The organism is Bradyrhizobium sp. AUGA SZCCT0105, assembly GCF_018129565.1.
GTDB lineage: Bacteria > Pseudomonadota > Alphaproteobacteria > Rhizobiales > Xanthobacteraceae > Bradyrhizobium.
Genome location: NZ_JAFCMK010000002.1, coordinates 1,062,900 through 1,118,897, shown reverse-complemented (window position 1 = coordinate 1,118,897; position 55,998 = coordinate 1,062,900). Strand labels below are relative to the sequence as shown.

The window sequence follows — 55,998 nt, the reverse complement described above, 5'->3', positions numbered from 1 at the left end:
GGGCTACAAGGAGCAGGCGGTCGCCGAGGCCAAGGGCCAGAGCGCACGCTTCCTGAAAGTCTATGATGAATACAAGAAGGCACCCGAAGTGACGCGCGAGCGCATCTATCTCGAGACCATGGAACGCGTGCTCGGTAGCTCCGAGAAGCTGGTCTATGACGGCGGCCAGGGCCAGAACATCGTGCCCTATCTTCCGCTCGGCGAACTGACGCCGCGGCGTCCGGCAGCAGCGCCGGCCACGACCGGCCAGCAGCAGGGAGCCACCCGATGAGGTCCCCTGTCACCGGCATTGTGTCCCTGATCGTCCTCTTCATCGTGCTCGCCGTCGGCTACAGCTCGATGTTCACCGTGCAGCAGACCGAGCAGACCATCGTCCTGCGGTTCGGCGAGCCGGTTGAGGTCGTCACCGATCCCGGCCTGCACTTCAAGGCGCCGTGGAATTCGGTGATCAACGTCGACAAGCGCATCCTCGATCTCGAAAACCCGTCGCAGGAGGTGATCGCCTCCGACCAGAAGCGGCTGGTGGTCGACGCCTTCGCGCGCTATCGCATCAAGAATGCGCTGCGCTACTACACCAGCGTCGGCTCTATCCAGGCCGCCAACCTGCAGCTGACGACGCTGCTCAACGCGGCGCTGCGCCGCGTGCTCGGCGAGGTCACCTTCATCACGGTGGTGCGTGACGAGCGCGAGAAGCTGATGGCACGGATTCGCGAGCAGCTCGACAAGGAGGCCGACGGCTACGGCATCGAGGTCGTCGACGTCCGGATCCGCCGCGCCGACCTGCCGGAGCAGAACAGCCAGGCGGTGTACGACCGGATGAAGTCCGAGCGTCAGCGCGAAGCGGCCGAGTTCCGTGCCCAGGGCGACCAGAAGGCGCAGGAGATCCGCTCCAAGGCCGACCGCGAAGCAACGGTGATCGTCGCCGAGGCGAACTCGACCGCGGAGCAAACCCGCGGTGCGGGCGATGCCGAGCGCAACCGCCTGTTCGCCGAGGCCTATGGCAAGGACAAGGACTTCTTCGCGTTCTATCGCTCGATGACGGCCTATGAGAACAGTCTGCGCTCCGGCGACACGCGTTTCCTGTTGCGGCCGGACTCGGAATTCTTCAGATACTTCGGCAATGCGAACGGCAAGGCGCCTGAGGCGGCCGCCGCGCCGAAACAGTAACGTCACGACGAACACCACGACTTAAGTATCAAGACTTGGCGGCGATGCGGACACCGCGTCGCCGCCACTCAACAACAATAAGCATCGAGCGGGAGGCTGCCATCCGATGAAGTCCATAGCGTTCGGCGACTTCCTCATCGGGTTGGGAATCCTGTTCGTGCTCGAAGGTATCCTGTTTGCGGCAAGCCCCGCCTGGATGCGCCGGGCGATGAAGAGCGCGCTGGCCACGCCCGATAACATCCTGCGCATCGTCGGCATCGGTTCGGCGGTTGCGGGACTGATCCTGATCTGGCTGGTGCGGCGCTGATCATTGCCTGTTCCAGTGCGCAGATCGCGCCAGAATGAACATAATCGTGAGCCTCTCGCAGCCGGTTTTTCGCCGAAATGCCCGGGTGAGATGCTTGCGCCATATGCCCGTTCGGGCGCACTCTGTGATCACGGGCGCATACTGCGACCAGCTAATTTGAACCCGTTTGCCTGGAGAAACTCCGACATGATCGCTGCCAGACCAGCCCTGACCCGTCGCCTCCGCATGATGGGAGCTGCGATCTCGATCGGTGCTGCGAGCATGCTGAGCTCCGTGCCGGCGTTCGCACGCGGCCCCGAGGGTATCGCCGACATCGCCGAGAAGGTGATCGACGCCGTCGTCAACATCTCGACGTCGCAGACGATCGAGGCCAAGGACCGGACGATGCCGCAATTGCCGCCCGGCTCGCCGTTCGAGGAGTTCTTCGACGATTTCTTCAAGAACCGCCGCGGCCCGCCCGGCAAGGGCGGCGACAAGAGCGGCGAGTTCCAGCCGCGCAAGACCAACTCGCTCGGCTCCGGCTTCATCGTCGACACCGCGGGGATCGTCGTCACCAACAACCACGTCATCGCGGACGCCGACGAGATCAACGTCATCCTCAACGACGGCACCAAGATCAAGGCCGAGCTGGTCGGCGTCGACAAGAAGACCGACCTCGCGGTCCTCAAGTTCAAGCCGCCGAAGCCGCTCACCGCGGTCAAGTTCGGCGACAGCGACAAGATCCGCCTCGGCGACTGGGTGGTCGCGATCGGCAACCCGTTCAGCCTCGGCGGCACGGTGACCGCAGGCATCGTTTCGGCCAAGAACCGCGACATCAGCCAGGGCCCGTATGACAGCTACATCCAGACCGACGCTGCCATCAACCGCGGCAATTCCGGCGGTCCGCTGTTCAACCTCGAAGGCGAGGTGATCGGCGTCAACACGCTGATCATCTCGCCGACCGGCGGCTCGATCGGTCTCGGTTTCGCCGTGCCGTCGAAGACGGTGGCCGGCGTTGTCGACCAGCTGCAGAAGTTCGGCGAGTTGCGCCGCGGCTGGCTCGGCGTTCGCATCCAGCAGGTCACCGACGAGATCGCCGACAGCCTCAACATCAAACCGGCGCGCGGCGCGCTGGTTGCCGGCGTCGACGACAAGGGGCCGGCCAAGCCGGCCGGCATCGAGCCGGGCGACGTCGTCGTCAAGTTCGACGGCAAGGACGTCAAGGATCCGAAGGATCTGTCGCGCATCGTCGCCGATACCGCGGTCGGCAAGGAAGTCGACGTCGTCGTCATCCGCAAGGGCAATGAAGAGACCCGCAAGGTCACGCTCGGCCGGCTCGAGGACAACGACAAGGTTCAGCAGGCCAACGCCAAGCCCAAGGACGACACCGCCGAGAAACCGGTGACCCAGAAGGCGCTCGGTCTCGACCTGGCCGCGCTGAGCAAGGATCTGCGCACCAAGTACAAGATCAAGGACAGCGTGAAGGGCGTTATCGTCACCGGCGTCGACAGCAACTCCGATGCTGCCGAGAAGCGTCTGTCGGCCGGCGACGTCATCGTCGAGGTGGCGCAGGAGGCGGTGTCCAGCGCCGCCGACATCAAGAAGCGTCTCGATCAGCTGAAGAAGGACGGCAAGAAGTCCGTGCTGCTGCTGGTCTCGAACGGCGACGGCGAACTGCGCTTCGTCGCGCTCGGGGTGCAGTAGGGGCGCGCTGACGCCTCACCCTCACTGTCATCCCCCGCGAAGGCGGGGGATCCAGTACGCCGCGGCCGTTCTTGTTGAGGAAGTGGGCAACTGCTTTTCCAGGTAACTTGCGTCGGTGGTTATGGGTCCCGGCCTGCGCCGGGACGACACCGTAGACTACCCCTCGACGAATTCATCCCGCCGATAGCCCTGCGCATACAACAGCGCGGTGAGGTCGCCGTGATCGATCCGCGCCGCCGCGGCGGCTGCGACCGCGGGCTTGGCGTGATAGGCGACGCCGAGACCCGCGGCCTGGATCATGCCGAGATCGTTGGCGCCGTCGCCCGTGACCAGCGTGTCGATGTCGTCGAGGTCGAAGGATTCGGTCAGCTCGACCAGGGTGGCAAGCTTGGTGGCGCGGCCGAGGATCGGCTCGACCACTTCGCCGGTCAGCTTGCCGTCCGCGACCTGCAACTGGTTGGCGCGGTTCTCCTGGAAGCCGATCTTCTCCGCGACCACCGTGGTGAACAGGGTGAAGCCGCCGGAGATCAGGCAGGTATGGGCGCCGTGCGCGCGCATCGTCATGACCAGCGCGCGGCCGCCCGGCGTCGGCGTGATGCGCTTCTCCAGCACCTCGTCGACGACGCCGACCGGCAGGCCCTTGAGCAGCGCCACCCGCTCGCGCAGCGCCGACTCGAACTCGATCTCGCCGCGCATCGCGCGCTCGGTGATGGCGGCGACATGGGCTTTCAGCCCGGCGAAATCGGCGAGCTCGTCGATGCATTCCTGGCCGATCATGGTCGAATCCATGTCGGCCAGAAAAAGCTTCTTGCGCCGGCCGAGCCGAGGCTGCACGACAATGTCGATCGGCAGGTCGCCGCGGGCCTGGCGCAGCCGCTCCTCGATGGCCTTGATCTCGTCTCTGCTGGCGTCCTGACGCTCGAACGGAATGTCGACGGCGACTTCGTTGAACAGCCACTGCGCCGGGCCCGGTGAGGGCAGCACGGCCCGCGCACCGTCGACGATGGTGGAGTCGAGCGCGGGGCTTGCAGGATTGCAGATCAGCGTGGCAACGAGGGACATGCAGGCGCATTCAGGATTGTTGGACAAGGTAGTGCTTATCGCAGGGCCGACCGCCAGCGGCAAGTCGGCGCTGGCGCTCGAGCTTGCGCAGCGGACCGGCGGGGTCGTGATCAACACCGACTCCATGCAGGTCTATCGCGACCTCCGGATCATCACCGCGCGGCCGACCACTGCCGAGGAGGCACAGGTTCCGCACAGGCTCTATGGCCATGTCGACGCCGGCGTGAATTTCTCCGCCGGTGCCTGGGTGACTGACGCGGCCAGGATGCTCGGCGAGGCCCGGGCGGACAAACGCCTGCCGATCTTCATCGGCGGCTCGGGCCTGTATTTCAAGGCACTGACGCGCGGTCTGTCGGCGGTGCCGCAGATCCCCGCCGATGTGCGCGACAGCGTACGCGCAAGGCTGGAGCAGCACGGCGTCGAGGCGCTGCATGCCGAGCTTGCGGCACGCGATCCGGTGTCCGGCGAACGGCTGAAGCCGCGCGACCGCACCCGTATCGCGCGGGCGCTCGAGGTCGTCGAGGCCACTGGCCGCCCGCTGCCGGACTGGCACCGCGATGGCCTGCCGCCGCTGCTGCCGCCGGGCCAATTCCACGCGCTGTTTCTGGCGCCGGAGCGCGAGCGGCTCTATGCGCGGATCGATGCGCGGTTCGGCGCGATGCTCGGTGAGGGTGCGCTCGACGAGGTTGCGGCGCTGGCGGTGCGCGAGCTCGATCCGCTGCTGCCGGCCATGAAGGCCCATGGCGTCCCGGCGCTGATCCGGCACCTCAAGGGGGAGATCAGCCGGGAGGAGGCGGCCGAGATCGGCCGGGCCGACACCCGCCACTACGCCAAACGCCAGTTCACCTGGTTTCGCCACCAACTCCCGGAATTCGAGTGGGTGGTGCCTGAGGCGGCGAGGGAGTGGCTGAAGGCGCAAATCCCGTAGCCCCGTTGGGCCCCATCCGGGCTACGGCCTCTCGGACTGCGGCGCCGCCGCGCGCCCGTCTGCCATGCGCGTTGCGCCGCGCAAAAACACTCGCCGAACGGCTGGAACCCCGTTACACTTCAAAAATCGCGAAACTGCTTGCCTTGCCTTGACATTCGGGCTTTGGCCGCTATGTTCGCGCAACCTTTGGGAAGACTGGGTCACCTCGTGCGCAACATTATTACCAAACTGCTTATCGCCGTCGTACCCAGGCACACCGCCGGGGATGGCTAGCGGCCATCCAAATTCGGGCGGTGTGCATGGGGCCTCTGGGGCCCCTTTTTATTGCCCGAAACAGAACTGACGAGAACTGACAAAAGCCGCGCAAAAACAAGCGCATCCGGAGCGAACCATGACCGACAAGAGCCACGATCCCAATCAGATGACCGGCGCCGCGATGATCGTGCGCGCGCTCATCGATCACGGCGTGCAGCATGTCTTCGGCTATCCCGGCGGCGCGGTGCTTCCGATCTACGATGAGATTTTCCAGCAAAGCGAAGTAGAGCACATCCTGGTCCGCCACGAGCAGGGCGCTGGCCATGCCGCCGAAGGCTATGCCCGCTCGACCGGCAAGCCCGGCGTGGTGCTGGTGACGTCGGGGCCCGGCGCCACCAACATGGTGACGCCGCTGACCGACGCGCTGATGGACTCGATCCCGCTGGTCTGCATCACCGGCCAGGTGCCGACCCATCTGATCGGCAATGACGCCTTCCAGGAATGCGACACGGTCGGCATCACGCGGCCCGCCACCAAGCACAACTGGCTGGTGCGCGACGTCAACGACCTCGCCAGGGTGCTGCACGAAGCCTTCTATGTCGCGACCACCGGCCGCCCCGGTCCGGTGCTGGTCGACGTGCCGAAGGACGTGCAGTTCGCCACCGGCACCTATCATCCGCCGCGCAAGTCGGACGTTCACATCTCCTACACGCCGCGCGTGAAGGGCGATGCGACCCAGATCCGCAAGGCGGTGGCGCTGCTCGCCAATGCCAAACGTCCGGTGATCTATTCCGGCGGCGGCGTGATCAATTCCGGTCCCGAGGCCTCGCAACTGCTGCGTCAGCTGGTGGAGGCGACCGGCTTCCCGATCACTTCGACCCTGATGGGACTGGGCGCCTATCCGGCGTCGGGGCCGAACTGGCTCGGCATGCTCGGCATGCACGGCACCTACGAAGCCAACATGACCATGCATGATTGCGACGTCATGCTGTGCGTCGGTGCGCGCTTCGACGACCGCATCACCGGCCGCGTCGATGCTTTCTCGCCGGGCTCGAAGAAGATCCACATCGATATCGACCCGTCCTCGATCAACAAGAACATCCGCGTCGACGTGCCGATCATCGGCGACGCCGGCAATGTGCTCGGCGACCTGCTGCAGGTGTTCAAGGCGGAGGCCAAGAAGCCCGACATCAAGGCGTGGTGGCAGCAGATCGCGCAATGGCGCGCGCGCAACTCGCTGTCTTACCGCAAGAACAACGATATCATCCTGCCGCAATACGCGATCCAGCGGCTGTTCGAGCTGACCCGCGGCAAGGACACCTACATCACGACCGAAGTCGGTCAGCACCAGATGTGGGCCGCGCAGTTCTTCGGCTTCGAGGAGCCGCACCGCTGGATGACCTCGGGCGGTCTCGGCACCATGGGCTACGGCCTGCCGGCCGCGGTCGGCGTGCAGGTGGCGCATCCGGACAGCCTGGTGATCGACATCGCCGGCGACGCCTCGGTGCAGATGACGATCCAGGAGATGTCGACCGCGGTTCAGTTCGAGCTGCCGATCAAGATCTTCATCCTGAACAACCAGTACATGGGCATGGTGCGGCAGTGGCAGCAGCTGCTGCACGGCAACCGCCTGTCGCATTCGTACTCCGAAGCGCTGCCGGACTTCGTCAAGCTCGCCGAAGCCTATGGCTGCGTCGGCCTGCAGGCGACCAAGCCGTCCGATCTCGACGGCGCGATCAAGGAGATGATCTCGATCAAACGCCCGGTGCTGTTCGACTGCCGCGTCGCCGCGCTGGAGAACTGCTTCCCGATGATCCCGTCGGGCAAGGCGCACAACGAGATGCTGCTGCCGGAAGAAGCAACCGATGAGGCCACCGCGAAGGCCTTCGCCGGCGGCAAGGCGCTGGTGTGAGGTGAGGGTGGATCATGTTTGATCTCAGCGAGCTCGAGCGGGCGCACAGGATCGTCGGCACCGCGGTGCCGGCGACGCCGGCGTATGCCTGGCGGTTGCTGGCCGAGCGGCTTGGCACCGAGGTCGTGGTCAAGCATGAGAACCACACACCGATCGGCGCCTTCAAGGTGCGCGGCGGCCTGGTCTATCTCGAGCGGCTGAAGCGCGAGCGGCCCGATGTACCCGGCATCATCTCGGCGACGCGCGGCAATCACGGCCAGAGTCTGGCGTTTGCCGCGAGCCGCCACGGCGTGCCCGCGGTGATCTACGTGCCGCGCGGCAACTCGGTCGAGAAGAACCGTGCCATGCATGCGTTCGGCGCCGAGCTCGTCGAGCACGGCGAGGACTTCCAGGCCGCGCGGGAAGAGGCCGAGCGCCGTGCCCAGTTCGCCGGCCTGCACATGGTGCCGTCGTTCCACCCGGACCTGGTGCTGGGCGTTGCGACCTATGCGCTGGAACTGTTTCGATCGGCGCCCGACCTCGACATTCTCTATGTGCCGATCGGGCAGGGCTCCGGCATCTCCGGCTGCATCATGGCGCGCGACCTGCTCGGCCTGAAGACCGAGATCGTCGGCGTGCAGTCGACCGAGGCGCCGTCCTATGCGCTGTCGTTTGCTGCCGGCAAGATCGTGAACACCGAGACCAGCAACACCCTTGCCGACGGCATGGCGACGCGGATTCCGGACGCGGATGCATTCGCCCTGATCCGCAAGGGCGCCGCGCGCATCGTGCAGGTCACCGACGACGAGGTCGGGCAGGCGATCCGTGCCTACTGGACCGACACCCACAATCTCGCCGAGGGCGCAGGCGCCGCGGCGCTCGCGGCCGCGCTGCAGGAAAAGAGCAAGCTCGCCGGCAAGCGGGTCGGCCTGATCCTGAGCGGCGGCAATATCGATTTCGATCTGTTCCGGACCTGGATCGGGACGGATGCTGCGCCGGCCGCCCAGCGGGCGGTGGCGTGAAAAGAATGTAAGGGGACGACCATGAACCAGCCCGCATCCGCCTACTTCCTCGAGGAACGTCACGACCCGAACGAGACGCACACGCTGTCCGTCCTCGTGCAGAACGAGCCCGGCGTGCTCGCGCGCGTGATCGGGCTGTTCTCCGGCCGCGGCTACAACATCGAGAGTCTCACGGTTTCGGAAACCGAGAGCCAGAAGCATCTTTCGCGGATCACCATCGTCACCACGGGCACGCCGATGGTGATCCAGCAGATCAAGCATCAGCTCGACCGCATGATCCCGGTGTACCGCGTCGTCGACATGACGCTGACCGGCAGCTCGATCGAGCGCGAGCTTGCGATGGTCAAGGTGAGGGGCGGTGGCGATCACCGCGTCGAGGCGCTGCGGCTGGCGGATGCGTTTCGCGCCCGGGTGATCGATGCCACGACCGAGAGCTTCGTGTTCGAGATCACGGGCAACTCGTCCAAGATCAGTCAGTTCATCGACCTGATGCGCCCGCTGGGCCTGGTCGAGGTGTCACGAACCGGGGTGGCCGCGATCACGCGTGGGCCGGAAGGGATGTGAATCATGTTGGCGCGCGACTGGTACTACACGCAACGGCGGCAGGTCGGTCTCGATACCGCGGTTGCCTCGATCTACGACGTCAGCGAGGACAGCGATGTCCGTGCCCGCCAGGCGCTGACCATGCTCGGCGTCAAGCCGGGCTGGCGGATCGCCGATATCGGTTGCGGTAACGGCGTGCTGGCGACCGAGGCGGCGCTGATGGGCGCCGAGGTCGACGCCATCGACATCTCGCCGGCGATGATCGGGCTTGCCGAGATTTATGCGCGCGACCGCAAGGCGAAGATCCGGACCCAGCCGGCCGGGCTGTTGTCCTTCGCCTATCAGCCGAACTCCTACGACGTCATCGTCAGCGAGTTCACGCTGCATCATTTGCCCGACTTCTGGAAGGCGGTGGCGCTGTCGCGGATCTTCAACGCGCTGAAGCCCGGCGCGAACTTCTACCTGCGCGACATGGTGTTCGTCAGCATGCCCGACGGGGTCGATCGCGATGTCGAGGGCTGGGCCGATTTCTCGATCAAGAATCACGATTTCGAGCGCGAAAGCGTGATGACCCATATGCGCGACGAATATTCGACCTTCGGCTGGGTGATGGAGCGCATGCTAACCGAGACCGGGTTCACCCTGGTCGCTGCCGACTACCACGCGCCGCTGCACGGCACCTATCTGCTGCGCAAGCCGAAGCCGGACGAACAGATCTAGATCCTCGCATCGACAGAGCCAAACCGAACCAAAGAAGAAGAACAATGAAGCCGGCCGATGTTGGCATCGCCGTCATGGTCGCGGTGATCTGGGGACTTGCGTTCGTCGCCAGCCGGATCGCGCTCGATGAGCTGCCGCCCGAATTGATGACGGCGCTGCGCTTCGGCATCGCGGCGGTGCCGTGCCTGTTCCTGCCCAGGCCGCCGCAGGTGTCGTGGCCGCTTCTGGTCGGAATCAGCCTCACCTTGTTCCTCGGTCAGTTCCTTGCGCAATCCATCGCCATCGCCCACGGCATGCCGGTCGGGCTCACCAGCGTGATCGTGCAGAGCCAGGCGCTGTTCACCATCGGCTTTGCCGCGGTGTTGTTCGGCGAATTGCCGTCGCGCTTGCAGACCGTCGGCATCGCCATCGCCGCGATCGGCCTGCTGATGATCTGCGGCACCGTCGGATACGATTTCAGCGTCGCCGCCTTTGCCATTCTGATGATCTCGCCGATCTCGTTCGCAATTGGAAACCTGCTGCTGCGGCCGGCGCAGGGCGCGCGCATGTTCGACCTGTTCGCATGGCTGTGCCTGTGTGCCGCGATCCCGTTGTTCGGCCTGTCGCTGCTGACGCTGGGCGGGAAGCCGATGTGGCAGGCGCTGTTGCATCTGTCGCCGGCCGGCATTGTCTCGATGCTGTTTGTCGGCACCGTTTCCACCAGCATCGCCTATTGGCTGTGGGGCCGGCTGCTCCGGGATTATCCGGCGGCGCAGGTGGTGCCGTTCGCGCTGCTGGTGCCGTTCGTCGGCTCCGCCGCCTCCAGCATCGTGTTCGGCGAGAGGTTCGGGCCGCTGCGGCTCGCCGGCATGCTCACGGTCATCGCCGGCATCGCCGTGATGCTGCTGTCGAAGCGGCCAAAAGCTCTGCCGAAAGTCGCGTGAGGGCACCATGTCGAATTCGCTGCTGTTTGCCTTTGTCGTGTTTGCCGTCGTGATGTTCTTCACGCCGGGCCCCAACAACATCATGCTGCTGTCCTCGGGGCTGACCTACGGCTTCCGCCGCACGGTGCCCCACATCGCCGGCATCACGGTCGGCTTCGCCTTCATGGTCGGCGCGGTCGGCGTCGGGCTCGGGGCGGTCTTCATCGCCTATCCGGTGCTGCAGACGATCCTCAAATATGGCGGCGTCGCCTATCTGGTCTATCTCGCTGCGGTCATCGCCATGGCCGAGCCGCCCTCGGCGGACAAGGACGACGGGCCCGGCCGCGGCCCGATGACCTTCTGGGGTGCGGCCATGTTCCAGTGGATCAATGCCAAGGGCTGGGTGATGGTGATCGGCACCATCACGGCCTACGCGGCGATCGCCGCCTTCCCCTGGAACATCGCGATCCAGGTCGGCCTGAGCCTGGCCCTGGGGACGGTGTCCTGCATCGTCTGGGCGCTGTTCGGCACCGCCCTGCGGCCGGTCCTGACCTCGCCTCGGGCGATCCGCGTCTTCAATGTGGTGATGGCCGTCCTGCTGCTGGCCTCGCTCTACCCGGTCTTCATGGACGCATGATGCCGCACCGCGCCATGCGAGATGGGGGTTTCCCCTGAGGGGAAAAATGCTCTAGACAACGCCGGAAATTCGCGGGCGCCCGGCGGTTCTGACCTTCCGAAAGCCTGACTCATCGGCCGATTTTGGCCCCCTTCAAACGAGGAAAACACGATGCGAGTTTACTACGATCGCGACGCCGACCTGAACCTGATCAAGGGCAAGAAGGTCGCCATCGTCGGCTACGGCAGCCAGGGCCACGCCCACGCGCTGAACCTGAAGGATTCCGGCGTCAAGGAAGTGGCGATTGCGCTGCGCAAGGGTTCGGCCTCGGCCAAGAAGGCCGAGAACGCCGGCTTCAAGGTGATGGAAGTCGCCGAAGCCGCCAAGTGGGCCGACCTCGTCATGATGCTGACCCCGGACGAACTGCAGGGCGACATCTATCGCGAGCACCTGCACGACAACATGAAGAAGGGCGCGGCGCTCGTGTTCGCCCACGGCCTCAACGTGCACTTCAACCTGCTCGATCCGCGCGCCGACCTCGACGTGCTGATGATCGCGCCGAAGGGCCCCGGCCATACCGTGCGTTCGGAATATCAGCGCGGCGGCGGCGTGCCCTGCCTGATCGCGATCGCCAAGGATTCGTCGGGCAACGCCCATGACCTCGGCCTCAGCTACGCCTCGGCGATCGGCGGCGGCCGCGCCGGCATCATCGAGACCACCTTCAAGGAAGAGTGCGAGACCGACCTGTTCGGCGAGCAGGTGGTGCTCTGCGGCGGCCTGGTCGAGCTGATCAAGGGCGGTTACGAGACGCTGGTCGAGGCCGGCTACGCGCCCGAGATGGCCTATTTCGAGTGCCTGCACGAAGTGAAGCTGATCGTCGACCTGATCTATGAAGGCGGCATCGCCAACATGAACTACTCGATCTCCAACACCGCCGAATACGGCGAGTACGTCACCGGTCCGCGCATCGTCACCGCCGAGACCAAGGCGGAGATGAAGCGCGTGCTCGCCGACATCCAGGGCGGCAAGTTCGCCCGCGACTGGATGCTGGAGAACAAGGTCAACCAGACCTCGTTCAAGGCGACCCGTGCCAAGCTCGCCCAGCATCCGATCGAGGAAGTCGGCGCCAAGCTGCGCGACATGATGCCCTGGATCAAGAAGGGCGCGCTGGTCGACAAGAGCAAGAACTAAGCTCGGGCGTGTAGGGTGGGTTAGCCGAAGGCGTAACCCACCAATTCGTTCCGCGGAGACGCGGTGGGTTACGCTTCGCTAACCCACCCTACGCATCGAATCAAAAAAGGGTGGGCGCGTTGCCCACCCTTTTTCTTTGTCACGAAGACGTCGCCGGGCTAACCGGCCGCCATCGGCTGCTTCTCGATCCTGTTGTGCAGCTGCCAGAACCGCACGGTGCGCTGTGCGGTTTCCAGCGACAGCCGCCGGTAATCGCGGTGCGCGACCTCGAGCGTCGCATGATCGAGCGGATGCGGCAGCGGCCGCTTGCGCAGGATGGTTTCGACCGTCGGCCAGTTGAGCCGCGCCGAGCGGCACGGGATCAGGAGCAGGTCGGAGCGCAACCCGAGCATCAGGCGCTCGATCATCGCGATCGGCATGTCGTTGAGCACGGCGAGCGCGACCGTGACCTCGTCGAACTTGCCGTCCTCGGCGAATTTGTAGACCGCCGCGTCATCGAGCTCGTTCAGCTGCTTCATCAGCTTGACCAGCTCTTCGGCGATGCCGTAGTTGCGGCGGGGAGCCGCGGCCTCTTCCTGCGCGATGTCGTTCAGCACCTGGCTGATCTCCTCGCGGGCCCTGGGCGATGCGATCGCGAGCAGGCGGGCGCGCACCGTATCCTTGGCGCGCTGCAGCAGGTCGCGCAGCAGCTTGGCCGGAATATCGATGCGCAGCCCGAGGATCTCGACCAGCTCGTCGTCGCCCTCGGCGCGGGCAACGATCGAGGAATAGCCGTTGTCGGAGAACTGCGCGCCGGCGTTCTTGGCAAGCCGCCGGATCACATTGTCCTCGCCGCGGTCGATGATCACGTCGGTGACGGAAGCCGGCAGGTTCTCCCGCGCCGAGATTGCGAACAGATGGTCCTGGCCCTTGCTGGCGGCGATCTCGCGCAGTGCGTCGTTTGAAAGGCGGCTGGAGTGGGTCAGCACGTCGCCGGCGACGCTGATGTCGTCGTCCCAGGCGAGGTGCTGAATCACCTCAAACGGCGCGTAGTCGAGCGGCGCGAGCCGCTTGCTGAGCTCGGCCCGCGCACGCGTCTCGACACGCGCGACGAGCAGGCAGAGCACGTCGTCGAACACCTTGACCTGTTCATCGTTGAGGCGATCGCCGTCGTTCAGGAACAGATCGGTGACCTGCCGCAGCGTCTGCACGCGCTTGGCGGACGTCCCGTCCCGGACCGCATCCTCGAGTTCGGCAATAATCGATTGTGACGCCTGTTGCGCCATCGATGGGCGACCTTGTTTTTGTTGAATGACACCTGTCCGTGCACCATGCAGGGCGTCGTCTTACACCTGCGTTAAGGAGGAACCCGGTGCAAATACGGGTGGATCGCATCCTTAACGGGCCGCGACCGGACAGGACTCAATTGGTGCTTTCGCGACAATGGCAGTGCGTCTTAAGGGATTATTTAGGACGATGCGCGCCGTGTGACGGCGAAGATGTCGATCGAAGCGGCGCGCCCGCGCAACTGCGTCGAGCCGAGCGGCTCGATGAAAAAATCCAGGTCCGAGGGCAGCAGGCGAAGCAGCTCGCCCGAGATCAGCAGCGGCCGGCCGGCCTCCTTGCAATGCGCCTGCAGCCGCGCCGTGACGTTCACGGTATCGCCGAAATAGGCGATCTGCCGCCGCGAGTCGCCGCATTCACCGATGACGACCGGGCCGGCATGCATCCCGGCGCGGAACGCCGGCACCACGCCGAACTCCTTGCGATAGTGGTCGGCCCGCTTGGCGAGGCGGTCCTCGATCGCGAACACGCAGTCGAGGTAGCGCCGCGACGGCTGGCCCGTGCCGGCCGGCCAGGTCACGATGACCTCGTCGCCGACATAGGCATGAACCTCGCCGCCATGCGCCACGATCGGCTCATCGATGTCGAAGAAGAAGCGCGTCAAGAGCTCCTGCACACGCAGCTCGCCCATCGCCTCCGCCAGCGACGTCGAGCCGACCAGGTCGAGGAACAGCAGCACGCGCTCCTCGCGCACCGGCTGGCGGTAGCGTCCGAGCACGATGCTGAGCAGCGTATGCCCACCGATCATCCGGACCAGTTCGTAGATCGTCGTGATCGGGATCGAGAGCAGCAGGCCGACCCCGATGATCTTGAAGAAGGTCTCGCGAATCCACTTCGCCTCGAGCCCGTGCCCGTACAGCAGGATCTCGAGCACAATCGCAGCGACCGCAACGATAACGGCGAGGATCACGGAGCGGGCGATCAGCTCGACGATGAGCGGCCGCCGCCGCAGCCAGCCGCCACGCGCGGCCAGATAGAGATGCGTGGCCCAGACGATCAGGGTGATGACGGCGCCTTCGAGCGCGCTGCGCGTATAGTTCGCAACGGAGGCTTCGTCGGATTGGTCGAAGGCATAGCGAAACAGCCCGCCGACGAGCAGGCCGAGCACGGCCAAAACGATTGCAGGCGTCACCGTCCGCCGCATGAATCCTCCATGCACATGAAATATCCTGCACGGATCGGGAAGGCCAGCCGCGGGCGATTGATATGAACGGGACGTGCTACGGCGGCACTAACGTATGGCTCTACGGCATCCATCGGAAAGGGAAGGCGGCATGAAATCGGCTCTCACGACAGGCCCGTGCAGGCTCGGGCGCCTGGTTGCGGCCGTTTTCATCATCGCCACCTCGTCGGCATGGGCCGGCGATCAGGGCGATCCCGAGCCGTCCTGCGACGGCAATACCTACCAGATGGTCGAGTGCCTCAAGGCCAAGACCGCGCAATGGGACAAACGGATGAACGTCGCCTATCAGCAGGCGCTGAAGGATGCCGTTGGCGACAAGCAGCGCGAACAGCTGCGCACCGCGCAACGGTTGTGGATCCAGTACCGTGACGCGAATTGCCTGTATTACGACCTCGGCGAGGGCACCATCGCCCGCCTCGATGCCGGCGAATGCATGCGCAGCATGACCGAAATCCGTGCCAAGGAACTGGAGAATCTCGGCCATCAGTGAGCCATCTTCCGGTGCCAGGACTTGGTCATGACTGACGGAAAGAGCCAGAACGAACTGACCCAGCTTGCCGAGGAGGCGCTGCGCGCCCAGCCCGGCTGCGAGACCGCCCGCGTGCCGGCGGTCGCTGCGCTGCCCGATGGGCAGGTCGGGCGCAACTGGGAGATTCCGAACGTCGTGCTCGGCGACAGCCTGATCAGCGATGTCGATCGCGCGGTGCTGTCGGTGCATCGCCGGCTCGGCCGCCAGTTTCACCTGGTGTGAGGTGGCCGGATTTCAGCCCGCCTGTGCCTGACGCGGCACGGGCCGCGCGGCCATGCTGATCATCCTGAGCGCGAACACCGCGGCGAGCGGCACCAGGAACAGCGCGTAGAGCGGCATCTCGGGAATCCGCTTGCCGAACGAGACCGTGAACTGCAGCAGCAGATAGTAGCCGCCGATCAGATGCAGCCTGCGCCAGGCGTGCGGGCCCAGCAGCGCAGCCGTGCGATCGAACGAGGTCGCGGTCAGCGCGATGATGACGAGATAGCCGATACCGCCGAAGATGTAGGAGACGACAGAGGTCGCGGCGGCGAAGCCGGCCGGATCGAGCATTGCGAACGCTGATATCGCGACCGCGTGGATGGTGTGCGAGGCGGTGAAGGTGACGCCGAGATAGCGGCGGTTGCGGCGCTGCCAGTGCGTCCAGGCATTCGGCCGGAGCCGCGCCAGCGCCGCCGCGGAGAAGGCGAGGCAGAAGAACAGCAGCGAGGTCCGCGCCGTGAAGCGGATCACCATCCGCATGCCCTCGACTTCGAACTGCCGCATTGCGGCGATCCAGATCGAAAGCCCGATCAGGGTCAGTGTGAGCAGGCCGAACAGCCGCCAGCCCTCGAACCAGTTCCGACGCGTCGCCATATCCTGCCTCCCATCGTTGATGTAATCGCCAGTTACATTTCGCGATGGAGTGCGGTCAATCCGTGTAATCACCGCTTACATTCACAAGCGGGTGATGCTAGAGAGGCGCCATGCGCCGCCCCGCTAAAAAACCGCCGATCGGACGCCGGCCCGCCAAGCCGCGTCCGGCCGTCGCGACGCGGGCGCCGGCGGCCAAGCCGTATCACCACGGCGACCTCCGCCGGGTCCTGATCGATGCCGCCATGCAGCTGGTCGGCGAGGGCGGGCCGGAGGCGGTCAGCGTCCGCGAGGCCGCCCGCCGTGCCGGGGTTTCGCCGGGCGCGCCGTTCCGGCATTTCCCGAGCCGGGACGCTCTGATGAGTGCGGTGGCCGAGGAGGCGCAGCGCCGCTTCCGCGCCGAGATCGAGACGGCGCTGGCCGATGCGCCGTCAGGCGATCCGCTCGGCCGCTTCCGCTGCCTCGGGATCGCCTATCTGCGCTGGGCGATGAAGAACCCGACCCATTTCGAGATCATCTCCAGCCGCCGCTTCTTCGACCACGACCGCTCGGCCGGCGTTTCCGGCGACAATGCGGAGTTGATCGGCCTGACCGAGCGCACGCTGGCGGAGGCCTTTTCAGCCGGTCAGCTCGAGGCGCGCGACCTGAAGCAGGTCCAGATCGCCGGCCGCGCGCTGGTCTATGGTTTTGCGCGGATGCATATCGACGGCCATTTGCCGCGCTGGGGCGTCGCCGAAGCCGAGATTGAGCAGATGGCCGCTGACATCGTCGACCTCTTCATCGCCGGCCTCGCGAGGCCTGCTGCGAAGGTCTGAGGTGCGCCGCGCCGGCCGGGCGTGCTCAGGGCGGGCAAATTCATTGCGCGTTCATGACGATTCAATTACGTTTTTATGACACGGCGCAGACTCCGGCTGTGCGGTGTGCCTCCTGGCCTTTGCCAGTCAAGGCGGTGGCATTGCGCCGGGTTGTATTGCGTCCCGCCCATGGCGCCCGCGCCTCAGCAAAACTCGTCCGTTTCCGCGCTGGCCGGCGGTCTCGCCGCGATCGGCATCTGGCGGTTGTTGGCGGTCGCCGCCCCCCATCTCGGCGCGCTGATCCTGATGCTGCGGACCGAGACCGATTTCGGTTCGCGGCTCTGCTTCCTGCTCAGCTGGGGAATCCTCAACTTCCTGTTCGTCGCGCTGCTGCGCCGGCCGGCGCTGTCGGGCGCGCTGTCGCTGACGCTGGTCGTGGTGCTGGTGCTGCTGTCGCGGTTCAAGCACGACGTGGTGCAAATGACCGCGAACTTCGTCGACCTGATGGTGATCGATCGCGACACCGCGGCGTTTCTGCTCACGATCTTTCCGAACCTGCGCTGGTCGATCATCGGCGCCGGCCTAGTCACGCTGCCGCTGATGTACGCGCTGTGGTGGCTCGATCCGTTCCGCATCCGCCGCCTGCCGGCCGCGGCGGCCTGCCTTGCCTGCACCGCGGCGCTCTCGGGCTATGCCTTCGCCTGGCCGGATGAAGCCTGGCGCGGCTATTACGACGACGGTTATCTGTCGAAATTCGCGCGCTCCGGCGTGACCGCGGTGTCAGACTTCGTCGCCTATGGCTTCATGGAGTCGGACCCGAGCGCGAGCGACCAGCTCAAGATGCCGCTGGTCGACGCCTGCCACCCCGCCGGGCGGCGGCCGAACATCATCATGATCCATGATGAATCGAGCTTCGACATCCGCGCCGCGTCCGGCGTCAAGGTTCCGCCGGGCTATGGCAGCCAGTTCAAATCCTACGACGGTGTCGAACGCAAATTCCTCGCCGAGAGCAATGGTGGGCCGAGCTGGTTCACCGAGTACAACGTGCTGGCGGGATTGTCCTCGCGCTCGTTCGGCCGGTTCGCCTATTTCGTCACCCGCATCGCATCGGGCCGCGTCGAGCGCGGCCTGCCGCTGGCGCTGCGCCGCTGCGGCTACGACACGCTGTCGCTCTATCCGGCGTTCGGTGCCTTCATGAGCGCGCGCAGCTTCCAGACCACGACCGGTATCCAGCAATTCTACGACGCGCATGATTTGCATGCGAAGGACGTCGAGCCCGACAGCTTCTTCTACGACAAGGCGCTGAAGCTGATGGCCGAGCAGAAGACGCTCAGCACGCCGCTGTTCACCTTCGTCTATCTCGCCGCCAATCATTTCCCGTGGGAGACGAAATTCCGCCCCGAGCTGCTGCCGGCATGGAAGCGGCCCGGCAACACGCCGTCGGTCGACGAATATCTGCGCCGGCAGGCGATGAGCGCCAACGACTATGCCGGCTTCGTCGCGGCGCTGAAGAAGAAGTTTCCGGCGCAGCCGTTCCTGATCGTGCGCTACGGCGATCATCAGCCGGAGTTCTCGCCGCAGCTGCTCGATCCCGGGCTCGACGAGGCCGGCATCGGCAAGAAGCTGATGGACTACGATCCGCGCTACTACGCGACATATTACGCAATCGACGCCATCAACTTCGAACCGGTGAAGAGTCCGACGGTGATGGATACGATCGACGCCGCCTATCTGCCGCTGGTGATCCAGGAAGCCGCGGGCATTCCGCTCGATCCGTCGTTCGAGGAGCAGAAAGCGATCATGCTTCGCTGCAACGGCGCGTTCTACGTCTGCAAGGATGGCGCGGAAGCGCGCCGCTTCAACCGACTGCTGATCGACGCGGGGATCATCAAGGGACTTTAGCGGCGATCATCCTACGATTTTCCGCCAATCTTCTCCCACAGCCAGCGCGCCACGGCGTCGGGCGATGATGATGCGTCGTTGCCCGACGCGCGCAGGTTGGCCTCGCGCATCTCGGCGATGCCGATCTTGCCGAGCAACGGGCGCAACGCGGCCTTCAGCGTCTCGTCATCACGCCGCTTTGGCGACAGCAGCACGATCGCGTCATAGGGCGGGATCGCGTGCCTGTCGTCCGCGAGCGCAACCAGGTCGTATTTCGCGATCAGCCCGTCGCTGGTGTAACCCGCGATGACATCGACCTCGCCGGAGGCGACCGCGGCATACATGAAATCCGGCTGCATCTGGCGCTGGGCGCGGAACGTCAGCCCATAGGCCTTCTGAATGCCGGCCCATTCCGGCCGTGAGAAGATTTCATAGTCGCCGGCGATCGACATCGTCGCGGCGTGCGACGCCAGGTCGGCGATCGAATGGATGCCGAGCTGATCGGCGCGGCTCTTCGGCATCACCAGCGCATAGGCATTCTCGAAGCCGAGCTCGCCGAACAGCGTGATGTCCTGCTTCGCCAGCGTCGTCTTCAATTCGCTCAGCAGCTCGGCGCGGGGCCTGATGTCGGTGTGGTGGAACTGGTTCGCCCACAGCGTGCCGGAATAGTCGACATAGACGTCGATGTCGCCGGCCGCGAGCGCATCGAAGATCACGTTGGAGCCGAGGCCGGCGCGGGTCGCCGTCGGCAGTCCGGCCGCTTGCAGCCGCTGCGCCATCAGCGCCGACAGCACATATTGCTCGGTGAACGTCTTGGCGCCGACGACATAGCGCGCCTGTGGCTGCGCGATCGCGGGCACCAGCGTCGCCGCGATCAGGGCGGCAATGCCGAGCCCGCCGAGTGCGGTCCGGACGCGGCTGCGATTGCGCAGGCCATTCTCGATCAGCGCCAGCAATTGGTCGACGATAAGCGCGAGTACGGCGGCGGCGAAGCAGCCGAACAGCACGAACACCCAGTTCTGGGTCTGCAAGCCCGCGAAGATGTAGTTGCCGAGGCTGGTCTGGCCGATCGGCGTCGACAGCGTCGCGGTGCCGATCACCCACACCGCGGCGGTGCGGATCCCCGCCATCATCACCGGCAGCGCCAGCGGCAGCTCGACCATGGTGAGCGATTGCCGCGGCGTCATGCCGACGCCCTGGGCGGCCTCCAGCACCGCCGGATCGACGCCGGAGAGGCCGGTGATGGTGTTGCGCAGCACCGGCAGCATCGAATAGAGCGCGAGCGCAAGCACCGCCGGCAGGAAGCCGAAGGCGGAGAAGCTGAAGCCGAGCCACGTCGCGGTCAGCGCCGTGAGCGCCAGTAACAACGGATAGAACAGCGCGAGCAAAGCGAGCCCGGGCACCGTCTGCACGATGCTGGCAAGCCCGAGCAGCGTGCCACGCAGCACCGGCCGGTTGCGCGCGATGAGCGCAAGCGGCAGGCTGATCAGAAGCCCGAGCGCCAGCGCGGCGACGCTGACCCGGACATGGTTGCCGAGATAGTCGGGCAGATGCGCAAGCGCCTCGCTCCAGCGTGGATCGCTCATGCCGTGCCGTCCCGCGGCAGCAATGCGCCCAGCCGCTCCGCCTGTCGACGCGGCGTACGCAAGAGTTCGCCGACATAGGCGTCGGTGTTGGCCGCAAGCTCCGCCGGCGTGCCCAAAGCGAGCAGCTTGCCGCCACGCATCACTGCGACACGATCGGCCAGCAGCAGCGCCTCGGTCATGTCGTGGGTGATCATGACGGTGGTCAGTCCGAGCTCGCGGTGCAGTGTGCGATAATCGTCGCCGAGCGCGTCGCGGGTCAACGGATCGAGCGCGCCGAATGGCTCGTCCATCAGCACGATGCGCGGCTTCGCAGCCAGCGCACGCGCGACGCCGACGCGTTGGCGCTGACCGCCGGAGAGTTCGTGCGGCAGGCGGTCGCGATGTTGCGCGCGGTCGAGCCGCACGAGGTCGAGCAGTTCGTCGACCCTCGCCGAGATTTCGGCCTGCGGCCAGCCGAGCAGCTGTGGCGTGATGCCGACATTGCCGGCGACGGTGAGATGCGGAAACAGTCCGCCGCTCTGGAAGACATAGCCGATGCGGCGGCGCAGCAGGATCGGGTCGATGCGGCTGACGTCTTCGCCCTCGACGGCGATCCGGCCGCGGTCGGCCTCGATCAGGCGGTTGGCCAGCCTGAGCAGCGTCGTCTTGCCGGAGCCCGAGCCGCCGACAACAGCCAGGAATTCACCCTCGGCCACGTCAAGCGAGACGTCGTCGACCGCCACCACGCGACCATTGTCAAAGCTCTTGCCGACATGCGCGTAGGCGATCAGCGGCGTTGCGGGCATTCTCGGGCCATTCCTGGGCGACTTCACGTCTCACCATCGTGAACGACAGTGATAGCCCATAAAATGGACTTTGACTCGAGGTGCACGCGCCTGCATCACGCGGTTTCGCAGGCTGTTCCAGCTGGGCTCGCGAAGCGGGTCAGCCCCTTCGGGGGCTGTGAGCACACATCACACTTCGTTCTTGGGTACGTATTTGCCCATGATGCACTTATAGCTCTGCAAGCGCCAATCGTGATACGGCCCCTTGGCGAGCCAGTCGGCGATGCCGATCTGGGCACTCACAGCGCAGGCGCCCATGGTGATGCCGGATTGGTCGCTGTTGGTGACGACCTTTTCCATGCAGAGCTGAGCATTGCAAAGGATGGCGACGAGCGTAACAAGCATGATGGTCTTTATCCGTAAGATTAACCCGGTCTGAACCGAATCATGCACGGTTCATGCCATTATCAGCGGCTTCGGTGTCACAGCCGGCAAGACCGGGAAAGTACGGCGGAACGAATCACGCGCTCGCCGACGCGTAGCCGCACGCCCGCAGATGCGCTATAGTTCTCCCCAACTACGACGTGAGATCGGGGCGAGCGAGGAACGTTGCGCGGTCGGGGGCTGCATCGATGATGACGTTACCTGAGTTGGCGGCAGGTGCTTTGGAGAAGTTTCTCGCCACATGGGTCAGCCGCACCTTTGGGGCTTCGCAGGCGCGATTTGGCGAACTGCTGCCCGCCGCTGCGCGCATCGCGCTGGAATGCATCGGCAACAGCGATGCGCTCTACCACAATGTCGAGCACACCATGCTGGTCACGCTGGCCGGGCATGACATCATCCGCGGTCGCGCGCTGCACACCCATGTCACCGCGGAGGATTACACCCACACGATGATCGCCTGCCTGACGCACGACATCGGCTATGTGCGCGGCCTGCTGAAGGGCGACGGACCGGATGGTTATGTCATCGATTCCTCCGGCAAGAAGGTCGTGCTGCCGCGCGGCTCGTCGGATGCCGGCCTGATGCCGTATCACGTCGACCGCTCGAAGCTCTATGTGCTCGACAGGCTCGAGGCCGTCCTTCCGCTCGATCGCGAGCGCGTTGCACGCAACATCGAAGGCACGCGGTTTCCGGCACCCGAAGGCCAGCAATATGACGACGAGGCGGCGATCGTCCGGGCCGCCGATTTCATCGGACAGCTCGGCGATCCCAACTACATCAGGAAAGCCAACGCGCTCTATCACGAGTTCGAGGAAGTGGGCATCAACCGCCAGCTCGGCTATGAATCGCCGGCCGATATCGTCGACCGCTATCCGCAATTCTACTGGAATATGGTCGCGCCGCACATCCAGGGCGCCATCAACTGCCTGAACATGACGGCAAGCGGCCGTCAGTGGATCGCGAACCTCTATAGCAACGTCTTCCGCGCCGAGCGCGAGGTCACCCTGTCCGGCCCGCAAATCTGACGCACGGCACCAGCGGCGCGGCCTTTCAGCACGGCTCGCCTGCGTTCCCCGGTCGTTTGCGGGACGTCCACATTTCGGCCTGCTTCATCGTTGCACAGTCCATGGAAATCGGCGACCTTGCGCCATGGACCTCTCCATCGACCGTGTTCTCGATCGTTTCAGCATGATCTCCCGTTTCGCTCAATTGATTGCGGTTGCTATCGTGTGCTGGCCTGCGCTCGCCGTTGCCGCCGGGCCGGTTTACGACGTCGACCTGTATGCGTTGATGTCCGGCACCTGCCGCAATGTCACGGTCGCCGGGCGCAGCTATACCTGCAAGGCGGTGGCCTACTTCCACACCCTGCGCGGCCGTTCCGAATTCACCGTCGTGCTCGACGATCCCGCCGACAAGAGCCACATCGTCTCGTTCTCCGGCGAGAGCACCGAGCGTACCCAGGACAATCTGTTCGAGCTCGCGGTCGACCGCATGTTGCTGAAGTCGAGCGACCGTCCGCGCGTCGATGGCCTGCCGGTGCCGCTGGTCGAGATGTCGACGGGCTCCTGCCGCCAGGTCGGAAGCTTCATCACGCGGCAGGTGTCGACCATCACCTGCGCCGCCACCGACCAGAGCGGCAAGCGGTACGAGCTGAGCTTCGAGTCGGATGGCTCGCCGATGACCTTGCGCCGGCTGCGGCAATCGACGCTGCCGTCGGAACGGCAACGGGCGCGCCAGATCGCACAGCTCGAATGCCGCCTCAAGGCGCGGGCCGCGCAGGTCCTGCCGCGGGACACCACGGCCTTCATGATCCGTTGTCTTGGTGAGGACGACGGCAAGCCGGCCGGCGAGCAGCGATAGCCGCGCGCCCGGCGTCCCGGAGCAAGCTTGAGGAGAATTCGATGCGCTTGAAATTCACCATCATCGCCGCCATCGGCGTTGGCATCGCCGGGCCCGCCGCTGCGCAAATGTACGATCCGAATTATCCGGTCTGCATGGAAGTCTATGGCGGCCGGCTGACGCCCGAGTACATCGATTGCAGCTTCACGTCGCTTCCGCAATGCCAGGCAACGGCCTCGGGACGATCGGCGACATGCTCGGTCAATCCCTTCTACAAAGGTCCAAAAAAGCCGACCAGGGAGCGGGGTCAACGACAGCGTCAGACTGTCAACTAGCGCGCCGTCGCGTCGCTGGCGCTGTTGACTAACTCCTGTTGTTGTGGGGAAACCTTCCGAGCGAAGGAGAGACCGATGCGCCTGAAACTGTTCGCGATCGCCGCAGCTGCGGTCGCCCTGGCCGGACCTGCCGCCGGGCAGGCCTATGACCCGAACTATCCGGTGTGCATGCACGTCTTTCAGGGCAAATTCGGCGGCAGCTACATCGATTGCAGCTTTACCTCGATCCCGCAGTGCCAGGCGTCGGCGTCGGGCCGGGGTGCGATGTGCTCGGAGAATCCCTTCTTTGCGCCGCCGCCACCTCCGACGCGCCGGGCGCACCGCGGACGGCATCGTGCCCACTGATGTGGGAACACCAGGCAGCTCGAATGCCTGCCGTCAGATCGGCACGCTCAAGGCGTCATAGGTGAACAGCCAATCATAGCGCTCGCGCACCCGGTCCGGTTGCCATTCGCGCGAGACATAGGCGTCGGCGCCTTCGGCGTCGGCGAGCGCCGGATTGTGGAAGCGCCTGGCATTCTCGGCGGACTTCATCACGATCATATTCGTCCGCGTCAGCCGCGCGGCCTGATAGCGCTGCAGCGCCTCCTCGGGCGGGAAGCATTCGAGGCAGCGTGCCAGCACCATGCCGTCCTCGATCGCCATGTTGGCCCCTTGGGCCAGGAACGGCAGCGTCGGATGCGCGGCGTCGCCGAGCACGCAGGCCCGCCCCGCGGCGAAGCGACCGAGCGGATCGCGGCCAAGCAATGCCCATTTGTAGGGAATATCGAGGTTGTCGATGATGGTGTGGATGTCCGGATGCCATCCGGCAAAGGCATCGCCGCAGGCCTCGCGCGTGCCGCGTTCGGTCCATGACTCGACCGACCAGCTCCCGCCCTCGAAGATGCCGACGAAGTTCAACAACTCGCTGCGGCGAACCGGATAGGTGATGACATGGCCGCCGGGACCGACCCAGTTGGTGCCGACGTCGCGCCTGAGGCTCGCCGGTAGCCGCTGCATCGGGACCAGGCCGCGCCAGGCGGCCACACCCGAGAAGAACGGTTTTGTGTCGCCACCGATCTGCCGGCGGATCTCGGAGTGCACGCCGTCGGCGCCGATCACGACGTCGCCACGGCGCCGCTCGCCATTGACGAGATGCAGCCAGATGCCGTCACCATCCTCGTCAAAGCCTGCGCAACGGCTGTTGAGATGCAGGCGTCCCGGTGCCCGTGCACTGAATGCGTCGACCAGCACGCGGTGAAAGTCGCCACGATGCACCATCCAGTAGGGCGCGCCATAGATTGCCCGCGAGGAGGCGCCGAGGTCGAACAGCTTCCAGGTCCGCCCGGTGCTGAACAGCCGGATCTCCTTGCCCGAGGGCTCGCAGGCGATCGCCTGCATGTGTTGCTCGAGGCCGAGCGCAATCAGGACCCTTGTGCCGTTGGCGCTGAGCTGGACGCCGGCGCCGAGCTCGCGCAGCTCCGATGCCTGCTCGAAGATCTCGACCTCGATCCCCCGCCGCAGCAGCGCCAGCCCCGCGACGAGGCCGCCGATCCCGGCGCCGGCAATCAGGACTTTTGGCCTGCGGTTTGCGCTCACGCGATCCATCCGCCGCTATCTGCGCGTGACAAGGAAGTCATCGGTGAACTCGCCGCGCGAGACCTTGACCGGGATCTCGCCCTCGCTACCGATCTCGACGAGCTCCGAGCCGGACTTGTTATCCTCAGGCGTCAGGAGTTCGATGCGCTCGGCGATCCGTTCGGCCTGCCAATCCGTCAGCTTCCAGGCAAACCGGCCGCCGAGATCGCGCATGCCGAATTCCTCGTCGGCGGGCACGAGCACCAGCTCGTTGCGCGAGACCGCGCCGGGAATGCGCTCCGCCACGGCAACGGCTTGCGGATTCTCGGCAAAGCGCCGCAACAGACTTGCCAGCGCGGCAAGATCGACAGCCTCGCCGAGGAACAGGAACAGCGGATGGAAATCGCTCGGCATGTATTCAAATCGCAGCATGATCGATCGTCCGTTGGCTGGAACTAGTCGCTGAGCACATCGACGACGTCCTGGGCATGGCAAAGCTCCACCGTGCCGACATCGCCCGGACGGGCAGGGGACTCCAGATAACGCACCTGCAGCCACTGGCCATCGTCCATGTTCTCCACCACCTCGGCGACGACGCCCGCCTCCAGTTTCAGCCGCGTCCCGACCTTGATCGCCGTCACGTCAATCATCGCACCACACCTTGCTCAGAAGAACGTGGTGAGATTTTTGGCCAGCAGGATATTCTGTTCAAGCAATATCTCGCGCCTCGCGATCTTCCAGCCGTCGTCGGTCAGGCGCAGCGTGTCGTTGCGGCGGCCGACGAAGATGTAGGTCTCGTACTCGACGCGGTTCTGGTAGACGAGAAAGCGGCTCGTGACATCGAGCTCGCGCGCCGCGGCGATATCCGGCCGCGCGCCTTTGATCTGCACGTTGCTGACCATGTGTGTGATCCGCGACAGCGGCTCCTCGGCGTAATGCACGCCGGTCAGGATCTGTTCGACCCGTTTGGTCAACGTCCATTTGTCCTCGTCGAACCAGCTGATGCCTTCACCCCGTTTGGTGTTCTCGCGTGCGGCCTGCTGGCCGAACTTCACGTTGCGCCGGATCGGCATGAAGTAGCTGACGTCCTCGGCGAGCAGCTCGAGCCAGTCGCGGAAGCGCCGGTCATCGAGCAGGTCGGCCTCGCGGTAGTAGAAATCCTCGACATCGGCCTTCAGGCGGTAATAGGCCGCCGATCGTTCGATCGTGGCGCCGGCAGCCTGCGCTTGCTTGTCATGATCCTGAACCGTCGTCGTCATCGGTATCTCCTCATCGGGGATCGCGGGGTTGTCAGGCCGCCGGAGCGGGCGGAATCGGTCCGCCCTGTTGCGCGAAGCAGCCGACGTCGATCACGGTGCCGGACAGCGTTTCGGCTTCCGGCGACAGCAGGAAGGCCACGACATTGGCGATGTCGTCGCCGGCGGCCACCCGGCCCGCGGCGGTGCCCGGCGCGCCCTTGCCGAAGCGCGCGGCGTCGCCGCCGACCCGGCCGAGGCTCATGCCGCTGACGATGCCGCCACCACCGGGGATCACGGTGTTGACGCGGATGTGCTGGTGGAAAAAGTCGTAGGCCATCGCGGCGCTCAACGCGACAACGCCGCCCTTGCTCGCGCTGTAGACCGCCATGTTCGGCTTGCCCCAGCCGGCGCCGGATCCGATGTTGACGATCGAGCCGCCGCCCTGTGCGATCATATGGGGAATTGCCGCGCGACTGGTGAGGTATGGTCCCTTCAGATTGACGGCGATAATGCGATCGAACAGCGCCTCGTCGGTGTCGAGCACGGTGCCGAGCGGACCGATCGCGGCATTGTTGACGACGCCGTCGATGCGGCCGAACCGCGCCATGGCCTGCGCGACCACTTTGCCGACATCACCCGATTGCGACACATCGGCTTCCATCAATTCGGCGGACAGGCCTTCGCGATCGAGCTCTTCGCGTAGAGCTGGGATGGCGTTCTGCGCGGTGCTCGAGACCTGAGGCGCCTCGAGGCCGAACGCCACCACCGCATGGCCGCGGCGGGCGAGGCCGAGTGTGATCGCGCGGCCGATGCCGAAGGTGCCGCCGCTGACGAGGATGGTTTTTCGGGGCGCGGTCATTCTGCGGCCTCCCGGTTGCCGGCAGGGGATCCAAGCAGCTCGTGCCAGCCGCCGCCCTGCATGTAGGTGGACCAGCGGCGGTAGAAGCCGCGCGCGATCTGCTCGGTGACTTGCGTGGAGACATCGCCGCCGAGCGGATGATCGGTGACGTAGGCGCCCATCGACTGCTGATAGTTGAAGGGATAGCGCCGCGCGACCGTGCCGGTGCTCGCGGCGGTCGCATAGAGCCAGTTCTCCATGTCGTCCTGCTCGGTCATGCCGGCCGGGCCGGAGTAGCGCATGTAGTAGTGGCGCAGATAGTCCTTGGCTTCCTGTGGCGCGTCCTTGTCCACCAGGAAGAAGCGCCAGCCTTCGGTCGAGGTCGGGCTGTGCGGATGCCAGGCGCAAAGTCCGCGCGGCTGACGACCGTGATAGGAGGTGTTCGGGAAGATCGTGCCGACGAAGGGCAGCAGCCGCGCGCCTTCGCCGAGCCGCCGCTTGCGCTCCTCGAAACAGTGCCGGAAGTATTGTTCGAGGATCGGATTGTCGAGGAAGGACTCGGTGTATTCGTTGGCTTCCGGCTGGATCGCGCTGTGCACGCCGTGGCCTCCAGGAAAGCTGATCCAGACGTGCTGTGCCTTCTCCAGTTCGTCGTCGCGGCGGCCTTTCTTGCCGGCGGCTGCGCTCGGTCCGATGCCGATCAGATCGACCGAGCGGTGGCTCGGATTGTGATAGGTGTCGCCGAGGAAGTTCTCGGCGGCGAATTTCCAGTTGGCGGGGAATACCCATTTGTGGACGCCGATCACCTCGGAGCCGCCCTCGCGGCCGTCGCGGCAGTCGAGCGCCTGGTCGAGATGGATCCTGGCATCGCCGAGATAGGCGATGAAGTCGGGCGCATCCTTGTCCCAGGTCGCCCAGATCGAGCCTTTGTAGTTGCAGAGCTTCGCCACCGAGACCAGCGAGTTGGCCTCGCGGTCGAGCACGCCGTCATAAAGCGTCCGGTGCAGCGGAACACCCTGCAGCTTGCCGTCGGTGGTGTAGGTCCAGCTGTGATACGGGCAGGTGAACAGCGAGGTGTTGCCCTGCTCGTAGCGGCACACCTTCATGCCGCGGTGCCGGCACGAATTCAGGAAGACGTGGATCTCGCCCTTCTTGTCGCGGCAGAGGATGACGGATTCCTCGCCCATCCGCGAGGTGTAGAAGTCGCCCGGATTCGGCACGAGGCTTTCGTGGCCGACCAGCAGCCAGGCGCGCGTGAAGACCTTGTCGAGTTCCTGCCGGTAGATATCGGCGTCCACGAAGATCTCGCGGCTGATGAAGCCACCCTTGACGTCAACAAGCTGATCGAAATCGTTGCGAAGCGGCATCGGCTCCTCCTTGTTTCTCGCATGCGCGACCGTGCGTCGCGGCGAATGGTGGTGCGTCCTATTTGTCGAGCTTGCAGCCGCCCGTTCCTTCGGGGCGGAATGCCTTATCGCCGGGAATGACCGCGATCTTCTGGTAGTAGTCCCCGGGATATTTGCTCTCGTCCGGCTTCTTCACGCGATAGAGCGACAGGTCGTAGACGACACGGCCGTCCTTGCGGACGTGCGCGGGGCGGCCGAAGAAATCGACCGGCAGCTTGCGCATCTCGGCATTCACCGCCTTGGCCTCGTCGCTGCCGCCGGCCTCGATCGCCTTCAGATAGTGCCGCACGGCTGCGTAGGTCGCGGCCTGCAGCTTGGTCGGCTCGCGTTTCTCGATCTCGATGAAGCGCTTGGCAAAGGCGCGGGTGCCGTCGTCGTCATCCCAATAATATTGAGACGCGATGTACATGCCCTGCGCATCGCGCAGGCCGATCGAATGGACGTCGGAGATGAAGGTCAGCATGCCGACGATGGTCTGCCCGCCCTGTTGCAGGCCGAATTCGTGGGTCTGCTTGACCGCGTTGACGGTGTCGGCGCCAGTGCCGGCCAGTGCCACCACCTTGGCGCCGGAATTCTGCGCCGCCAGCAGGAAGGACGAGAAGTCGGTGGTGTTGAAGGGATAGCGCACCGCGCCGACGACCTTGCCACCGGCATCGGTCACCGCGCGCGAAGCATCCTTCACCATGGCGGTGCCGAACGAATAGTCGACCGCGACGAAGAACCATTCCTTGCCGACGCGGCGGCTCAGCTCGCCGACCAGTCCGGCCGACAGCGCGTAGGTGTCGTCGGCCCAATGCGTGATAACCGGCGAGCATTTGTCGCCGGTCAAATCGGAGGTCGCGGCGCCCGAGACCAGCGCGGTCCGGTTGCTCTGCGTTGCGAGCCCGGCGACGGCGAGGCCGACCGAGCTCACCGCAAGATCGGTCACCGCGTCGACATGCTCGACGTCGAACCATTGCCGGGCGATCCCGACCGCGACGTCGGGCTTGTTCTGGTGATCGGCCGAGATGATCTCGATCGGCTTGCCCAGCACCTTGTTGTGAAAATCCGCGGCGGCAAGCCTGGCGGCGGTCACCGAGCCCGGCCCGCCGAGATCGCGGCCGCTGCCGTAATCGCCCAGGACCGCAATCCGCACCACGCCGTCGGAGATGCCCGAGCCATCGGGCGCGGCATACGCCAGCGACGTCGAGAACATCAGCACGGCGATCGCGGACCAGCTGCGCGCGGCGTCTGTCTGAAGCAATTCCAATCCTCCCGTCATTTTTGATATGTCCATCTAGTGGACATTATTCTCATAATATGAGATAGTATCCATGCGGCCCGATTGGTCAAGCGCGCTGGTTGCAGCGCGCCCTGCCGAATTTGCGGATGTGGACGGATGGCGAAGAAACCGAAGGCGGAAGCTCACGACGCGGAGCAGGGGGTGTCAGGCGTGCGCGCGGTCGACCGTGCGATCGCGATCCTGCAATGTTTCACGCCCGATCAGCCGGCGATGAGCGTGATCGAGATCCAGAAGCGCGTCGGGCTGAGCCGGCCGACGCTCTATCGTCTGTTGCAGACGCTGGCGCAGCGCGACCTGATTCAGGCCGAAGGCGACCCGCAGCGCTTTCGGCTGTCCCACGGCGTGATGAAGTTGTCCCATGTCTGGCTGGCGGGGCTCGAGGTCGTCGCGATCGCACGCCCCGTCGTCGAAGGCCTGCGCGAGGCGACCGGTGAGACCGCGGCGCTGTTCCGCGTGCAGGAGGATCGCGGCATCTGCATCCTCGAATGCCAGAGCCGTCACGTGCTCTCGATCAGCCGCGGCGTCGGCGACAGTTTGAGCCTGACCCGGGGCTCGACCGGCAAGGCGATGCTAGCCTTCATGGACCCGGCGCGGCAGGCCGAACTCCTCGCCACCATACCGAACAGCGCCGACCGTGCGCGGCTGGAGGAAGCCCTGGCATTTGCGCGGCGCAACGGCTACGCGACCAGCCACAGCGAGATCTTCGCCGGCACGGTCGCGGTCTCCGCGCCCTGCTTCGATCACCGCGGCGACGTCGTCGGTTCGGTCGGCCTCTACGGACCGGGCGCGCGTATCGACGAGCAGAAGCTGCTGGAATTTTCAAGGCTGGTGCGCGAGGCCGGCCGGCAGATTTCAGTTCTGCTGGGATTTCAGGGTGCCGAGCCGGCTGCTCTCGAACGCGCGTGATGCGAGCGGGCCGGCGGCGCTCAGCCCTGCCTTTATGCCGCGCGAGCCGGGGCATCGAAGGGACGGCGGCGCGGCTGATGCGCTGCAGGGAACCCGGACCAGGTTCGGCTTCCCTGGGGACCCGGCGCTGCGGTCGGGGCCAAACCCCGCCTCGATCCCCGGTGGCGGGCCGCGCATCAGGCAGACGTTAACGAATCTTCACGATCATGCGGGCTGCTTTGGCTTTTGGCCGCGGTCGGCAAGATCGACACGGGTCCCGAATTCGTTCACAACTATAGCGATAGTTACGCAATCTATTGCTGGATTCGTCGCGACGGAACGCGCGCAACCTCGGCAGGACAGGCCTGGCCGACAGCAATCGTATCGCGTCAAGATTTGCGAAGGAATTCCATGACGGCAAGCTGGGTCAATTCCCTGGTCGACAGCGGCATCAAGTCCGACATGCTCAACTTTGCTGCGGACGGCGTTTTCACCGACGCGGAAGCCATCCAGTTGCTGGCGGATGTCGCCAACCGCGGGAGTGTCACCGCGAATGAGCTGAACTCGCTGCAGCTGATTGCGGCCAATCTGAACAGCGGCCTCTACACGTCGGACTATGTCTCCCATCTTTTCAACCAGCTCGTAGATGGGAATCCGGCGAACGCCACCTGGACAGGGGGCGGCACTGCTCACATCACGCTCGGCAATCTGCAGGTTGGCACGACGTCGACGCAGATGTCTGAACTGATCGGAAAGTGGTTTCAGGGGACCGATCTTCCGGATCCGACTTTGCCGCCCGATGCAGGCGGGAGCGGCTGGACATTGCAGGGCTACAGCGCGGTTGTCGGGCCGTTGTATTCTTCGGCGGGCGCGGCCACCGTCAACGACATCTGTCAGGGCGCAGACGGCGATTGCGAATTGATGTCGGGATTGATCGACGTCGTCGTCTTTCATCCCCAGGTCATGAGTTCCATGATCGTGGACAACGGAAACGGCACCTATGGCGTGCGCTTCTATGTCAATGGTCAGGAGACATGGGAAACCGTCAATGACGAGTTTCCGGTCGTCAGTGGCACCGAACTTGACTATGGCCACAACTACAATGAGCAACCCACTGCGATGTGGGTTGCCCTGGTGGAAAAGGCCTACGCGCAGCTCAGCGCAACGGGGCAGATCGGGCACCCGGCCGTCAACAGCTACAACAATATCTCCGCTGATCCCCCGACGAATGTCTTCGAGAATCTGACCGACGCGACGAGCGTCAACTATTATCTGAGCAGCGCGTCCAATTGGTACAGCAACAAGTCCGTCTATATCGCGGCACTCTCCAGCCACGACGACGTCACCCTCGAGATTCCTTCAACGTCGCCGTACACGTATGACAGTGCCGGAAACATCCAGCTGGTCCCGGATCACGCGTTCGGGGTCGTCGGCTATGACAGCGCAACGGGCAATTTCATCGTTCGTAATCCATGGGGAAACAGCTATCCCGGCCAGAACTGGGATGTGCAATTTGAGGTTTCGCTGACACAGATCGCCAGTGAGGGCGGCGACTTCGTCATCGACAATTCCGGCGCCGTCGACGTCGCGCCCACGGTGGTCGCGTCAAACATAACCGGCCGCGTGCAAACCTCGATTGCAGCGTCGTCCATGTTCTATACGACGGGCGGTACTCTGCCCATCATCGAATATGCGCTTTGGGACTCCACCGGTAACGGCCACTTCACTGTGGGCGGGGTGGCGCAGGCGAACGGGGTCGAGATCGACGTCGCTGCCTCACAGTGGTCCAGCATTGCCTATCAGTTCGGTCCCGGGAGCGACCAGCTGTGGGTGGAGGCGTTCAACGGCGTATTCTGGAGCGCCTGGACCGAATTTACGGCAACCCCTGAAGGGCCCGTGGTGACGGGCGTAAACATGACGGCAGCGCACGGCCAGAGCTTTGCCGTGTCGTCGCTGTTCACCTATTACGACCCGTTCGGCCTCGCGGCCACCGAATACGATGTCTGGGACAGCGGCACCGGTGGCGGCCACTTCGTTCTGAACGGGGTGGTGCTTGCCGCCAATCAGGACAACTACATCACGGCCGCGCAGCTGGCGTCATTGAGCTATCAATCCGGCTCCGGCGCGGACACGCTCTGGATCCGGGCCAACGACAGCACGGTGTGGGGACAGTGGTCGAACGCCTTCACCGTCACGGCGCCGGTCGACACCGGTCCCGTCGCGGCGGTGTCGAACATTGTCGCGGCGCATGGCCAGAGCTATGCGGCCTCGTCCTTGTTCACCTACAGCGATCCGTTCAACAATCCTGCAACGCAATATGACGTCTGGGACAAGGGAACCGGTGGCGGACACTTCGTTCTGAACGGGGTGGCGCTTCCCGCCAACCAGGACAACTACATCACGCCCGCGCAACTGGCCTCGTTGAGCTATCAATCGGGCTCCGGCATCGACACCCTCTGGATCCGCGCCAATGACGGCACCGTGTGGGGAGCGTGGTCGAGCCCCTTCACCGTCAATGCGCCGGTTGACACCGGGCCCGTTGAGACGGTGTCGAACATCGTCGCGGCGCATGGCCAGAGCTATGCGGCTTCGTCGCTGTTCACCTACAGCGATCCGTTCAACAGCGCTGCGACCGTGTACGATGTCTGGGATAGCGGCACCGTCGGCGGCCACTTCCTCCTGAACGGCGTGGCGCTGCCCGCCAACCAGGACAATTACATCACGGCCGCCCAGCTGTCGTCATTGACCTATCAATCCGGGTCCGGCATCGACACGCTTTGGATCCGCGCCAATGACGGCACTGTGTGGGGCGCGTGGTCGAACGCGTTCGCCGTCAATGCTCCCCTCGACAGCGGACCCGTTGAGACGGTGTCGAACATCATTGCGACCCACGGCCAGAGCTATGCTGCCTCGTCGCTGTTCACCTACAGCGATCCGTTCAACAGCGCTGCGACCCAATACGACGTCTGGGATACGGGCACAGGCGGCGGACGCTTCCTTCTGAACGGGTCGGCGCTGTCGGCCAATCAGGACAATTACGTCACGGCCGCGCAGCTGTCGTCATTGACCTATCAATCCGGCTCGGGGATCGACACGCTCTGGATCCGGGCCAATGACGGCACGCTGTGGGGGGCGTGGTCGAACGCCTTCACCGTCAATGCTCCCCTTGACAGCGGGCCCGTTGAAGCGGTGTCGAGCATCGTTGCGGCTCACGGTCAGAGCTATGCGGTCTCGTCGCTGTTCACCTACAGCGATCCGTTCAACAGCGCCGCGACCCAATATGACGTCTGGGACACCGGCACAGGTGGCGGGCATTTTGCTTTGAGCGGGGTGGCACTTGCGCCCAACCAGGACAATTACCTCACCGCGGCCCAGCTGGCGTCGCTGAGCTATCAATCCGGCTCGGGCGCGGACACGCTGTGGGTCCGCGCGAACGACGGCACCGTCTGGGGATCATGGTCAGGTGCTTTCACCGTGACTGCGCCGGTGGACACGGGTCCGGTGGTGACCCCGACCAATTCGAGCACGCTGTCCGTTCAAGGCCAGACGTTCTCGGTGTCCTCGCTCTTCACCTATTCGGATCCGTTCGGCAGTTCCGCGACATCATATGATGTCTGGAATAGCGGAGGCGGCAACGGCTACTTCACGCTGAACGGTGTTGCGCTCGGAGCAAATCAGGACAACGTCGTCGCGGCCTCGCAGCTCTCCCAGCTTGCGTATCACGTCGGGTCTGACACGGACACGCTCTGGATCAAGGCCAATGACGGGACCGTCTGGGGCGCCTGGTCCAGCGCCTTCAAGATCAGTGATCCCTCGATCATTCCAGCCGGACAGACCCTCGAGCTTGCGTCCCCAAGCTCGGCGCAAATCTCCTTCGCATCAGGCTCCGGGACACTGAAGCTCGACGATCCCGCCGACTTCTCCGGCACCGTCGCCGGCATGACGGGAGCCGACGCGATCGATTTCGCCAATATCAGTTTTGCGGCTGGGCAAACCGTGGGCTTTGCCGGCAACACCGCAGGCGGATCGCTCTCGGTTTCGGACGGCGTCCACGCCGCCAGCATCGCCTTGCTCGGAAACTACATGGCATCCACCTTCGTCGCCGCGAGCGATGGACATGGCGGCACGGCCATCACGGTGCATGCTGATCAGGTCGCCACCCTTGCCCCGCCGCAACATGCCTGAGCGGCGCCGCTGCTGCAACGCGCGGCCGCCTGCCTACGACGGCGCACCCATCGCATAGGGCTTCAGCACGGCATAGAGGAAGTCGTGCGTCGGGGTCGGCACGCCGAGCTTGCGGCCGAGCTCGACCACCTTGCCGCTTAGCCAGGGCAGTTCGAGCCGGTTGCCGCGTTCGAGATCGAGCGCCATCGACGCCTTCATCGCCGGCGGCGCGTGGCCGATGAAGTCGAGCACTTTCGCAAGCGGGTCCGGTGGCAGCTTGACGCCGCTGGCGTGGGCGATGGCGATGATCTCTTCGCAGGCCGATACGAAGAACGGGCGCAGGTCGGGATCGTCGCGCAGCCTGCCGATCGGCTGACGCGTGACCGCAGTCATCCCGGCATTGGTGGCGAGGCCAACGAACTTCATCCACAGCTCGGTGTTGATCTGCTCGCTCAGCGTGGCGTCGAAGCCGGCCTTCAGGCAGAGCGCGAGCAGCGCCTTGCCGCGCGGCGTGATGCGGCCGTCAAGTTCGCCGAAGATCATCCGCATGAAGGTGCCGACCTGGTTGATCACGCCGGGCTTGATGATCGAGGCAGAGATCTGCGCCACGCCGCCCATCACGGCGTTGCGCCCGAGGATCGGGATCAGCCTGTCCGGCGCGTCGATGCCGTTCTGCAGCGGGATCACCGCGGTGTCGGGACCGACCATCGGCTTGATGTGCGCGCCGGCGCTCTCGACGTCCCACAGCTTGACGCAGAACAGCACGATATCGACCGGGCCGACGCTTGCGGGGTCGTCAGTCGCCTGGGTCGGGACCAGGTGGGTTTCGCCGCGGCCGCCCTGAACCTTCAGGCCTTCGCTGCGCATGGCGGCGAGGTGCGCGCCGCGCGCGATAAAGGTGACGTCGGCGCCGGCATGCGCCAGCGCCGCTCCAAAGCCGCCGCCGACGCCTCCGGCGCCGACCACTGCGATCCGCATGATTGTCTCCTTGTCCACCGTCTTGGCCCGCAGCCTCGACGAAGTCGGTGCGATGCGCAACCCCGGTTGCGCAGTGCGCCACCGGGCGTGTCTGAAAATCGCGTGACCGCGGTCCCTCAGCACGCGTCCTGCGCCATCTTCCTGCGTTGAACTTGCCCGAGCGAACCGCTAAGCCATTTGCCTGATATTCGGGAGGAATGCGTGGCGATGACGGAGCCGACGGCGGTCGCGCTTGACGGTGCGACAGTGGCGTTTCGGTTGGCGGATGGGCGCGTCTATACCGCGGTCGAGCAGGCCAATCTCTCGGTCGCGCATGGCGAGTTCGTCGCCATTGTCGGCCCGACCGGATGCGGAAAATCCACGCTGCTCAACGTCACCGCGGGGCTGTTGAAACCGGCCGCCGGGTCGGCGCGGATTTTCGACAGGCCGCTCAGTGGCCTCAACCGCGACGCCGGCTATCTGTTTCAGGCCGATGCGCTGTTCCCGTGGAAGACCGCGATCGACAATGTCGCGATCGGGCTCGAGATCCGGGGTACGCCGCGCACGGATGCGCTCGCGCGCGCGCAGCAGTGGCTGACCTCGGTCGGGCTCGGCGCCTTCGCCGGCCGCTATCCGCACATGCTGTCGGGCGGCCAGCGCAAGCGCGTCGCGCTCGCGCAGGTCCTGATCCGCGATCCGAAGATCCTGCTGATGGACGAGCCGTTCGGCCCGCTCGACGCCCAGACGCGGCAGATCATGGGCAATCTGCTCTTGGAATTGTGGACCGCCGACCGTAAGGCGGTGCTGTTCGTCACCCACGATCTCGAGGAGGCGATCGCGCTTGCCGACCGTGTCGTGATCATGTCGGCCGGTCCTTCCGCGCGCATCATCGGCGACTGGCGCATCACGCTGCCGAGGCCGCGCGATATCGCTGAAATCCGGATGGAGGAGGATTTCCATGCCCTGCACCGCGAAATCTGGGGCGTGCTGAAAGACGAGGTGATGAAGGGCTATGTCCAGTCGACGCAGGCGGGAGCCGCCTGATGTCACGCTTGACGTTGCTGTCCCTGCAGGTCCTGGTCGCCGTCGTCACGCTGGCCTTGTGGCAGTTCTTCTCAACCGTTCCGGTGTTCGGCAAGGTGCTGCTGCCGCCGTTCTTCTTCTCCAATCCGGTCGACGTCTTCAGCCAGATTGTAAAATGGTTCTCGACCGGGGTGATCTGGAAGCATCTTGCGATCACCCTGTGGGAGTCCATCCTCGCCTTCGTGATCGGTTCGGGCGGTGGCATCCTGGTCGGCTTCTGGTTCGCGCGACAGCCGCGTGTCGCCGCGGTGTTCGATCCTTATGTGAAGATGGTCAACGCGCTGCCGCGCGTGGTGCTGGCGCCGATCTTCGCGCTGTGGTTCGGGCTCGGCGTCTGGTCCAAGGTCGCGCTCGGCGTGACCTTGGTGTTCTTCATCGTATTCTTCAACGTCTACCAGGGCGTTAAGGAAGTGCCGACCACGGTGCTCGACAACGGCCGCATGCTCGGCATGAACGAACGGCAGCTGATGCGGCACGTCTACTGGCCCTCGGCGCTATCGTGGATGTTCTCCTCGCTGCACACCTCGGTCGGCTTTGCGGTGGTCGGCGCGGTGGTCGGCGAATATCTCGGCTCCGCGGCCGGCCTCGGCTATCTGATCCAGCAGGCCGAGGGCGTGTTCGACGTCGCCGGCGTGTTCGCCGGCATGTTCGTGCTGTCGGCCTTCGTCATCCTGATCGACATGGCGGTGACTGTCGTGGAGAAGCGGCTGCTGGTGTGGCGGCCGACAGCGGTGACGCGGGATTAACACACAAGCTTGGCACGTCCGGAACGAAGGAGGCCGCGAACGAAGGCGGCTTCTATGCATTCCGGGTGCGAAACCGTCAGCTCTTGTATCCCTGGCTGGTGCAGAACCACGAGATGCCATTGGTATCGAAGCCAAGCTTCAGAAAGGATTCCCTGCATTCGTTGAAGTTGTGGAAGCGCTTGACGCCCTCTGGCCAGCAAACCACCGGCGTAGGATTGGGCCAGGTACCGGAGACTGAGCAGGCCGGTCCCGAGGCCGCTTGCTTAGCGAGTTTGGGTTTGTTCTCAGCATTTGCGGGGGGCAATCGACACGATCGCGACAGCTAGGCCCGCGAGGACTAACGAGGCCTTCATTGCTATCTTCTCCCAAATCCCACCGTTGGCTCGGTGGTGGGGCGACTATACCTGAGGTCGTGTCAGAGAAGCGACGCAATTTGCGTTTCGTTTTGTGAGAAGCGCGCGCCGGTCATCTCCGTTCGTCTGCCGGCGCAGCCTCCATCAGCCCGCGGATCTTCTCCATCACCTCCGGGTCAACAGGATTGTAGACGATCATGCTGAGGTCGGACCGGCCATCGACCGCGAACGCTGAGTATTCGAACTTGACCGGGCCGAGGACCGGATGCCGGAGCTGCTTGACGCCTTCGCCATGGGTTCGCACGTCGTTGTCGCGCCAGAGCGCCGCGAATTCCGGGCTGAGCCGGCAGAGCTCATCGACAAAAGGTTGCACCTCGACGGCCGCACCGGCGCGCATCGCGTCCACCCTGAAGGCGCCAACGACGAAGCGCGCCACGCTGGCCCAGTCATGTTGCGCGGCGCGGACGCGCCGATCGAGGAACATGAAGCGCAGCACGTTGCGCTCGCGCGGTGGCAGCGATCCGTAGTCCGTCAGCATCACGGTCGCCGCCCGATTCCAGGCGACGACATCCCATGTCGCGGTCCTGATGATGGCCGGGCGTGGCTCCAGCGCGTCGAGCACGCGCTGCAGCCGCGGCGAGACGCCCTCACTCTTCTGATAGCGCACCTCGGGCGTGCGGCCGAGGCCGAGCAGGAACAGATGCTCGCGCTCGACTTCGGTCAGCATCAACGCACGCGCGATGCGGTCGAGCACATCGGCCGACGGCGCGCCGCCGCGGCCCTGTTCGAGCCAGGTGTACCAGGTCGCCGAGATGTTGGCGCGTTGCGCCACTTCCTCGCGGCGCAGGCCCGGCGTGCGCCGCCGCTCCGGCGGAAATCCGAACGTCGCCGGATCGAGCTTGCTGCGGCGGTCCTTCAGATAGGCGCCGAGCAGATTCTCTTGCGCGAGCGGTTCGCTCATCCTGTTAGCCATTATACCATGATAAAGTCACTACTTTACCACGATAGCGCAACGACCCAGATTTGTCGCCTGCAAAACCTGGAGACTTGCTGATGCGCGTGTTTGTCACTGGAGCCACCGGTTGGGTCGGCTCGGCCGTCACTGACGATCTGATTGCCGCCGGCCATCGGGTGCTCGGCATGACCCGTTCCGACAAGGGCGCGCAAACGCTCGCCGCCGCCGGCGCCGAGGTTCACTACGGAACGCTGGAGGATCTCGACAGCCTGAAGAGCGGCGCCGCGCGGGCCGACGCTGTGATCCATTGCGCCTTCAACCACGACTTCTCGAAGTTTGCGCAGAACTGCGCGGATGACCGGCGCGCGATCGAGACGCTCGGTGCCGTACTCGAAGGCTCGAAACGTCCGCTGATCACGACATCGGGCGTCGCGCGGGTGGCGCAGGGCCGCGTCGCAACCGAAGACGATCCGCCGATTCCAGTCTCCGAGGCCTATCCGCGTGCGTCCGAGGCGACGACGATGGCCGTGGCATCGCGCGGCGTACCTGCGGCCGTCGTGCGGCTGCCGCCCTCGGTGCATGGTCATGGCGACCACGGCTTCGTGCCGCGCCTCGTCGCCTTTGCGCGCGAGAAGGGCGTCTCGGCCTATATCGGTGAGGGGCAGAATCGCTGGCCCGGTGTGCATCGGCTGGATGCGGCGCGTGTCTACCGGCTCGCGCTCGAGCGCGGCGTCGAAGGCGGCCCATTCCATGCGGTCGCCGACGAGGGCGTGCCGTTCAAGGCGATCGCCGAGGTCATCGCCCGCCGGCTCAACGTTCCGCTGGTGTCGAAATCTTCAGAGGAGGCGGCCGAGCATTTCGGCATGTTCGGCAGGTTCGTCGCCTTCGATGTGCCGACCTCGAGTGCGCGGACGCGCGCGCGGCTCGACTGGCAGCCGCAGCAGCCCGGGCTGATCGCTGACATCGATCACCCTGCCTATTTCGCGTAGCTGCGGCGGAGGACGGACCATGACAGACGCCAAGATGTCGCTCGACGGCAAGCGCGTGATCGCAATCGGAGGATCGTCGGGGATCGGCTTCGCGGTCGCTGCGCTCGCGCGGGAGCAGGGCGCGGAGGTGGTAATTGCTTCCAGCAAGGCGGCCAATGTCGATGCGGCGGTCGCGCGGCTGCCGGGATCTTTGGGCAGCACCGTCGATCTGCGCGACGAAGCCGGCGTGTCGCGCTTCTTCGAGCAGGTCGGCGCCTTCGATCACCTCGCGATCACGGCCGGCGATCAGGGCCTTCCGGCGTTCGGTGCCACGCGGGATCTCGATCTCGTCGCCGCGCGCGAGGCTCTCACTCTTCGTTTCTGGGGCTCGCTCGCGGCGGTCAAGCACGCCAGCCGTGTGATCGCTGCGAGCGGTTCGATCACGCTGACCGGCGGCCTGCTGGCACACCGCCCGCAAAAGGGGATGCCGTTTGTTACCGCGGCCGCGGGTGCCATGGAGAGCCTGGCGCGCGGCCTTGCCGTCGATCTCGCGCCGGTCCGCGTCAATGCCGTCTGCCCGGGGCTCATTCTCACCGAGCGCGTCAAGCAGATGCCGGAGGAGAGGGTGCGCGGCTACGTGGCAGGCTTGCCGTTACCGCGCGCTGCATCGCCGGCCGAAGCGGCCACCACCTATGTCTATCTGATGCTGAACAGCTACGTGACCGGTCAGATTCTTGCCGTGGATGGCGGTGGTCTGTTGGTGTGACGCACGACGCCGTCATTGCGAGGAGCGAAGCGACGAAGCAATCCATCCATCTGCGTGCGCGGACAGATGGATTGCTTCGCTTCGCTCGCAATGACGTGGAGAGGTAAGGCGGGTCAAAGATCGTAGGGCGGGTTGGCGCCGCGTAACCCGCCAACTTTGTGCGGCAATGAAAGATGGCGGGTTACGCCTTCGGCTAACCCACCCTACGCGGCCACTTACAGCGGGAAGCATCGCATGTAGGCCGCGAACAGCTTCTCATCGCTGTAGCTCAACAGCTCTGAGGCAATCGCGTCGGCCAGGTCGAGGTCGCGGTTCTGGATGCGCAGCCATGCCTGGGTATCGGCGGTGATGTTCAGCGCCGCGTCTCCGACATGACGCCCCGGCACCACCTGCAGATCCTTGCCCTTGATGACGACTGTCATGTCCAGCGCGCTTGCCCCGGTGAAGCGCAGATGCGTCACGAAATCCAGACCGCGCGCCCTGCCGCGCTGAAATCCGAGCGAGAGCGAGAAGATGTAGGCCTGGATGCTGCCGGTATGGCGGCCGGACGTGACATGCTGGACCTTCTTGTGCGGAAAGCGCCGCGTCACCGTGTCCTCGGCGTCGGTATCCGGGATCACGTAGACGAACTCGTCCTTGTCGATCAGCGGCTGCACGACGTCGGCGAAATGCGCGTCGCGATCATGCAGGAAGGGGCCGATCACGTCTTCGCCGGCCGGACAGGCCGAGATGCAATAGGCTGCCTTGTAGCCCGGCTTGAACGACAGCGATTGCCAGATGTTCAACGTCTCGGTGCGGGGGACACGGGCGCGATAATCCTTGGCGTCCTTGGAATCCGCGACCTTCTCCACCCACTGCGTGAAGTTGCCGAGGAAGTCGTGATAATTGTGGGTGTGGCAGGACAGGAAATCGAAGCCGCCGTCCGGCTTAATGGCGCCGACCGGGCAAGCCGCGACGCAGAGCTTGCACTCCAGGCAGGGATTGTAGTCGATCGGCTGGTCATAGGCGTTCACCTCGCATCCGAGCAGGACGGTGCCGAGCAGGACGAAGCTGCCGAATTTCGGGTGGATGATGCTGCGATGGATGCCCATCCGCCCGAGCCCGGCCTCCACCGCGATCGGCTTGTGCTGGACCATCATGATCCGGGGCAGGTCCATCTCCATCGGGAACGCGGCGACGGAATTGCAGGCCGGGATGCCGTGCTCGTCGAGCGCGCGAACGATGGCACGTGCGGTTTCGTTGACGTGATCGTAGGTGCCGTGGAATTCCTCGTTGGCGACGGAGCGCGAAGGCGAGCGCACCGGCTCGCGGTTCATGTGGCACACGATCGCAAGCAGGGAACGCGTCCGCCCATAGACCTTGCGGATGAAATCCCGCTGCGGCGCGATGGCGGCGCGTTCGAACTCGATGATGCCGACATCATCGGCGCCGCACTCCCGCGCGATCCGCTTCAGCAGTTCCGAAGAGACGGGGACGTCGCGAACGTGCTGGCTGCTGCGCGCGCGCACCGCCCTGACCGTGGGGTGATCGTCCAGGCTCATGGTTCGCTCTCTATAAAATTACGATCATCATATTATGGAGCGAGCGGAGGTGAGGCAAGTGAATAATCCGTTGATCGTGGTGTCATGGAACCGTCAGTTGCGCGCCTGACAGCTATGAGCCCTTGCAAGCACCTTCATCCCCGCGCAAAGGCTTCGCCTTTGTCGCTGGAGGTGCGAGCGGAGCGAGCCTCGAAGGATGGACGGCCACAGTCGGGCCGTCGACCCTCCGAGACGGCCGCTTCGCGGCCTCCTCAGGGTGACGGTGCTTGCACGGTCGGACGCGCCTCGCGATGACGGCTGACGGACCGTCGTTAATCCAGCAGCTTCGTATCATCCGGCGCCTGCGGTGGCGTCTTGATCGCGATCGACTTGATGGCGCGGCCGTTCGGCTTGTTGCCGCCATGCGGCGTGCCCTTCGGGATCACGATCAAATCGCCCGGCTTGACCGTCACTTCCTTGTCGCCGAGCCAGACCGTGCCGGTGCCTTCGAGCACGAATTGCATCTCGTTGGTGTTGGGGTGCATGTGCTTTGGCACATTGCCGTCCTGGATCGAGACGGTGGCGCCGTCGGCCGAGACGAACGTCTTGGAGCGGAAGCCGACCTTGTTGGCGTCGCCGAGCTTGTCGCCCTCCATCTCGCCGGTGTGGATGACCTGCGCGGTGATGCTCTCGGCCGCGAGCGCCGGCCGCAGCAGATGGGTGACGCCACAGCCGGCGGCGAAGGCCGCGGCGACCGACAGCGCGGTTGCAAGACGATTCATGAAGATCTCCCTTGGTGTTTCCCTTGAAATATTCTTGGTGCTTCTTCGGTGTTTTCCCGTATCCGCGATGCTATGCCGTGGCCGCAGGCTTGACCAGTTACCGGAAAGTCGCCTTCTCAAGGCAGGCCTGCTCCTCTATCGTGCCGGCCAGTCGAACGGAGGACGTCATGAACAAACTGCTGGGCAAGCTTGCCGGAGCGCTGCTGGCGCTGACGCTGTCCACGGGCCTTGCCGCGGCGCAAAGCAAGATCACCATCGCGGTCGGGGGCGGCGCCTGCCTGTGCTATCTGCCCACCGTGCTGGCCAAGCAGCTTGGCGAATATGACAAGGCCGGGCTCGCGGTCGAGCTGGTCGACCTCAAGGGCGGCTCGGATGCGCTGAAGGCCGTGCTTGGCGGCAGCGCCGACGTCGTCTCCGGCTATTTCGACCACTGCGTCAATATCGCCGCCAAGAAGCAGGAGATGCAGGCCTTTGTAGTCTATGACCGCTATCCCGGTCTGGTGCTGGTGGTCTCGCCGAAGCATACCGGCGAGATCAACTCGATCAAGGATCTTGCCGGCAAGAAGGTCGGCGTCAGCGCGCCGGGCTCTTCGACCGACTTCTTCCTGAAATACATGTTGAAGAAGAACGGCCTCGATCCCCAAGGCACCGCCGTGATCGGCGTCGGCCTCGGCGCCACCGCGGTGGCCGCAATGGAGCAGGGCCAGATCGATGCCGCCGTGATGCTCGATCCCTCTGTCACCGTGCTGCAAGGCAGCCACGCCGACCTCAAGATTCTCAGCGACACCCGCACCCAGCACGACACGCTCGCGGTGTTCGGCGGCGAATATCCCGGCGGCGCGCTCTATTCGACCACGGCCTGGGTCAACGGCCACGAGAAGGAAGTGCAGGCGCTGACCAATGCCATCATGGCGACGCTGGCCTGGATCCATTCGCATTCGGCCGAGGACATCATGGCCAAGATGCCGGAGGAGCTTGTCGGCAAGAACAAGGAGCAATATCTGGCCGCGCTGAAGAACACGATCCCGATGTATTCCGAGACCGGCAAGATGGATCCCAAGGGCGCCGAAGCGGTGCTCGCCGTGTTCAGCGAAGGCTCGCCGGAGGTCGCAAAGGCCGGCATCGACGTCACCAAGACCTACACCAACAAGTTCGTGGATCAGGTCAAGAAGACGACCGGAAGCGCGAAGTAAGCGCGCTGTGCCCGACATGCAGTCTCCGCTGATTTGCCGCGTCACCACGCTCGATCTGGCATTGCAGCAGCGTCCCTGGCCGTTCGCGGACGAGCGGCGCGACGAGATCGACGCGCATTTCGCCGAGCAGCAGCGGCTGAACCCGAACCTGTGGAACGGCCGCGTCCTGCTCGGGCGCGATCCGGTGTTTGCCGGCGAGCGGCTTAGCGCGCGCTATTTCGAGACCGATTTCGCAAGCTTCCTCGCCTGGCGCGACTGGGGCTTTCCGGACAATGAGGTCTTCAACGGCTTCGGCATGGGAGCGCTGCTCTCGAGCGACGGCGCCTTCGTGTGCGGCGTGATGGGCGAGCGGACCGCGAATGCCGGACGGATCTACTTTCCCTCCGGCACGCCCGATCTCGACGACATCAGCGGCGAGACGGTCGATATCGCCGGCAGCGTGATGCGGGAGCTCGAGGAGGAGACCGGTCTTACCGCCGCGGATTGCCGCGCGGATGCCGATTGGCACTGCATCTACACCGGCGTTGCGCTCGCAATGATGCAGATCCTGCGCGTCGACATGCCCGCTGACACGCTGCGTGCGCGCATCGAATCCAATCTCGCGCTTCAAAAAAATCCCGAACTCGCCGGCATCCATCTGGTGCGGAGCCGTGCCGATCTCTCGGCCGCAATGCCGCGCTTCGTCACCGCGTTCATCGAAACGCAGCTGCCTGCGTAGGGCGTGAGCGCTTCTGACGGGGGATCGTCGGTAATCGACGGACCTTGACTCGATGCAACGGCCGATCATTCGGCCACTTCAACGATCATCTCGACCTCCACAGCGTTGTTGAATGGAAGGCCCGCCATTCCAACAGCAGATCGCGCGTGTTTGCCGGCCGCCTCGCCGAAGATCTCCACCATCAAATCGGAGAAGCCGTTCACGACTTTCGGCTGATCACCAAAGCCTTCGGCCGAATTGACCATTCCGAAGACCTTGACCACGCGCTTGACGCGATCGAGGCTCCCAAGTGCGACGCGCACCTTCGCCAACATGATCAGGCCGACCTGACGGGCCGTGTCATAGCCTTCCTGCACGGTGAGGTCCTTCCCCACCTTGCCCTTGTACTTCCAGTCAGCCGCTGGGGTGTTTCCCGCGAGAAAGAGCAGATTGCCAACCCGGACCGCATCGACGTAGTTGGCGACGGGAAAAGGCACGGGCGGCAGCGTAATATTCAACTCCTTCAGCCTGGCCTCGGCAGAAGGTGAATTCTGCGCCACCGCAGCCGACGAAGCGGCAAGCCACGCTCCCAATCCAAGCACGCACGCACCGAACCACGAGATGAGTCTCGTTCTGCAAAGCATATGAGTCATGTGTCGCCTCCAATGACAGCTACTTCGCAGGCCTCAGGATAAGTCAGAAATAGCGAAGCTGCCCTCCGTAGTTCTCCGGTCTGAAAGGTCGTCGGCAGCGCTTCGCCGAAACTTTGCGCAGGCCTGCGCCGTGGCGACGCAGCCATCGCGTTTGACGTCATCGGCCGCTCCCCCTGTGATAGGACGGACGAAAGCAAAAATGCAGTGCACAATCTCTGGGGAGGGATTCATGCCGGTCAGGAGGGCCGTCCGCCTGCTCGAGCAGGAGAAGGTCGACATGGTGATGGGTTTCTTCAATCGTCTCCGCGGGTTCTAAATCGCAATCTGCTATTTCCCCTGCCGCGCACTTTCAAGCAGGGTCATGCAGGCGTCGAGACAGGCTGCTGCAATCGTCCGGCCGAGGGGACCCGGCTTCTTGTTCAACAGCCGATGCATCACCACGCCGTGCAGCATCATCATGATCGGATAGGCGATGTGCGCGGCCCTGCTTTCATCGACACCGGCACGCACGATATGGGTGGTGTATCGTTCGATCTCGCCGGCCTGCGCACCCGTGGTGACGCGCTCCATCCAGCCACGCCCGTAGAGCAATTCATAATCGCGGGGGTGGGTGCTGCCGAACTCGAGATGCCGTACGCAGGTGTCCTGAAAGTCGCGGGATTTTGCGAGGTAGGCCGAGAAGCGCTGAAAAGCCAGCGCGCGTAACGCCGTCAGCAACGCCTCCCGGTCGGCGTAGTAGCTATAGACCGTCGGCGTCGTGGTGGCTGCTTCCGCGGCGACGCCGCGGATCGTCACAGCCTCCTCGCCGCCCGACTGCCACAGCGTGTCGGCGGCCTTCAAGATCCTGTGAGGCAGCTCCGGATCGGCAGTTCTCGGCATCGGCCCTCTTGCTTTTACATTGTATAAGTTATACGCCGTCTAAATAATAACCCCGTACCCAGGAGCAAGCAAATGGCCCTTTCCCCGAAACTGATTGGACCCTCGATCTCCTTGATCACCGGCCTGATCACGTCGACCAGCATGTCGTTCGTCGGTCTCGCCATGAACTATGGGTTCCAGCCCGATTTCGCCCTGCGCTGGCTGAAGGCCGCAGCAACGAGCTACGTCGTGATCGTCCCGATGTTGATCATCGTCATCCCGCGGATCCAGCGTTTCGTCATGCGGCAGGCCGGGTTGCCGACGCGCTGAGGTCGGGTCGCAGCACAATGCGCACCATCTCCGGGTTCGAGCCCCCGGGCATCACAGATATCACGCAGTTCGTCCTTTGAACGCAACCCAAGAGTCAGCAACATGACGACGAAACACAAGCACGACAAGCCGATTCTCGTGACCGGAGCAGCCGGCGCTGTGGGCGGCGTCGGCCGCAGCCTCACCGAATTTCTGCTCAAGAATGGCCACAAGGTGCGCGCCTTGGTTCGGCGGGAGGACGCGCGCGCCGAAGCCTTGCGGCGGCTCGGCGCAGAGGTCGTAAAGGGCGACCTGACGGACCTCGCCTCGATGCACCGCGCGATCGAAGGTTGCCGGCGTATCTATTTCGGTATGTCTGTCTCGGCGGCTTACCTGGAAGCTACGATCAATACTGCCGCGGTGGCGCGGCACCACGGCGTTGAGGCTTTCGTGAACATGTCGCAGATGACGGTCTCGCAGATGAGCATCAACGAGACCACCGACAGCCCGCAGCACAGGCTGCACTGGCTGGCGGAGCAGGCTCTGGCCTGGTCAGGACTGCCTGTCGTCACGGTGCGGCCGACAGTGTTCCTTGAGGGCTTCTTTCTGATGCTCGCCGCCGCCGGCGTGCGGGCCTCCGGCGAGTTGGCGCTTCCGATGGGCGATGGCAAGACCTCGCCGATCTCGGCGGTCGATGTGGCGCGCGCGGTCGCGGCGATCCTCGACGATCCCGCACCACATATCGGACGAATCTACGATCTGACGGGGCCGGAATCCGCCGATCTGAACCACCATGCGCGTGCTTTCTCCGAGGCGCTCGGCAGGCCCATCCGATATCGCGACGTCCCGCTCGCGGCGTGGAGCGAAGGCCTTCGGCGGGCGGGGTTTCCCGAGCACGTCGTCAGCCATCTCTCGGCCATGACCGAGTTGAACCGGGAGGGGCGTTACGACCGCATGACGGACACTATATACAAGCTCACGGGCAAAGCACCGGTGAACACGCGCGATTTCGTGAAGCTCCATGCCGCCGAATTCAATTAGTATAGAGCGGCGCTTTGATGAGGTGCTCGGCACCGACCGAAGCGGAATCCGACCGTTGCGGCGCCAGGATGGCGCGCTTTGGATCGAGGCCGTGCAATGGCTCGGCCGACCGAAACTCCGGCGCAACTATCTGCCCGCGGTCACGCTCTGTCGCCGGTCTGGCGCAAAGCGTATCGGGGCAATCCGACACAGGCAGTCCAATGAGACCGATGAGGGAAAGGCAGGCGCTTCTGGCACGCTTCGTTCTGCTGCTCTTGTTGAGCGGCTGTGGCGAAGCGGACCAACTTGCGGAGCAGGAGTGTCGTTCCTTGAATGCCCGCAGTTCGGTACTCAAGACATTTTCGGACGATCAAAATAACAAGCTGGTGACTTTTACTCTCAAATACTCGAGTTCGCTTGAAGCAATGATGAATGCTGCGAAATCGGATACTGAAAAATCGGCGATCTTGGACGGTGCAAGGAAAAGCGCCGCCTACAGCCTGGACGGCACGATACTCGTGAAGTCAAGGGACAAGGCAACGCGAGAAGTCACGTGCATTGCGATACTGTCCGTTAGCGTTCTGGATACGAGCGCGGAAAAGGAAATAGAATTTCGAGTGAAGCAAACGAGCGACGGAACGCCGCTCGTTTCAGTCAGTCCTTTTCTTTTCTCGGTAGACTAGTTCTGAAACCCCGAGCGGCCATGCTCGGTCTTCGGTCTGGTGCACAGCGTAGTCGCGCTCCGCCTTCTCGCCGTCCGACTGCCACCGGGCGTCGGCGGCCTTCAAGATCCTGTGAGCCAAGCCCCCCGATCGGCGTTCCACGGCATCAGCTCTTGCTTTTACGCCGTATAAGTTATACGTCGTATAAATAATAATCCCGTTCCGGGGGACGCGCCAGCGGAAGGACAAGTCAGCCCCTTCCATGACAGGACAACACGATGAACGCTCCTAAACTGTGGATTGCGGGCCTGTCTGCAGCCGTGCTTGCGGTATCAGGCACTTATCTGTGGCGCGAAGGCATTCCGTCCAGCGTCATGAAACCGGCCGCGAATACCGCACCTGCGCGGCCTGTGCCTGTGACGGCCGGTGTGGTGAAGGATCAGGACTTCGCGATTTCGCGCGTAGGACTCGGCACGGTCCAGGCCTACAACACCGTGACCGTGAAAGTGCGCGTCGATGGCGAGGTGCAAAAGATCGCCTTTCGCGAAGGCCAGGATGTACAGGTCGGCGACCTGATAGCGCAGATCGATCCGCGCCCCTATCAGGCGCAACTGCATCAGGCCGAGGCCGACAAGGCGCGTGACGAAGCGCTGCTCGCCAATGCCAGGCTTGACCTGGAGCGTTACAGCAAGCTCTTGGTCAAGGAGTTCGCCACCCGCCAGAGCGTCGATACCCAGGAAGCGCTGGTCGCGCAATATCAGGCTGCGATCGCGCATGATCAGGCGGTGATCGACAATGCGCGCGTGCAGCTGGGCTATACAACGATCGTCTCGCCACTCGCCGGCCGCACCGGCATTCGCCTGATCGATCAGGGCAACATTGTTCATGCCTCCGATCCGGGCGGACTTGTCGTGATCACGCAAGTGGCGCCGATCGGCGTGATCTTCACCTTGCCGCAGAAATATCTCCCGGAGATCGTCGATGCGATGCAGGGCGGGGCGCTTGTCGTATCGGCGTATGATCAGGACGACCGCATCAAGCTTGCCGAAGGCCGTCTCGAACTGATCGACAACCAGATCGATCAAGGCACCGGCTCGATCCGACTCAAGGCGATCTTTCAAAATCTCGACGGGCGGCTTTGGCCCGGCCAATTCGTCAGCGCCCGCCTGCTGCTCGGCGTCCGCCGCGGACCGGTCGTGCCGGAATCCGCGCTGCAATCGGGACCTAACGGCAGCTACGCGTTCGTCGTCCGGCAGGATTCCACGGTCGAACCCCACCTCGTTCGGATCGCCGCCAGCAGCAACGGCGAGGCGCTGATCGAGAGCGGCCTCGCTGCCCATGAAACCATCGTCGTCGACGGCCACTACAAGCTCCGGCCCGGCGCCCGCGTCGTGACCGCGCCGGTGGCTCCCTCGCGGGAGCGCGCCGCGTCCACGGCCCAGGGCCGAGAATAAGGCGACACGTGATGAATATTTCCGAACCCTTTATCCGACGTCCGATCGCAACTGCGCTGGCGATGTCGGGTCTCGCAATGGTCGGCCTCGTCGCCTACTTGCTGTTGCCGGTCGCGCCGCTGCCGCAGGTCGACTTTCCCACCATTCAGGTGACGGCCCAGTTGCCAGGTACGAGCCCGGAGACGATGGCCTCTTCGGTGGCAAGCCCGCTGGAGCGGCAGCTGGCGCAGATGTCGGGCGTGGCCCAGCTCACCTCCGTGAGCGGCATTGGAATATCGGTGATCTCGATCCAGTTCGACCTTGCCCGCAATATCGACGCCGCCGGACAGGATGTGCAGGCCGCGATCAACGCCGCCGGTGGGCAATTGCCGAAGAATTTGCCGTCACCGCCGACCTATCGGAAGACCAATCCGTCGGACCCGCCGGTGATGGTGCTGGCGATGACCTCGGACACCCTGCCGATGACGATGGTCAGCGACCTTGCCGACAACATCTTCGCACAGCAACTTTCCCAGGTCGACGGGGTCGGTGCCGTGCTGATCGCCGGCGCACAGAAGCCCGCCGTGCGCGTCGAAGCCAATCCGCTCGAACTCGCGGGCCGCGGCCTGAGCCTTGAAGATCTGCGGTCGGCCATCGCGACCGCCACGCTCAACGCCCCCAAGGGCACGCTGAACGGCCAGCACCAGGGCTTCACGCTTGAGAACAACGATCAATTGTTCAATGCTGCGGGCTATCGGCCGGTCATCGTCGCCTGGCGCAACGGCTCGCCGGTCCGGCTCGGCGACGTCAGCACCGTGGTGGATGGCGCCGAAAACATTCGCGGGTCCGGCACCTTCAATGGACAACCGTCGGCCATCCTCATCATTGAGCGGCAACCCGGCGCCAACGTCATCGACACCGTCGAGCACATCAAGGCGGCGTTGCCGCGACTGAAGGCCTCGATCCCGTCGGCCGTCGACGTCCATGTCGTTACCGACCGCACCCAGACCATCCGCGCCTCGGTCGAGGAGGTTCAGTTCACGCTGATGCTCACCATCGCGCTGGTGGTGATGGTGATCTTCTTGTTCCTGCGCAACGCCTGGGCCACCGTGATCCCCGGCATCACCGTTCCGCTGTCGCTGGTCGGCACATTCGCGGTGATGTATGTCCTCGGCTACAGCCTCGACAACCTCTCACTGATGGCATTGACGATCGCGACGGGATTCGTCGTCGACGACGCCATCGTGATGGTCGAGAATGTGGCGCGGTACCTGGAGCAGGGCCACTCGCCGCTTGCGGCTGCGCTGAAGGGTTCGCGCGAAATCGGCTTCACCATCATCTCGATGAGCCTGTCGCTGATCGCGGTGTTCATTCCGGTATTGCTGATGGGCGGCATTATCGGGCGGCTGTTCCGCGAATTTGCTGTCACGGTGAGCGTGGCGATCCTGGTGTCGGCCGTCATCTCGCTGACGCTGACGCCGATGATGTGCGCGCAATTGTTGCAGGAGGAAAAAGGCAAGCGGCACGGCCGGCTCTATGCGCTGAGCGAGAGGTTCTTCGATGGCATGCTCGCGGTTTACGAATCCGGCCTGCGCCGGGTGCTGCGTCACCGGCGGCTCACGCTGACTGCGACCATCGCGACCATTATCCTGACCGGCTATCTCTATGTCCTGATTCCGAAGGGCTTCTTTCCGCAGCAGGACACCGGATTCATCGTCGCCGTTTCGGAATCCTCGCAGGACGTTTCCTATCCAGCCATGCTGGAGCGGCAGTCGCAGCTGGAGCGCATTCTGTTGGCTGACCCGGGCATCGACGGCGTGATGTCGGCGGTCGGCGTCGGCGGCGTCAACCAGACCATGAATAACGGCCGCATGTTCGTCAATCTCAAGCCCCGCGACCAGCGCGACGCAAATGCGAGCCAGATCATCGACCGGCTGCGGCCGAAACTTGCCGCCGTGCAGGGAATTGCGCTGTTCATGCAGGCGTCGCAGGACATCAATGTCGGCGGACGCGCGAGCCGCACGCAGTATCAACTCACGCTCCAGGACAGCGATCTCGACGAGCTCGATCGCTGGGCGCCGATCCTGCTTCGCACCTTGCAGGGAATTCCGTTGCTGCGCGACGTCGCGACCGACCAGCAGATCGCCGGTCCGACCCTGCGGCTCGAGATCAATCGAGATACGGCATCGCGGCTCGGCGTTGCCACCCAGGCGATCGACGATACGCTCTACGATGCATTCGGACAGCGCAAGGTCGCGCAGTTCTTCACCCAGCAAAACAGTTATTGGGTGATCCTGGAGGTCGATCCGCAGTTCCAGCTCGATCCTGGCGCGCTCGATTTGATCTACGTGCCGTCCAGCAGCGGGCGGCAGGTGCCGCTGAGCGCGCTGGTCGAACAAAAGCGCACCGTACGGTCGCTATCGGTCAGCCATCAGGGCCAGTTCCCGGCGATCACGCTGTCGTTCAATCTGGCTGCAGGCGCCGCGCTCGGACAGGCCGTCGAGGCGATCGAGAAGGCAAAGCGTGACCTCAACGTCCCGGCCACCCTGATCACCACCTTCCAGGGCAATGCCCAGGCCTTTCAGGACTCGCTCAAGACCCAGCCACTCCTGATCCTCGCGGCGCTGATCGCGGTTTATATCATCCTCGGTGCGCTCTATGAGAGCCTGGTCCATCCGATCACGATCCTTTCGACGATCCCTTCGGCTGGTGTCGGTGCGCTTCTCATCCTGATGGCGTTCAACCTCGAGCTCAGCGTCATCGCGCTGATCGGCATCATCCTGTTGATCGGCATCGTCAAGAAGAACGCGATCATGATGATCGATTTTGCAATCCATGCCGAGCTGACCGAGGCTATGGACCCGGAGGAGGCGATCTTCCAGGCGGCGCTGAAGCGCTTCCGCCCGATCATGATGACGACGTTCGCGGCGCTGCTCGGCGCCCTGCCACTTGCGCTCGGGCACGGGACCGGCGCGGAGATCCGCCAGCCGCTCGGATACGCGATCGTCGGCGGCCTGCTGGTGTCGCAATTCCTGACGCTCTACACGACGCCGGTGGTCTACCTTGCGCTGCACCGCTTCAGCCGCAGCCGAGCCCGTAAGGTCGTTCCCCGCCCGGTCGAACCGGCAATCGCGGCGGAATGAAATGGTTGGCTATCGACCCGCCCGTGCGTCCGCGACCATTTGCTGAAGCTTTGATCACGCCTGCGCCGTGCGGACGCAGCCATCGCGCTTGACATCATCGGCCGCTCCCCATGTGATAGGGCCGAACGAAAACAAAAAATGCAGTGCACAATCTCTGGGGAGGGATTCATGCCGGTCAGGAAGGCCGCCCGCTGGCTCGCGGGTCTGTCTGTCGCGCTTGCGGCGCTGGGCGTGGCCGGTGCCGCGCATGCGCAGGACAAGAAGATCAAGATCGGCGTGATCTTCGATTTGACCGGCCCGCTAGCCGGTGGCGGCTCCGAGCTGCAATATACCGGCGTCAAGATCATGCTCGACCATTACGCCAAGATCGGCGTCGAGGGTTACAAGGTCGAGGCCGTCTACGCCGACGCGCAGAGCAAGCCCGACATCGCGATCAACGAGGCCGTCCGCCTGCTCGAGCAGGAGAAGGTCGACATGGTGATGGGCTTCTTCTCCTCGGCGCAATGCGTGCCGGTGGCGGCCCGGGTCGACCAGATGAAGAGGTTCATGTGGATCACGACCTGCATCTCCTCGGGCGTATTCGACGGCAAGAACTACAAATACGTGTTCCGCCCGCAGGCCGCCGGCAACCAGTACGGCATGATGACGACCGACTTCATCGCGCAATACTCCATGTCCAAGTTCGGCAAGGAGCCGAAAGACCTCCGCGTTGCCATCATCCATGAGGACGGCGCCTACGGCGTCGACGTCGCCAAGGGCAACGAAGCCGGTGCAAAGAAGGCCGGCTTCAACATCGTGCTCAAGGAGGGCTATTCGGCAACCGCGCCCGATTTGTCGGCGCTGGTCACCAAGCTGAAGCGCGCCAAGCCCGATGTGATCTTCCACACCGGCTACAATCCGGACATTACCCTCTTATTCCGCCAGGCGCGCGAGCAGGGGCTGAAGTTCGGCGCCATCGTCGGCCATGGCGCCGGTTATGGCGTCTATGAGAAACTGAAGGAAGGCCTCGGCGCCGACGCCAACTATCTCTTCAACACCGACCCGATCTCGATCTGGCTCGCCAACCAGAACGGCATGGATGCCAAGCTGCCGCCGGTGATCAAGATGGTCGGTGAGGAGTTTGACCGACTGAAGCCCGGTGTACCGATCCGCTCCGCTCATGTCGGCATCGGCGCAGCCAACGCCTACGTGTTCCTCGACGACGTGCTGCCGCGCGCGATCAAGAAGTATGGCGGCATCGATCCGGATGCGTTGCGCAAGGCGGCACTCGACACCGACATTCCCGAGGGCGGCACCATGCTCGGCTACGGCGTGAAGTTCTACGGCGAGGGCGAGCAGTACGCCGGGCAGAACGCGCGCTCGTTCCCCGTGGTGCTGCAATACATCGACGACAAATCCTATGTGGTGTGGCCGAAGAGCCAGATGCAGCGCGAGACCGTGCTGCCGCTGCCGGCCGGCACCACCTACAGCTACAAATAGCTCGCTCGCGAAAGGGACGCCGTGCTCGCCGTCGAAGGCCTGGTCAAGCGGTTTGGCGGCTTTTGCGCCGTCAACAACGTGTCGTTCCGCGTCGAGCAGGGCGAGATCCTCGGCCTGATCGGCCCGAACGGCTCGGGCAAGAGCACGATCTTCAACATGCTCTCGGGTACGCTGCCGCCGACCGAGGGCTCGATCCTGTTCGACGGCCGGGAGATCGCGGGCCTCGCCCCGCACCGGATCATCGTCGGCGGCATCGGCCGCACCTTCCAGATCCCGCGGCCGTTCCATCGCCTGAGCATTTTCGAGAATGTCGTGCTCGCCGGCTTCTATGGCCAGGGCCGCCACAGCCGCAGCAAGGCCGAGGAGGCGGCCGAGCGCGCGCTGGCGATGGTCGGCCTGCCGACCGATCGGCACAGCAGCGTCGAGGGCCTGGGCGCGGCCGGGTTGAAGAAGCTCGAGCTCGCTAAGGCGCTCGCGACCGGCCCGAAACTCTTGCTCGCCGATGAAAGCCTCGGCGGTCTCGACGAGACCGAGATGGACCAGGCCGCCGACATGCTGCGCCGAATCCGCGACGAGCTCGGCATCACCGTCATCTGGGTCGAGCACATCATGGGTGTGCTGATGCGCGTGGTCGACCGCGTGATGGTGCTCGATCACGGCGAGAAGATCGCCGAAGGTCTGCCGGCCGATGTCGCCGGCGATGCCAGGGTGATCGAGGTCTATCTCGGCACCGATGCGGATGCGAGCCTGGCTGCCGCCGTCGCCGAGCAGGCGCGCCGCCGGATCGGGGCGTGACCGGCATGCTGGAGCTCCGATCGATCGACGCGGGTTATGGCAGCTTCCAGGCGCTGTTCGACGTCAGCCTCGACGTCAAGGCGGGCGAGGCGGTCGGTGTGATCGGTCCGAACGGTGCCGGCAAGACCACCTTGATGCGTGTGATCTCCGGCCTGATCCGCCCGAGTAACGGCAAGATATCGATGGAGGGGGTCGACGTCGTCAGGACGCCGGCGCATCGCATCGTCAGCCTCGGGATCGCGCATGTGCCGGAGAACCGAAGGCTGTTTCCGCGGCTCACCGTCGACGACAATCTGAAGATGGGCGCCTACATGCCCGGCGCCCGCGCGCATTACGCCGAGCGGCTCGATTTCGTGTTCGAGCTGTTCCCGCGCATGAAGGAGCGACGTCACCAGATGGCCGGCACCATGTCGGGCGGCGAGCAGCAGATGTGCGCGAT

56 protein-coding genes (2 of these 56 running past the window's edge) are annotated in these 55,998 nt (G+C 64.5%); 36 read left to right on the top strand and 20 right to left on the bottom strand.

Features of this window, described 5'->3' with window-relative positions:
• From hflK to JQ573_RS14380, 4 genes are all read left to right on the top strand, one after another.
• Positions 1–271, top strand: the 3' portion of a protein-coding gene (gene hflK / locus JQ573_RS14395; protein ID WP_212310485.1) for an FtsH protease activity modulator HflK. Its footprint begins 872 nt before the window's first position; 271 of the gene's 1,143 nt are visible here — the last part of the coding sequence; the start codon falls outside the window, past its left edge; its stop codon occupies positions 269–271.
• A complete protein-coding gene (hflC, locus tag JQ573_RS14390) occupies positions 268–1,167 on the top strand; it encodes a protease modulator HflC (protein WP_212310484.1) in 900 nt (299 codons plus the stop codon). Before hflK ends, hflC begins: the two co-directional genes overlap by 4 nt.
• Before the next feature lie 106 nt (positions 1,168–1,273).
• On the top strand, positions 1,274–1,474 hold the full coding sequence (locus JQ573_RS14385) for a DUF2065 domain-containing protein (RefSeq protein WP_092115850.1): 201 nt from the start codon (positions 1,274–1,276) through the stop codon (positions 1,472–1,474).
• Between the two features lie 186 nt (positions 1,475–1,660).
• On the top strand, positions 1,661–3,157 hold the full coding sequence (locus tag JQ573_RS14380; RefSeq protein WP_212310483.1) for a Do family serine endopeptidase: 1,497 nt from the start codon (positions 1,661–1,663) through the stop codon (positions 3,155–3,157).
• Between the two features lie 156 nt (positions 3,158–3,313).
• Here the strand turns inward: JQ573_RS14380 and serB are convergent, their stop codons facing one another.
• On the bottom strand, positions 3,314–4,219 hold the full coding sequence (gene serB / locus JQ573_RS14375; RefSeq protein WP_212310482.1) for a phosphoserine phosphatase SerB: 906 nt from the start codon (positions 4,217–4,219) through the stop codon (positions 3,314–3,316).
• On the opposite strand from serB, the gene miaA reads away from it, so the two are divergent.
• The 8 genes from miaA to ilvC all read left to right on the top strand — a co-directional run bounded on the left by miaA (position 4,218) and on the right by ilvC (position 12,287).
• Complete coding sequence (miaA, locus tag JQ573_RS14370) at positions 4,218–5,147, top strand: tRNA (adenosine(37)-N6)-dimethylallyltransferase MiaA (protein WP_212310481.1); 930 nt, start codon at positions 4,218–4,220, stop codon at positions 5,145–5,147. The genes serB and miaA overlap by 2 nt on opposite strands.
• Positions 5,148–5,538: 391 nt before the next feature.
• Positions 5,539–7,314 (top strand): acetolactate synthase 3 large subunit, encoded by a 1,776-nt coding sequence (locus JQ573_RS14365; RefSeq protein WP_212310480.1) that lies wholly within the window; start codon positions 5,539–5,541, stop codon positions 7,312–7,314.
• Positions 7,315–7,328: 14 nt separating this feature from the next.
• Positions 7,329–8,315 carry a threonine dehydratase gene (locus JQ573_RS14360; RefSeq protein WP_212310479.1) on the top strand — a complete coding sequence of 329 codons (987 nt, stop codon included), beginning with the start codon at positions 7,329–7,331 and terminating at the stop codon, positions 8,313–8,315.
• A 21-nt stretch (positions 8,316–8,336) separates the two neighbouring features.
• Positions 8,337–8,879 (top strand): acetolactate synthase small subunit, encoded by a 543-nt coding sequence (gene ilvN / locus JQ573_RS14355; RefSeq protein WP_016841057.1) that lies wholly within the window; start codon positions 8,337–8,339, stop codon positions 8,877–8,879.
• A gap of 3 nt (positions 8,880–8,882) precedes the next feature.
• Positions 8,883–9,578 (top strand): class I SAM-dependent methyltransferase, encoded by a 696-nt coding sequence (locus JQ573_RS14350; RefSeq protein WP_212310478.1) that lies wholly within the window; start codon positions 8,883–8,885, stop codon positions 9,576–9,578.
• A gap of 44 nt (positions 9,579–9,622) precedes the next feature.
• On the top strand, positions 9,623–10,501 hold the full coding sequence (locus JQ573_RS14345) for an EamA family transporter (protein WP_212310477.1): 879 nt from the start codon (positions 9,623–9,625) through the stop codon (positions 10,499–10,501).
• A gap of 7 nt (positions 10,502–10,508) precedes the next feature.
• Entirely contained in the window at positions 10,509–11,117 is a 609-nt protein-coding gene (locus JQ573_RS14340; protein WP_212310476.1) for a LysE family translocator, read from the top strand.
• A 150-nt stretch (positions 11,118–11,267) separates the two neighbouring features.
• On the top strand, positions 11,268–12,287 hold the full coding sequence (ilvC, locus tag JQ573_RS14335) for a ketol-acid reductoisomerase (RefSeq protein ID WP_028342350.1): 1,020 nt from the start codon (positions 11,268–11,270) through the stop codon (positions 12,285–12,287).
• A gap of 158 nt (positions 12,288–12,445) precedes the next feature.
• Here ilvC and JQ573_RS14330 read toward each other — a convergent pair whose 3' ends face one another.
• Together JQ573_RS14330 and JQ573_RS14325 are read right to left on the bottom strand one after the other, a co-directional pair.
• On the bottom strand, positions 12,446–13,552 hold the full coding sequence (locus JQ573_RS14330) for a DUF2336 domain-containing protein (RefSeq protein ID WP_212310475.1): 1,107 nt from the start codon (positions 13,550–13,552) through the stop codon (positions 12,446–12,448).
• A 182-nt stretch (positions 13,553–13,734) separates the two neighbouring features.
• Positions 13,735–14,754, bottom strand: coding sequence for an adenylate/guanylate cyclase domain-containing protein (locus tag JQ573_RS14325; RefSeq protein ID WP_212310474.1), 1,020 nt, complete (start codon positions 14,752–14,754; stop codon positions 13,735–13,737).
• Positions 14,755–14,884: 130 nt separating this feature from the next.
• On the opposite strand from JQ573_RS14325, the gene JQ573_RS14320 reads away from it, so the two are divergent.
• Together JQ573_RS14320 and JQ573_RS14315 are read left to right on the top strand one after the other, a co-directional pair.
• Positions 14,885–15,283 (top strand): lysozyme inhibitor LprI family protein, encoded by a 399-nt coding sequence (locus tag JQ573_RS14320; RefSeq protein WP_249131693.1) that lies wholly within the window; start codon positions 14,885–14,887, stop codon positions 15,281–15,283.
• A gap of 27 nt (positions 15,284–15,310) precedes the next feature.
• Positions 15,311–15,544 carry a hypothetical protein gene (locus JQ573_RS14315; protein WP_092115842.1) on the top strand — a complete coding sequence of 78 codons (234 nt, stop codon included), beginning with the start codon at positions 15,311–15,313 and terminating at the stop codon, positions 15,542–15,544.
• Between the two features lie 12 nt (positions 15,545–15,556).
• Here JQ573_RS14315 and JQ573_RS14310 read toward each other — a convergent pair whose 3' ends face one another.
• Positions 15,557–16,177 carry a hypothetical protein gene (locus JQ573_RS14310; protein WP_212310473.1) on the bottom strand — a complete coding sequence of 207 codons (621 nt, stop codon included), beginning with the start codon at positions 16,175–16,177 and terminating at the stop codon, positions 15,557–15,559.
• 110 nt (positions 16,178–16,287) lie between these two features.
• Here JQ573_RS14310 and JQ573_RS14305 point away from each other — a divergent pair, with 110 nt between their 5' ends.
• Positions 16,288–16,989: a TetR/AcrR family transcriptional regulator gene (locus JQ573_RS14305; protein ID WP_212310472.1), complete on the top strand. Its 702-nt coding sequence runs from the start codon at positions 16,288–16,290 to the stop codon at positions 16,987–16,989.
• Between the two features lie 168 nt (positions 16,990–17,157).
• Positions 17,158–18,870 carry a sulfatase-like hydrolase/transferase gene (locus tag JQ573_RS14300; RefSeq protein ID WP_212310471.1) on the top strand — a complete coding sequence of 571 codons (1,713 nt, stop codon included), beginning with the start codon at positions 17,158–17,160 and terminating at the stop codon, positions 18,868–18,870.
• Positions 18,871–18,881: 11 nt separating this feature from the next.
• Here JQ573_RS14300 and JQ573_RS14295 read toward each other — a convergent pair whose 3' ends face one another.
• The 3 genes from JQ573_RS14295 to JQ573_RS14285 form a co-directional block, all read right to left on the bottom strand.
• Positions 18,882–20,435 (bottom strand): ABC transporter permease/substrate-binding protein, encoded by a 1,554-nt coding sequence (locus tag JQ573_RS14295; protein ID WP_212310470.1) that lies wholly within the window; start codon positions 20,433–20,435, stop codon positions 18,882–18,884.
• On the bottom strand, positions 20,432–21,220 hold the full coding sequence (locus JQ573_RS14290; RefSeq protein WP_212310469.1) for an ATP-binding cassette domain-containing protein: 789 nt from the start codon (positions 21,218–21,220) through the stop codon (positions 20,432–20,434). The genes JQ573_RS14295 and JQ573_RS14290 overlap by 4 nt, the downstream gene beginning before the upstream one ends.
• A gap of 168 nt (positions 21,221–21,388) precedes the next feature.
• Entirely contained in the window at positions 21,389–21,604 is a 216-nt protein-coding gene (locus JQ573_RS14285; protein WP_074131807.1) for a hypothetical protein, read from the bottom strand.
• 227 nt (positions 21,605–21,831) lie between these two features.
• Here JQ573_RS14285 and JQ573_RS14280 point away from each other — a divergent pair, with 227 nt between their 5' ends.
• From JQ573_RS14280 to JQ573_RS14265, 4 genes are all read left to right on the top strand, one after another.
• Complete coding sequence (locus tag JQ573_RS14280) at positions 21,832–22,668, top strand: metal-dependent phosphohydrolase (protein ID WP_212310468.1); 837 nt, start codon at positions 21,832–21,834, stop codon at positions 22,666–22,668.
• Positions 22,669–22,792: 124 nt separating this feature from the next.
• Entirely contained in the window at positions 22,793–23,503 is a 711-nt protein-coding gene (locus JQ573_RS14275) for a hypothetical protein (protein WP_249131691.1), read from the top strand.
• Between the two features lie 41 nt (positions 23,504–23,544).
• The gene (locus JQ573_RS14270) at positions 23,545–23,817 is read left to right on the top strand and encodes a DUF3551 domain-containing protein (RefSeq protein WP_212310467.1); all 273 of its coding nucleotides are present in this window, start codon (positions 23,545–23,547) and stop codon (positions 23,815–23,817) included.
• Between the two features lie 75 nt (positions 23,818–23,892).
• A complete protein-coding gene (locus JQ573_RS14265) occupies positions 23,893–24,162 on the top strand; it encodes a DUF3551 domain-containing protein (protein ID WP_212310466.1) in 270 nt (89 codons plus the stop codon).
• A 33-nt stretch (positions 24,163–24,195) separates the two neighbouring features.
• Here JQ573_RS14265 and JQ573_RS14260 read toward each other — a convergent pair whose 3' ends face one another.
• From JQ573_RS14260 to JQ573_RS14230, 7 genes are read right to left on the bottom strand one after another with little or no spacing between them, the layout of a single operon-like run.
• On the bottom strand, positions 24,196–25,404 hold the full coding sequence (locus tag JQ573_RS14260; RefSeq protein ID WP_249131690.1) for an FAD-dependent monooxygenase: 1,209 nt from the start codon (positions 25,402–25,404) through the stop codon (positions 24,196–24,198).
• A gap of 6 nt (positions 25,405–25,410) precedes the next feature.
• Positions 25,411–25,806, bottom strand: coding sequence for a hypothetical protein (locus JQ573_RS14255; RefSeq protein WP_212310464.1), 396 nt, complete (start codon positions 25,804–25,806; stop codon positions 25,411–25,413).
• Between the two features lie 23 nt (positions 25,807–25,829).
• Entirely contained in the window at positions 25,830–26,024 is a 195-nt protein-coding gene (locus JQ573_RS14250) for a hypothetical protein (RefSeq protein ID WP_212310463.1), read from the bottom strand.
• A 15-nt stretch (positions 26,025–26,039) separates the two neighbouring features.
• The gene (locus JQ573_RS14245; protein ID WP_212310462.1) at positions 26,040–26,633 is read right to left on the bottom strand and encodes a 3-phenylpropionate/cinnamic acid dioxygenase subunit beta; all 594 of its coding nucleotides are present in this window, start codon (positions 26,631–26,633) and stop codon (positions 26,040–26,042) included.
• Positions 26,634–26,664: 31 nt separating this feature from the next.
• Positions 26,665–27,471: an SDR family NAD(P)-dependent oxidoreductase gene (locus JQ573_RS14240; protein WP_212310461.1), complete on the bottom strand. Its 807-nt coding sequence runs from the start codon at positions 27,469–27,471 to the stop codon at positions 26,665–26,667.
• Positions 27,468–28,817 carry an aromatic ring-hydroxylating dioxygenase subunit alpha gene (locus JQ573_RS14235; protein ID WP_212310460.1) on the bottom strand — a complete coding sequence of 450 codons (1,350 nt, stop codon included), beginning with the start codon at positions 28,815–28,817 and terminating at the stop codon, positions 27,468–27,470. The genes JQ573_RS14240 and JQ573_RS14235 overlap by 4 nt, the downstream gene beginning before the upstream one ends.
• A 58-nt stretch (positions 28,818–28,875) precedes the next feature.
• Entirely contained in the window at positions 28,876–30,105 is a 1,230-nt protein-coding gene (locus JQ573_RS14230) for an ABC transporter substrate-binding protein (protein ID WP_212310787.1), read from the bottom strand.
• Positions 30,106–30,234: 129 nt separating this feature from the next.
• Between JQ573_RS14230 and JQ573_RS14225 the strand changes: the two genes are divergently transcribed.
• Together JQ573_RS14225 and JQ573_RS14220 are read left to right on the top strand one after the other, a co-directional pair.
• A complete protein-coding gene (locus JQ573_RS14225) occupies positions 30,235–31,044 on the top strand; it encodes an IclR family transcriptional regulator (RefSeq protein ID WP_212310459.1) in 810 nt (269 codons plus the stop codon).
• Positions 31,045–31,434: 390 nt separating this feature from the next.
• On the top strand, positions 31,435–35,208 hold the full coding sequence (locus JQ573_RS14220) for a C2 family cysteine protease (RefSeq protein ID WP_212310458.1): 3,774 nt from the start codon (positions 31,435–31,437) through the stop codon (positions 35,206–35,208).
• Positions 35,209–35,241: 33 nt separating this feature from the next.
• Here JQ573_RS14220 and JQ573_RS14215 read toward each other — a convergent pair whose 3' ends face one another.
• Entirely contained in the window at positions 35,242–36,165 is a 924-nt protein-coding gene (locus JQ573_RS14215) for a ketopantoate reductase family protein (RefSeq protein ID WP_249131686.1), read from the bottom strand.
• Positions 36,166–36,372: 207 nt separating this feature from the next.
• Between JQ573_RS14215 and JQ573_RS14210 the strand changes: the two genes are divergently transcribed.
• Both JQ573_RS14210 and JQ573_RS14205 read left to right on the top strand, forming a co-directional pair.
• Positions 36,373–37,188 carry an ABC transporter ATP-binding protein gene (locus JQ573_RS14210; RefSeq protein WP_212310456.1) on the top strand — a complete coding sequence of 272 codons (816 nt, stop codon included), beginning with the start codon at positions 36,373–36,375 and terminating at the stop codon, positions 37,186–37,188.
• Positions 37,188–37,973 carry an ABC transporter permease gene (locus JQ573_RS14205; protein ID WP_212310455.1) on the top strand — a complete coding sequence of 262 codons (786 nt, stop codon included), beginning with the start codon at positions 37,188–37,190 and terminating at the stop codon, positions 37,971–37,973. The genes JQ573_RS14210 and JQ573_RS14205 overlap by 1 nt, the downstream gene beginning before the upstream one ends.
• 465 nt (positions 37,974–38,438) lie before the next feature.
• On the opposite strand, the gene JQ573_RS14200 is transcribed toward JQ573_RS14205, so the two are convergent.
• Complete coding sequence (locus tag JQ573_RS14200; RefSeq protein ID WP_212310454.1) at positions 38,439–39,287, bottom strand: helix-turn-helix transcriptional regulator; 849 nt, start codon at positions 39,285–39,287, stop codon at positions 38,439–38,441.
• Between the two features lie 92 nt (positions 39,288–39,379).
• Between JQ573_RS14200 and JQ573_RS14195 the strand changes: the two genes are divergently transcribed.
• Both JQ573_RS14195 and JQ573_RS14190 read left to right on the top strand, forming a co-directional pair.
• Complete coding sequence (locus JQ573_RS14195) at positions 39,380–40,270, top strand: SDR family oxidoreductase (RefSeq protein WP_212310453.1); 891 nt, start codon at positions 39,380–39,382, stop codon at positions 40,268–40,270.
• Positions 40,271–40,289: 19 nt separating this feature from the next.
• Positions 40,290–41,015, top strand: coding sequence for an SDR family oxidoreductase (locus JQ573_RS14190; RefSeq protein WP_212310452.1), 726 nt, complete (start codon positions 40,290–40,292; stop codon positions 41,013–41,015).
• A gap of 215 nt (positions 41,016–41,230) precedes the next feature.
• Here the strand turns inward: JQ573_RS14190 and JQ573_RS14185 are convergent, their stop codons facing one another.
• Positions 41,231–42,556: a 4Fe-4S binding protein gene (locus JQ573_RS14185; protein ID WP_212310451.1), complete on the bottom strand. Its 1,326-nt coding sequence runs from the start codon at positions 42,554–42,556 to the stop codon at positions 41,231–41,233.
• A 311-nt stretch (positions 42,557–42,867) separates the two neighbouring features.
• A complete protein-coding gene (locus JQ573_RS14180) occupies positions 42,868–43,317 on the bottom strand; it encodes a cupin domain-containing protein (protein WP_212310450.1) in 450 nt (149 codons plus the stop codon).
• 167 nt (positions 43,318–43,484) lie between these two features.
• On the opposite strand from JQ573_RS14180, the gene JQ573_RS14175 reads away from it, so the two are divergent.
• Positions 43,485–44,510, top strand: coding sequence for an ABC transporter substrate-binding protein (locus tag JQ573_RS14175; RefSeq protein ID WP_212310449.1), 1,026 nt, complete (start codon positions 43,485–43,487; stop codon positions 44,508–44,510).
• A 16-nt stretch (positions 44,511–44,526) separates the two neighbouring features.
• A complete protein-coding gene (locus JQ573_RS14170) occupies positions 44,527–45,228 on the top strand; it encodes an NUDIX hydrolase (RefSeq protein ID WP_212310448.1) in 702 nt (233 codons plus the stop codon).
• A gap of 65 nt (positions 45,229–45,293) precedes the next feature.
• Here the strand turns inward: JQ573_RS14170 and JQ573_RS14165 are convergent, their stop codons facing one another.
• Positions 45,294–45,860, bottom strand: coding sequence for a RidA family protein (locus JQ573_RS14165; RefSeq protein WP_249131684.1), 567 nt, complete (start codon positions 45,858–45,860; stop codon positions 45,294–45,296).
• Positions 45,861–46,187: 327 nt separating this feature from the next.
• A complete protein-coding gene (locus JQ573_RS14160) occupies positions 46,188–46,739 on the bottom strand; it encodes a TetR family transcriptional regulator (protein ID WP_092115816.1) in 552 nt (183 codons plus the stop codon).
• A gap of 72 nt (positions 46,740–46,811) precedes the next feature.
• Between JQ573_RS14160 and JQ573_RS14155 the strand changes: the two genes are divergently transcribed.
• From JQ573_RS14155 to JQ573_RS14120, 8 genes are all read left to right on the top strand, one after another.
• Complete coding sequence (locus tag JQ573_RS14155; protein WP_092115815.1) at positions 46,812–47,048, top strand: DUF2798 domain-containing protein; 237 nt, start codon at positions 46,812–46,814, stop codon at positions 47,046–47,048.
• A 102-nt stretch (positions 47,049–47,150) separates the two neighbouring features.
• Positions 47,151–48,068, top strand: coding sequence for an SDR family NAD(P)-dependent oxidoreductase (locus tag JQ573_RS14150; RefSeq protein WP_212310447.1), 918 nt, complete (start codon positions 47,151–47,153; stop codon positions 48,066–48,068).
• Between the two features lie 209 nt (positions 48,069–48,277).
• On the top strand, positions 48,278–48,730 hold the full coding sequence (locus tag JQ573_RS14145) for a hypothetical protein (RefSeq protein WP_212310446.1): 453 nt from the start codon (positions 48,278–48,280) through the stop codon (positions 48,728–48,730).
• A gap of 257 nt (positions 48,731–48,987) precedes the next feature.
• Positions 48,988–50,163, top strand: coding sequence for an efflux RND transporter periplasmic adaptor subunit (locus JQ573_RS14140; protein ID WP_212310445.1), 1,176 nt, complete (start codon positions 48,988–48,990; stop codon positions 50,161–50,163).
• Between the two features lie 11 nt (positions 50,164–50,174).
• The gene (locus JQ573_RS14135; RefSeq protein WP_212310444.1) at positions 50,175–53,285 is read left to right on the top strand and encodes a multidrug efflux RND transporter permease subunit; all 3,111 of its coding nucleotides are present in this window, start codon (positions 50,175–50,177) and stop codon (positions 53,283–53,285) included.
• A gap of 168 nt (positions 53,286–53,453) precedes the next feature.
• Entirely contained in the window at positions 53,454–54,764 is a 1,311-nt protein-coding gene (locus JQ573_RS14130; RefSeq protein WP_212310443.1) for an ABC transporter substrate-binding protein, read from the top strand.
• A gap of 21 nt (positions 54,765–54,785) precedes the next feature.
• A complete protein-coding gene (locus JQ573_RS14125) occupies positions 54,786–55,559 on the top strand; it encodes an ABC transporter ATP-binding protein (RefSeq protein ID WP_212310442.1) in 774 nt (257 codons plus the stop codon).
• 5 nt (positions 55,560–55,564) lie between these two features.
• Positions 55,565–55,998, top strand: the 5' portion of a protein-coding gene (locus tag JQ573_RS14120; RefSeq protein ID WP_212310785.1) for an ABC transporter ATP-binding protein. 271 nt of this gene lie beyond the right edge of the window; the window shows 434 of its 705 coding nt (coding positions 1–434); the start codon lies at positions 55,565–55,567; its stop codon lies beyond the right edge, outside the window.

Coding starts and splice junctions, on each gene's coding strand:
- JQ573_RS14315 (WP_092115842.1), top strand. CDS start 15,311: ATGACTGACGGAAAGAGCCAGAACGAACTGACCCAGCTTGCCGAGGAG.
- JQ573_RS14350 (WP_212310478.1), top strand. CDS start 8,883: ATGTTGGCGCGCGACTGGTACTACACGCAACGGCGGCAGGTCGGTCTC.
- JQ573_RS14325 (WP_212310474.1), bottom strand. CDS start 14,754: ATGCGGCGGACGGTGACGCCTGCAATCGTTTTGGCCGTGCTCGGCCTG.
- JQ573_RS14260 (WP_249131690.1), bottom strand. CDS start 25,404: ATGGATCGCGTGAGCGCAAACCGCAGGCCAAAAGTCCTGATTGCCGGC.
- JQ573_RS14140 (WP_212310445.1), top strand. CDS start 48,988: ATGAACGCTCCTAAACTGTGGATTGCGGGCCTGTCTGCAGCCGTGCTT.
- JQ573_RS14320 (WP_249131693.1), top strand. CDS start 14,885: ATGAAATCGGCTCTCACGACAGGCCCGTGCAGGCTCGGGCGCCTGGTT.
- JQ573_RS14255 (WP_212310464.1), bottom strand. CDS start 25,806: ATGCTGCGATTTGAATACATGCCGAGCGATTTCCATCCGCTGTTCCTG.
- JQ573_RS14215 (WP_249131686.1), bottom strand. CDS start 36,165: ATGCGGATCGCAGTGGTCGGCGCCGGAGGCGTCGGCGGCGGCTTTGGA.
- JQ573_RS14130 (WP_212310443.1), top strand. CDS start 53,454: ATGCCGGTCAGGAAGGCCGCCCGCTGGCTCGCGGGTCTGTCTGTCGCG.
- JQ573_RS14200 (WP_212310454.1), bottom strand. CDS start 39,287: ATGAGCGAACCGCTCGCGCAAGAGAATCTGCTCGGCGCCTATCTGAAG.
- JQ573_RS14240 (WP_212310461.1), bottom strand. CDS start 27,471: ATGACCGCGCCCCGAAAAACCATCCTCGTCAGCGGCGGCACCTTCGGC.
- JQ573_RS14360 (WP_212310479.1), top strand. CDS start 7,329: ATGTTTGATCTCAGCGAGCTCGAGCGGGCGCACAGGATCGTCGGCACC.
- ilvN (WP_016841057.1), top strand. CDS start 8,337: ATGAACCAGCCCGCATCCGCCTACTTCCTCGAGGAACGTCACGACCCG.
- JQ573_RS14195 (WP_212310453.1), top strand. CDS start 39,380: ATGCGCGTGTTTGTCACTGGAGCCACCGGTTGGGTCGGCTCGGCCGTC.
- JQ573_RS14365 (WP_212310480.1), top strand. CDS start 5,539: ATGACCGACAAGAGCCACGATCCCAATCAGATGACCGGCGCCGCGATG.
- JQ573_RS14185 (WP_212310451.1), bottom strand. CDS start 42,556: ATGAGCCTGGACGATCACCCCACGGTCAGGGCGGTGCGCGCGCGCAGC.
- JQ573_RS14165 (WP_249131684.1), bottom strand. CDS start 45,860: ATGACTCATATGCTTTGCAGAACGAGACTCATCTCGTGGTTCGGTGCG.
- JQ573_RS14275 (WP_249131691.1), top strand. CDS start 22,793: ATGGACCTCTCCATCGACCGTGTTCTCGATCGTTTCAGCATGATCTCC.
- JQ573_RS14295 (WP_212310470.1), bottom strand. CDS start 20,435: ATGAGCGATCCACGCTGGAGCGAGGCGCTTGCGCATCTGCCCGACTAT.
- JQ573_RS14380 (WP_212310483.1), top strand. CDS start 1,661: ATGATCGCTGCCAGACCAGCCCTGACCCGTCGCCTCCGCATGATGGGA.
- JQ573_RS14155 (WP_092115815.1), top strand. CDS start 46,812: ATGGCCCTTTCCCCGAAACTGATTGGACCCTCGATCTCCTTGATCACC.
- JQ573_RS14160 (WP_092115816.1), bottom strand. CDS start 46,739: ATGCCGAGAACTGCCGATCCGGAGCTGCCTCACAGGATCTTGAAGGCC.
- JQ573_RS14170 (WP_212310448.1), top strand. CDS start 44,527: ATGCAGTCTCCGCTGATTTGCCGCGTCACCACGCTCGATCTGGCATTG.
- JQ573_RS14190 (WP_212310452.1), top strand. CDS start 40,290: ATGACAGACGCCAAGATGTCGCTCGACGGCAAGCGCGTGATCGCAATC.
- JQ573_RS14175 (WP_212310449.1), top strand. CDS start 43,485: ATGAACAAACTGCTGGGCAAGCTTGCCGGAGCGCTGCTGGCGCTGACG.
- JQ573_RS14280 (WP_212310468.1), top strand. CDS start 21,832: ATGATGACGTTACCTGAGTTGGCGGCAGGTGCTTTGGAGAAGTTTCTC.
- JQ573_RS14135 (WP_212310444.1), top strand. CDS start 50,175: ATGAATATTTCCGAACCCTTTATCCGACGTCCGATCGCAACTGCGCTG.
- JQ573_RS14305 (WP_212310472.1), top strand. CDS start 16,288: ATGCGCCGCCCCGCTAAAAAACCGCCGATCGGACGCCGGCCCGCCAAG.
- JQ573_RS14225 (WP_212310459.1), top strand. CDS start 30,235: ATGGCGAAGAAACCGAAGGCGGAAGCTCACGACGCGGAGCAGGGGGTG.
- JQ573_RS14250 (WP_212310463.1), bottom strand. CDS start 26,024: ATGATTGACGTGACGGCGATCAAGGTCGGGACGCGGCTGAAACTGGAG.
- JQ573_RS14180 (WP_212310450.1), bottom strand. CDS start 43,317: ATGAATCGTCTTGCAACCGCGCTGTCGGTCGCCGCGGCCTTCGCCGCC.
- JQ573_RS14270 (WP_212310467.1), top strand. CDS start 23,545: ATGCGCTTGAAATTCACCATCATCGCCGCCATCGGCGTTGGCATCGCC.
- JQ573_RS14285 (WP_074131807.1), bottom strand. CDS start 21,604: ATGCTTGTTACGCTCGTCGCCATCCTTTGCAATGCTCAGCTCTGCATG.
- JQ573_RS14385 (WP_092115850.1), top strand. CDS start 1,274: ATGAAGTCCATAGCGTTCGGCGACTTCCTCATCGGGTTGGGAATCCTG.
- JQ573_RS14310 (WP_212310473.1), bottom strand. CDS start 16,177: ATGGCGACGCGTCGGAACTGGTTCGAGGGCTGGCGGCTGTTCGGCCTG.
- JQ573_RS14345 (WP_212310477.1), top strand. CDS start 9,623: ATGAAGCCGGCCGATGTTGGCATCGCCGTCATGGTCGCGGTGATCTGG.
- JQ573_RS14330 (WP_212310475.1), bottom strand. CDS start 13,552: ATGGCGCAACAGGCGTCACAATCGATTATTGCCGAACTCGAGGATGCG.
- JQ573_RS14290 (WP_212310469.1), bottom strand. CDS start 21,220: ATGCCCGCAACGCCGCTGATCGCCTACGCGCATGTCGGCAAGAGCTTT.
- JQ573_RS14340 (WP_212310476.1), top strand. CDS start 10,509: ATGTCGAATTCGCTGCTGTTTGCCTTTGTCGTGTTTGCCGTCGTGATG.
- JQ573_RS14210 (WP_212310456.1), top strand. CDS start 36,373: ATGACGGAGCCGACGGCGGTCGCGCTTGACGGTGCGACAGTGGCGTTT.
- JQ573_RS14245 (WP_212310462.1), bottom strand. CDS start 26,633: ATGACGACGACGGTTCAGGATCATGACAAGCAAGCGCAGGCTGCCGGC.
- JQ573_RS14265 (WP_212310466.1), top strand. CDS start 23,893: ATGCGCCTGAAACTGTTCGCGATCGCCGCAGCTGCGGTCGCCCTGGCC.
- JQ573_RS14205 (WP_212310455.1), top strand. CDS start 37,188: ATGTCACGCTTGACGTTGCTGTCCCTGCAGGTCCTGGTCGCCGTCGTC.
- JQ573_RS14150 (WP_212310447.1), top strand. CDS start 47,151: ATGACGACGAAACACAAGCACGACAAGCCGATTCTCGTGACCGGAGCA.
- JQ573_RS14235 (WP_212310460.1), bottom strand. CDS start 28,817: ATGCCGCTTCGCAACGATTTCGATCAGCTTGTTGACGTCAAGGGTGGC.
- miaA (WP_212310481.1), top strand. CDS start 4,218: ATGCAGGCGCATTCAGGATTGTTGGACAAGGTAGTGCTTATCGCAGGG.
- JQ573_RS14300 (WP_212310471.1), top strand. CDS start 17,158: ATGGCGCCCGCGCCTCAGCAAAACTCGTCCGTTTCCGCGCTGGCCGGC.
- hflC (WP_212310484.1), top strand. CDS start 268: ATGAGGTCCCCTGTCACCGGCATTGTGTCCCTGATCGTCCTCTTCATC.
- JQ573_RS14145 (WP_212310446.1), top strand. CDS start 48,278: ATGAGGGAAAGGCAGGCGCTTCTGGCACGCTTCGTTCTGCTGCTCTTG.
- serB (WP_212310482.1), bottom strand. CDS start 4,219: ATGTCCCTCGTTGCCACGCTGATCTGCAATCCTGCAAGCCCCGCGCTC.
- JQ573_RS14220 (WP_212310458.1), top strand. CDS start 31,435: ATGACGGCAAGCTGGGTCAATTCCCTGGTCGACAGCGGCATCAAGTCC.
- ilvC (WP_028342350.1), top strand. CDS start 11,268: ATGCGAGTTTACTACGATCGCGACGCCGACCTGAACCTGATCAAGGGC.